This is a genomic window from Brevundimonas sp. (assembly GCF_046295075.1).
In the GTDB taxonomy this organism is placed as follows: domain Bacteria; phylum Pseudomonadota; class Alphaproteobacteria; order Caulobacterales; family Caulobacteraceae; genus Brevundimonas.
The window spans coordinates 1-55,533 of record NZ_JBKBOC010000016.1; the positions used below are offsets into that span (position 1 = coordinate 1).

At 66.7% G+C, this 55,533-nt stretch carries 53 protein-coding genes and 1 tRNA gene (1 of these 54 only partly in view); 27 read left to right on the forward strand and 27 right to left on the reverse strand.

Annotated features, from left to right (window positions below):
• From addB to ACK4MH_RS12255, 5 genes are all read right to left on the reverse strand, one after another.
• Positions 1 to 2,092: double-strand break repair protein AddB (addB, locus tag ACK4MH_RS12235; RefSeq protein ID WP_409718743.1), on the reverse strand; the 2,092-nt coding region annotated here is incomplete at its 3' end.
• Complete coding sequence (gene murU, locus ACK4MH_RS12240) at positions 2,089 to 2,799, reverse strand: N-acetylmuramate alpha-1-phosphate uridylyltransferase MurU (RefSeq protein ID WP_409718895.1); 711 nt, start codon at positions 2,797 to 2,799, stop codon at positions 2,089 to 2,091. The genes addB and murU, both read right to left, overlap by 4 nt.
• 29 nt (positions 2,800 to 2,828) lie before the next feature.
• Entirely contained in the window at positions 2,829 to 3,926 is a 1,098-nt protein-coding gene (amgK, locus tag ACK4MH_RS12245; protein ID WP_409718746.1) for an N-acetylmuramate/N-acetylglucosamine kinase AmgK, read from the reverse strand.
• On the reverse strand, positions 3,913 to 4,371 hold the full coding sequence (gene tsaE / locus ACK4MH_RS12250; RefSeq protein WP_409718749.1) for a tRNA (adenosine(37)-N6)-threonylcarbamoyltransferase complex ATPase subunit type 1 TsaE: 459 nt from the start codon (positions 4,369 to 4,371) through the stop codon (positions 3,913 to 3,915). Before tsaE ends, amgK begins: the two co-directional genes overlap by 14 nt.
• Positions 4,368 to 5,222: a GNAT family N-acetyltransferase gene (locus ACK4MH_RS12255; RefSeq protein WP_409718897.1), complete on the reverse strand. Its 855-nt coding sequence runs from the start codon at positions 5,220 to 5,222 to the stop codon at positions 4,368 to 4,370. Before ACK4MH_RS12255 ends, tsaE begins: the two co-directional genes overlap by 4 nt.
• A 118-nt stretch (positions 5,223 to 5,340) precedes the next feature.
• On the opposite strand from ACK4MH_RS12255, the gene ACK4MH_RS12260 reads away from it, so the two are divergent.
• Positions 5,341 to 7,434 (forward strand): prolyl oligopeptidase family serine peptidase, encoded by a 2,094-nt coding sequence (locus ACK4MH_RS12260; protein WP_409718752.1) that lies wholly within the window; start codon positions 5,341 to 5,343, stop codon positions 7,432 to 7,434.
• Between the two features lie 13 nt (positions 7,435 to 7,447).
• On the opposite strand, the gene ACK4MH_RS12265 is transcribed toward ACK4MH_RS12260, so the two are convergent.
• Positions 7,448 to 7,834, reverse strand: a complete 387-nt coding sequence (locus ACK4MH_RS12265) for a type II toxin-antitoxin system VapC family toxin (RefSeq protein WP_409718755.1) — start codon at positions 7,832 to 7,834, stop codon at positions 7,448 to 7,450.
• Positions 7,831 to 8,076 carry a type II toxin-antitoxin system Phd/YefM family antitoxin gene (locus tag ACK4MH_RS12270; protein WP_409718758.1) on the reverse strand — a complete coding sequence of 82 codons (246 nt, stop codon included), beginning with the start codon at positions 8,074 to 8,076 and terminating at the stop codon, positions 7,831 to 7,833. Before ACK4MH_RS12270 ends, ACK4MH_RS12265 begins: the two co-directional genes overlap by 4 nt.
• Before the next feature lie 111 nt (positions 8,077 to 8,187).
• Between ACK4MH_RS12270 and ACK4MH_RS12275 the strand changes: the two genes are divergently transcribed.
• Positions 8,188 to 10,299, forward strand: a complete 2,112-nt coding sequence (locus ACK4MH_RS12275; RefSeq protein ID WP_409718761.1) for a prolyl oligopeptidase family serine peptidase — start codon at positions 8,188 to 8,190, stop codon at positions 10,297 to 10,299.
• A 92-nt stretch (positions 10,300 to 10,391) separates the two neighbouring features.
• Here the strand turns inward: ACK4MH_RS12275 and ACK4MH_RS12280 are convergent, their stop codons facing one another.
• On the reverse strand, positions 10,392 to 10,733 hold the full coding sequence (locus ACK4MH_RS12280; RefSeq protein WP_409718764.1) for a hypothetical protein: 342 nt from the start codon (positions 10,731 to 10,733) through the stop codon (positions 10,392 to 10,394).
• Positions 10,734 to 10,980: 247 nt separating this feature from the next.
• Between ACK4MH_RS12280 and ACK4MH_RS12285 the strand changes: the two genes are divergently transcribed.
• Together ACK4MH_RS12285 and ACK4MH_RS12290 are read left to right on the forward strand one after the other, a co-directional pair.
• Positions 10,981 to 12,957, forward strand: a complete 1,977-nt coding sequence (locus ACK4MH_RS12285; protein ID WP_409718767.1) for an AsmA family protein — start codon at positions 10,981 to 10,983, stop codon at positions 12,955 to 12,957.
• Positions 12,958 to 13,032: 75 nt separating this feature from the next.
• On the forward strand, positions 13,033 to 13,884 hold the full coding sequence (locus tag ACK4MH_RS12290; protein WP_409718770.1) for an alpha/beta hydrolase: 852 nt from the start codon (positions 13,033 to 13,035) through the stop codon (positions 13,882 to 13,884).
• 17 nt (positions 13,885 to 13,901) lie between these two features.
• Here ACK4MH_RS12290 and ACK4MH_RS12295 read toward each other — a convergent pair.
• The 11 genes from ACK4MH_RS12295 to ACK4MH_RS12345 all read right to left on the reverse strand — a co-directional run bounded on the left by ACK4MH_RS12295 (position 13,902) and on the right by ACK4MH_RS12345 (position 22,691).
• Positions 13,902 to 13,986: transfer RNA gene (locus ACK4MH_RS12295), tRNA-Leu, on the reverse strand.
• 48 nt (positions 13,987 to 14,034) lie between these two features.
• Complete coding sequence (locus tag ACK4MH_RS12300) at positions 14,035 to 14,829, reverse strand: hypothetical protein (protein ID WP_409718773.1); 795 nt, start codon at positions 14,827 to 14,829, stop codon at positions 14,035 to 14,037.
• The gene (locus tag ACK4MH_RS12305) at positions 14,826 to 15,362 is read right to left on the reverse strand and encodes a CcdC protein domain-containing protein (protein ID WP_409718776.1); all 537 of its coding nucleotides are present in this window, start codon (positions 15,360 to 15,362) and stop codon (positions 14,826 to 14,828) included. Before ACK4MH_RS12305 ends, ACK4MH_RS12300 begins: the two co-directional genes overlap by 4 nt.
• Before the next feature lie 63 nt (positions 15,363 to 15,425).
• Positions 15,426 to 16,445, reverse strand: a complete 1,020-nt coding sequence (locus ACK4MH_RS12310) for a fumarylacetoacetate hydrolase family protein (protein ID WP_409718779.1) — start codon at positions 16,443 to 16,445, stop codon at positions 15,426 to 15,428.
• A 44-nt stretch (positions 16,446 to 16,489) separates the two neighbouring features.
• On the reverse strand, positions 16,490 to 16,756 hold the full coding sequence (locus tag ACK4MH_RS12315; protein WP_409718782.1) for a hypothetical protein: 267 nt from the start codon (positions 16,754 to 16,756) through the stop codon (positions 16,490 to 16,492).
• Positions 16,757 to 16,991: 235 nt separating this feature from the next.
• A complete protein-coding gene (locus ACK4MH_RS12320; RefSeq protein WP_409718785.1) occupies positions 16,992 to 18,047 on the reverse strand; it encodes an isoaspartyl peptidase/L-asparaginase family protein in 1,056 nt (351 codons plus the stop codon).
• Positions 18,048 to 18,414: 367 nt separating this feature from the next.
• The gene (locus tag ACK4MH_RS12325; protein ID WP_409718788.1) at positions 18,415 to 19,203 is read right to left on the reverse strand and encodes a glycosyltransferase family 2 protein; all 789 of its coding nucleotides are present in this window, start codon (positions 19,201 to 19,203) and stop codon (positions 18,415 to 18,417) included.
• A complete protein-coding gene (locus tag ACK4MH_RS12330; protein ID WP_409718791.1) occupies positions 19,200 to 19,880 on the reverse strand; it encodes an FkbM family methyltransferase in 681 nt (226 codons plus the stop codon). Before ACK4MH_RS12330 ends, ACK4MH_RS12325 begins: the two co-directional genes overlap by 4 nt.
• Positions 19,881 to 20,165: 285 nt before the next feature.
• The gene (locus ACK4MH_RS12335) at positions 20,166 to 20,351 is read right to left on the reverse strand and encodes a hypothetical protein (RefSeq protein ID WP_135193789.1); all 186 of its coding nucleotides are present in this window, start codon (positions 20,349 to 20,351) and stop codon (positions 20,166 to 20,168) included.
• Complete coding sequence (hppD, locus tag ACK4MH_RS12340) at positions 20,352 to 21,476, reverse strand: 4-hydroxyphenylpyruvate dioxygenase (protein ID WP_409718795.1); 1,125 nt, start codon at positions 21,474 to 21,476, stop codon at positions 20,352 to 20,354.
• Positions 21,477 to 21,617: 141 nt separating this feature from the next.
• Positions 21,618 to 22,691 carry a DUF5694 domain-containing protein gene (locus ACK4MH_RS12345; RefSeq protein WP_409718797.1) on the reverse strand — a complete coding sequence of 358 codons (1,074 nt, stop codon included), beginning with the start codon at positions 22,689 to 22,691 and terminating at the stop codon, positions 21,618 to 21,620.
• A gap of 258 nt (positions 22,692 to 22,949) precedes the next feature.
• Between ACK4MH_RS12345 and ACK4MH_RS12350 the strand changes: the two genes are divergently transcribed.
• On the forward strand, positions 22,950 to 23,477 hold the full coding sequence (locus ACK4MH_RS12350; RefSeq protein ID WP_409718800.1) for a hypothetical protein: 528 nt from the start codon (positions 22,950 to 22,952) through the stop codon (positions 23,475 to 23,477).
• A 3-nt stretch (positions 23,478 to 23,480) separates the two neighbouring features.
• On the opposite strand, the gene ACK4MH_RS12355 is transcribed toward ACK4MH_RS12350, so the two are convergent.
• A complete protein-coding gene (locus ACK4MH_RS12355) occupies positions 23,481 to 24,116 on the reverse strand; it encodes an exopolysaccharide biosynthesis protein (protein WP_409718803.1) in 636 nt (211 codons plus the stop codon).
• Positions 24,117 to 24,310: 194 nt separating this feature from the next.
• Between ACK4MH_RS12355 and ACK4MH_RS12360 the strand changes: the two genes are divergently transcribed.
• Genes ACK4MH_RS12360 through ACK4MH_RS12370 form a run of 3 tightly spaced genes read left to right on the forward strand, consistent with a single transcriptional unit; the run spans position 24,311 to position 26,039 of the window.
• Complete coding sequence (locus tag ACK4MH_RS12360) at positions 24,311 to 24,886, forward strand: YqaA family protein (protein ID WP_135193785.1); 576 nt, start codon at positions 24,311 to 24,313, stop codon at positions 24,884 to 24,886.
• A gap of 39 nt (positions 24,887 to 24,925) precedes the next feature.
• Positions 24,926 to 25,471: a disulfide bond formation protein B gene (locus ACK4MH_RS12365; protein ID WP_409718806.1), complete on the forward strand. Its 546-nt coding sequence runs from the start codon at positions 24,926 to 24,928 to the stop codon at positions 25,469 to 25,471.
• Positions 25,472 to 25,475: 4 nt separating this feature from the next.
• Complete coding sequence (locus ACK4MH_RS12370; RefSeq protein WP_409718809.1) at positions 25,476 to 26,039, forward strand: demethoxyubiquinone hydroxylase family protein; 564 nt, start codon at positions 25,476 to 25,478, stop codon at positions 26,037 to 26,039.
• 130 nt (positions 26,040 to 26,169) lie between these two features.
• Here ACK4MH_RS12370 and ACK4MH_RS12375 read toward each other — a convergent pair whose 3' ends face one another.
• A complete protein-coding gene (locus tag ACK4MH_RS12375) occupies positions 26,170 to 27,372 on the reverse strand; it encodes an acetyl-CoA C-acyltransferase (protein ID WP_409718812.1) in 1,203 nt (400 codons plus the stop codon).
• Between the two features lie 180 nt (positions 27,373 to 27,552).
• Positions 27,553 to 28,461, reverse strand: a complete 909-nt coding sequence (locus ACK4MH_RS12380; protein ID WP_409718815.1) for an SDR family NAD(P)-dependent oxidoreductase — start codon at positions 28,459 to 28,461, stop codon at positions 27,553 to 27,555.
• A gap of 154 nt (positions 28,462 to 28,615) precedes the next feature.
• Between ACK4MH_RS12380 and ACK4MH_RS12385 the strand changes: the two genes are divergently transcribed.
• The 5 genes from ACK4MH_RS12385 (at position 28,616) to aguB (ending at position 36,147) form a co-directional block, all read left to right on the forward strand.
• On the forward strand, positions 28,616 to 29,770 hold the full coding sequence (locus ACK4MH_RS12385; RefSeq protein WP_409718818.1) for an OmpA family protein: 1,155 nt from the start codon (positions 28,616 to 28,618) through the stop codon (positions 29,768 to 29,770).
• A 516-nt stretch (positions 29,771 to 30,286) separates the two neighbouring features.
• Positions 30,287 to 31,423: a capsular biosynthesis protein gene (locus ACK4MH_RS12390; RefSeq protein WP_409718821.1), complete on the forward strand. Its 1,137-nt coding sequence runs from the start codon at positions 30,287 to 30,289 to the stop codon at positions 31,421 to 31,423.
• 178 nt (positions 31,424 to 31,601) lie between these two features.
• Positions 31,602 to 34,115, forward strand: coding sequence for a TonB-dependent receptor (locus tag ACK4MH_RS12395; RefSeq protein ID WP_409718824.1), 2,514 nt, complete (start codon positions 31,602 to 31,604; stop codon positions 34,113 to 34,115).
• Positions 34,116 to 34,279: 164 nt separating this feature from the next.
• Entirely contained in the window at positions 34,280 to 35,287 is a 1,008-nt protein-coding gene (locus tag ACK4MH_RS12400; RefSeq protein ID WP_409718826.1) for an agmatine deiminase family protein, read from the forward strand.
• The gene (aguB, locus tag ACK4MH_RS12405) at positions 35,284 to 36,147 is read left to right on the forward strand and encodes an N-carbamoylputrescine amidase (protein WP_409718829.1); all 864 of its coding nucleotides are present in this window, start codon (positions 35,284 to 35,286) and stop codon (positions 36,145 to 36,147) included. The genes ACK4MH_RS12400 and aguB overlap by 4 nt, the downstream gene beginning before the upstream one ends.
• A 185-nt stretch (positions 36,148 to 36,332) precedes the next feature.
• Here the strand turns inward: aguB and ACK4MH_RS12410 are convergent, their stop codons facing one another.
• Together ACK4MH_RS12410 and ACK4MH_RS12415 are read right to left on the reverse strand one after the other, a co-directional pair.
• A complete protein-coding gene (locus tag ACK4MH_RS12410; protein ID WP_409718832.1) occupies positions 36,333 to 37,076 on the reverse strand; it encodes an alpha/beta fold hydrolase in 744 nt (247 codons plus the stop codon).
• Entirely contained in the window at positions 37,069 to 37,695 is a 627-nt protein-coding gene (locus ACK4MH_RS12415) for a DJ-1/PfpI family protein (protein ID WP_409718834.1), read from the reverse strand. The genes ACK4MH_RS12410 and ACK4MH_RS12415 overlap by 8 nt, the downstream gene beginning before the upstream one ends.
• 95 nt (positions 37,696 to 37,790) lie before the next feature.
• Between ACK4MH_RS12415 and ACK4MH_RS12420 the strand changes: the two genes are divergently transcribed.
• The 6 genes from ACK4MH_RS12420 (at position 37,791) to rplT (ending at position 43,617) form a co-directional block, all read left to right on the forward strand.
• Entirely contained in the window at positions 37,791 to 38,753 is a 963-nt protein-coding gene (locus ACK4MH_RS12420) for a glycosyltransferase family 9 protein (RefSeq protein ID WP_409718837.1), read from the forward strand.
• A gap of 124 nt (positions 38,754 to 38,877) precedes the next feature.
• Complete coding sequence (gene infC, locus ACK4MH_RS12425; protein ID WP_135193774.1) at positions 38,878 to 39,399, forward strand: translation initiation factor IF-3; 522 nt, start codon at positions 38,878 to 38,880, stop codon at positions 39,397 to 39,399.
• Positions 39,400 to 39,523: 124 nt separating this feature from the next.
• Positions 39,524 to 41,518 carry an alpha/beta hydrolase family protein gene (locus tag ACK4MH_RS12430; RefSeq protein WP_409718840.1) on the forward strand — a complete coding sequence of 665 codons (1,995 nt, stop codon included), beginning with the start codon at positions 39,524 to 39,526 and terminating at the stop codon, positions 41,516 to 41,518.
• 28 nt (positions 41,519 to 41,546) lie between these two features.
• Positions 41,547 to 42,848 carry an MFS transporter gene (locus tag ACK4MH_RS12435; protein ID WP_409718843.1) on the forward strand — a complete coding sequence of 434 codons (1,302 nt, stop codon included), beginning with the start codon at positions 41,547 to 41,549 and terminating at the stop codon, positions 42,846 to 42,848.
• Between the two features lie 162 nt (positions 42,849 to 43,010).
• Entirely contained in the window at positions 43,011 to 43,208 is a 198-nt protein-coding gene (gene rpmI, locus ACK4MH_RS12440; protein WP_135193772.1) for a 50S ribosomal protein L35, read from the forward strand.
• Positions 43,209 to 43,263: 55 nt separating this feature from the next.
• Positions 43,264 to 43,617, forward strand: a complete 354-nt coding sequence (gene rplT, locus ACK4MH_RS12445; protein WP_135193771.1) for a 50S ribosomal protein L20 — start codon at positions 43,264 to 43,266, stop codon at positions 43,615 to 43,617.
• A 119-nt stretch (positions 43,618 to 43,736) separates the two neighbouring features.
• Here rplT and ACK4MH_RS12450 read toward each other — a convergent pair whose 3' ends face one another.
• Positions 43,737 to 45,365: a response regulator gene (locus ACK4MH_RS12450; protein WP_409718846.1), complete on the reverse strand. Its 1,629-nt coding sequence runs from the start codon at positions 45,363 to 45,365 to the stop codon at positions 43,737 to 43,739.
• A 170-nt stretch (positions 45,366 to 45,535) separates the two neighbouring features.
• Here ACK4MH_RS12450 and ACK4MH_RS12455 point away from each other — a divergent pair, with 170 nt between their 5' ends.
• The 7 genes from ACK4MH_RS12455 to ACK4MH_RS12485 all read left to right on the forward strand — a co-directional run bounded on the left by ACK4MH_RS12455 (position 45,536) and on the right by ACK4MH_RS12485 (position 52,986).
• Complete coding sequence (locus ACK4MH_RS12455) at positions 45,536 to 46,510, forward strand: polysaccharide deacetylase family protein (protein WP_409718848.1); 975 nt, start codon at positions 45,536 to 45,538, stop codon at positions 46,508 to 46,510.
• Between the two features lie 41 nt (positions 46,511 to 46,551).
• Positions 46,552 to 47,628 (forward strand): phenylalanine--tRNA ligase subunit alpha, encoded by a 1,077-nt coding sequence (gene pheS / locus ACK4MH_RS12460; RefSeq protein ID WP_409718850.1) that lies wholly within the window; start codon positions 46,552 to 46,554, stop codon positions 47,626 to 47,628.
• Between the two features lie 12 nt (positions 47,629 to 47,640).
• A complete protein-coding gene (locus ACK4MH_RS12465) occupies positions 47,641 to 48,036 on the forward strand; it encodes a hypothetical protein (protein ID WP_409718852.1) in 396 nt (131 codons plus the stop codon).
• A 26-nt stretch (positions 48,037 to 48,062) separates the two neighbouring features.
• Entirely contained in the window at positions 48,063 to 48,431 is a 369-nt protein-coding gene (locus ACK4MH_RS12470) for a hypothetical protein (RefSeq protein WP_409718854.1), read from the forward strand.
• Positions 48,428 to 50,866, forward strand: coding sequence for a phenylalanine--tRNA ligase subunit beta (gene pheT, locus ACK4MH_RS12475; protein WP_409718856.1), 2,439 nt, complete (start codon positions 48,428 to 48,430; stop codon positions 50,864 to 50,866). The genes ACK4MH_RS12470 and pheT overlap by 4 nt, the downstream gene beginning before the upstream one ends.
• Positions 50,867 to 50,909: 43 nt before the next feature.
• Positions 50,910 to 52,250, forward strand: coding sequence for an APC family permease (locus tag ACK4MH_RS12480; RefSeq protein ID WP_409718858.1), 1,341 nt, complete (start codon positions 50,910 to 50,912; stop codon positions 52,248 to 52,250).
• 124 nt (positions 52,251 to 52,374) lie between these two features.
• Positions 52,375 to 52,986 carry a DUF1134 domain-containing protein gene (locus ACK4MH_RS12485; protein WP_409718860.1) on the forward strand — a complete coding sequence of 204 codons (612 nt, stop codon included), beginning with the start codon at positions 52,375 to 52,377 and terminating at the stop codon, positions 52,984 to 52,986.
• A 64-nt stretch (positions 52,987 to 53,050) separates the two neighbouring features.
• On the opposite strand, the gene prmC is transcribed toward ACK4MH_RS12485, so the two are convergent.
• Complete coding sequence (prmC, locus tag ACK4MH_RS12490; RefSeq protein ID WP_409718862.1) at positions 53,051 to 53,935, reverse strand: peptide chain release factor N(5)-glutamine methyltransferase; 885 nt, start codon at positions 53,933 to 53,935, stop codon at positions 53,051 to 53,053.
• Positions 53,936 to 54,012: 77 nt separating this feature from the next.
• On the opposite strand from prmC, the gene ACK4MH_RS12495 reads away from it, so the two are divergent.
• Positions 54,013 to 55,338 (forward strand): YihY/virulence factor BrkB family protein, encoded by a 1,326-nt coding sequence (locus tag ACK4MH_RS12495; protein ID WP_409718864.1) that lies wholly within the window; start codon positions 54,013 to 54,015, stop codon positions 55,336 to 55,338.
• Here ACK4MH_RS12495 and hslU read toward each other — a convergent pair.
• Positions 55,328 to 55,533: the final stretch of an ATP-dependent protease ATPase subunit HslU gene (gene hslU / locus ACK4MH_RS12500; RefSeq protein ID WP_409718866.1), read on the reverse strand. The gene runs 1,096 nt beyond the window's last position; only the last 206 of its 1,302 coding nucleotides appear in the window; the start codon falls outside the window, past its right edge — the gene reads right to left on this strand; its stop codon occupies positions 55,328 to 55,330. The two genes, ACK4MH_RS12495 and hslU, sit on opposite strands and share 11 nt — an antisense overlap.

Here is a 55,533-nt window from a genome sequence, read left to right on the forward strand (position 1 = left end):
CGCCGCGCGTCAGCATCTCCAGCCGCCACAGCCAGCGCGAACGCACGGCCGGCTGGCCGCCGCGCCGTTCGCTGTGGACCAGGATCACCTCGTCGGCGCAGGCGGCCTGGACGAAGTCTTGGGCCGTCTGGCCCAGGCGGCGTTCGGGCGGGGGCAGGCCCAGGGCCTTGCGCATCGGGCGCGACAGGAAGGGATCGGTCGGCGCCGCCTGGGGCCAGACGCCTTCCTCCAAGCCCGCCAGGATCATCCGGTCGGCGCGCACCAGCCGGGCCTCGATGGCGCCGAGAATCCGCAGCGACGGATGGGTGGCCCCGCCGGTCCGCACGACGTTTTCTTTGATCAGGGACGTGACCAGTTCGGCCAGTTCCGCGCGGCGGATACGGCCCAGGGACGCCCCGCCCTCGATCAGGCCGGACAGAAGGCCGGCGGCGGCCTCGCCGTCGGGACCGGCCCAGGCGTTCTGGCCCGCCAGGGTCTCGATCAGCTGGGTCAGGGCCGAGGCGGCGAGGTTCAGGTCGGCGTCGGGCGTGAAGAGGGCGGTCGCGGCCTCGACTGCGGTTTGCAGATGATCGACCAGTCGGGCCGCGGCCGACAGGCGTTCGCGCTTCCATTCGGGCGGCGCCTTGCCGCGCCGGTCGGGCTGGACCGCCTCCAGCAGACGGCGATGGATGGCGGCGAAGTCGCGCGGGCGGGGGCCGCGCAGGGCGTGCTCCTCCAGCGCCGCGACGGCAGCCGCCTGGGACGCGTCGCCCAGGTCGAACCGGGCCAACGGGTGTTTGACGACGGCCAGCAGCAGATGGGGCTGGACAGGATCGGCGATCCAGCGGGCGCACAGATCGACCAGGGCGCCGGCGGGCAGGCGGGACAGAGGGCTGCCGGCCGACGAATCCGGGATGACGCCCCAGCGTTCCAGCCGGGCGGCGACGCGGCGGCCCAAGGCCTGGTCTGGCGTGACCAGGGCGCAGGTCTTGCCGGGGGTTTCCAGCGTCTCGCGCATCATCAGGGCGATGGCGGCGGCGGCCTCTTCCTCGGCGCGAACGGTCAGCAGGGACAGGCCTTGCAGGCCCTCGGCGATGGGGTCTCTCGCCTCGCCCCGCGCGGCGGCGGCCGAACGGATGTCGCGGATGGCGCGGCGCCAGTCGTCGGTGGCCTCGGCGGGGCGCAGGGCTTCGTTGACCAGCCGCTGGCGGGCCAGGCCTTGCGCTTCGACGGCCGGGGAGACGGCGGGGCGGAACCAGGGGCGGACGGCGTCGCGCGCGATCTCGCAGCGGTCCAGCAGACGTTTCATCGCGCTTTGCGGGTGCTGTTCGTCCAGACGGTCCCAAACCCCGGCGTCCAGATCGAGGTCGAGGCCGGGCAGGACGACGCAGCCCAGCGGGGCCTTGGCCACGGCCTTCAGCACGTCGCCGGCGGCGGGCACGGTGCCGGTCGAACCGGCGGCGATGACGGCCTGGGTCGGGGGCGTATGGTCCCACAGTTCGGCGAGGCGGCGCAGCAGGGTGGCGCGGCGCCAGGCCGGATCGACCAAGCCCAACTCGGCCAGACGCTTGGGCCAGGCCTCGACCGCCAGGCCAAGGAACTCGGCCGAGCGTTCCCAATGTTCGGCCATCTCGCCGTCGACCAGTGTGGCGATCCGTTCGGGGTTCTGGATTTCTTCCAGCTGGCAGGAATCGAGGAAGCCGCCGAGCGCGTCGGCCAGGTCCAGGGCCCGCATCGGCGTCAGGTCGCTGTCGAACTGTTCGACGATCATCCGCGCCATCTCGAACCGGCGCGTCAGGGCGGGGATGGCGGGCGGCAGGTCGAGGCCCAGGGCGCCGGGGGTGAAGGGCGGCTCGTCCTCTTCCAGATCGCCCAGCGGCCGGACCTGGGGCAACAGGATGGGGCGGTCGCCCGACAGTTTCGACAGGGCGCCGGTGAAGGCGCGCGCGGCCCGGCGATTGGGCAGCAGGATGGTGGCGTCCGACAGGGTCTCGGGCGGCAGTTCGCCAAGCCAGGCCAGCACGCCGGCGGCCAGGTCTTCGAGAAACGGCCGGTGCGCGGGGATGGCGTACCAGCGGGGGCTGGACGCCAAGAAAGGATCAAACGCGCTCACGCGTCTCCCGCCAGTTTCGCCTCAGCCTGATCCCGCGCCTGGGGATCGCCGACGTGCATCCAGTCGCCGTCCAGCACGCAGCCGAACAGACGACCCTCGGCGGCGGACTTGCGCCACAGAGGGCTGAGGGAGAAGGGGCCTTCGCAGCCGTTGTCGGCGTATCCGGGCCGGGTGATGTGGATGCCCATATAGGCGTAGGGCGCCGAAGCGGCCGCGCCGCGGAAGGCGAGGCCGCCGTCCTCACGCAAGAAGAAATCGCCGTCGCCTTCGAAGCCGATGGAGCCCTCGCGACGGGCCAGCAGCAGGGCGGCGTCCATCGTCTCGGGGTTCCACAGGCGCACCAGATCGGTCAACGCATCGCCCCGGTCGATCCAGACGCTGTCGATATTGGCGACGAAGACGGGATCGTCGCCGAGAAGGGGGTGGGCCTTCTTCAGCCCGCCGCCGGTCTCCAGAAGTTCGGCGCGTTCGTCGGAGATGACGATCTGCGGGCCCCGATTTTTAGGGTTTTGGCCGCGCGCCGCCAGATGGCTTTCCAGCCGGTCGGCCAACCAGTGGACATTGACTACCGCCTTTTCGACGCCGGCCTCGGCCAGCCGGTCCAGCACATGGTCGATCAGGGCGCGGCCCTGAACCTCGACCAGGGCCTTGGGCCGGTCGTCGGTCAGGGGGCGCATGCGGGTGCCCAGGCCGGCGGCCAGCACCATCGCCGTCTTGGGGGCAGTCTTGGGAGCGGTCATGCGCGCACCTCGGTAGGGACATGGCGGTCGAACCAGCGGGCGACGGGCGCCAGGGCCGGCTGTTCCAGATTGGCGTTCAGATGCCGCCACATGCGCGGCAGGAACTGGCGGTAACGGGGCTTGCCGTCACGGGCGATCAGCCGAGCGAAGATGCCGATGATCCGCGCCTCGTTCAGGGCGGCGAGCCCGGCGTAGTCGGCCATGAAGGCGGCGCGGTCCACCTGGGGCCGCAGGGCGAAATAGCGGTCGAGGGTCTCGGCCTCCAGCGCCGGTGAGACGTCGCGGCGGGCGTCCTGGAGCAGGGAGTGCAGGTCCCAGGAGGGGTGCGCACGCACCGCGTCCTGGAAGTCGATCATGCCGACGCGGGCGGGGCCTTCCCGCTCGGGCAGCCAGATCAGGTTCTCGGCGTGATAGTCGCGGTGGGCCATGACCGAGGCCCCGCCCGCGCCCGAGGCGACCAGGGGCGCCCAGGCCGCGCGCCAGTCGGCGACGGCGGCGGCGTCGAAGCTCAGGCGCTCGTCCAGGCGGGGCAGCCATTCGACGAACAGGTCGGCCCCGCCCTGGAGCGCCGTCTCGTCATAGGTCAGCAGGGGCCAGTCGCCGCCGGGGCCGTGCAGGGTCTGCGGCGGGTCGCCGGCGTCGTGCAGGGTCGCCAGGGCGTCGATAGCGGCCAGATACAGGGGCGTCTCATCGGCGCCGTCTTCGATCACCCGGGCGAACAGGGCGTCGCCGAAATCCTCCAGCACCGCCAGGCCGTTGGGGGCGTCCAGGGCCGGGATTTCGGGGGCGGACAGGCCCAGGGATTTCAGATGGGCGGCGACGGCGGCGAAGGCCTCGATCCGGCCGGCGGACAGGCGGGCGACGGCGTTCCAGCCGGCGGCCTGACGCTGGGCCGGAGTCCAGGCCGGATCGGCCGGCGGGCTCTCGGCGGCCGGGGCCTGATCCATCAGCATCAGGGTCGGGCCGGTCGCGGGCGTCAGCCGCTCGTAACGTCGCGTCGAGGCGTCGCCGGGCAGGGGCGCGCGCACGGCGTCGCCTAAGCCTGCGGACGCCAGGAAGTCGAGACGAAGCTGTTCGCGATCAGAAACGGACATGGTCGATCAGCTCTTTCCATCGGCCTACGCCGGAAACGGTCGCAAGGCGGCCTTCGCCCTGTTCCGAAATCGTAACGGTGAGTTGGTCCGGCCCCAGGAACCGGCCCGGTTCCTCGCCCAGCCGTTCGGGCCATTCGATGACGGCGCAGCCTTCATCCAGCGCCTCGTCCAGCCCGATCTCGAACGCCTCTTCCGGGCGGGTCAGGCGATAGAGGTCGAAATGGGCGACGGGCGGATCGGACTCGTAGAACTGGACCAGGGTGAAGGTCGGCGACGGCACGTCCTCGTCCGGCGTGGTCAGGGCGCGGATCAGGCCGCGCGCCAGGGTGGACTTGCCCATGCCCAGCGGCCCGTACAGCAAGACGCTGTCGCCCGGCGTCAGCAGGGGGGCGATGGTCTGGCCCAGGGCGGTGGTGGCCTCGGCGTCTGGCAGGGCGATATTCATGCGAACACCGCGTCATGATCGGCGGCAAGGGTCCGTTCGGTGAAACGCTTCAGCGCCATGGTGGCCTTGACTGCGTCCACGTCCAGCCGGTCGGCGGGGATGGGCAGGCCGACATCGACGCCGAACGGCTTGCCCGCCTTGTTCAGCAGTTCGTGGAACAGGGTCACGTCGCGCAGCTCCTGCGAGACCTTGTCGAACAGGTGGAATAGGCGGCTGTAGGGTCCGGTGACGTGCATGGGGATCACCGGCGCATCGTATTTGCGCGCCATCGAGGCGGCGGTCGGCGCCCATTCGGGATCGGTCAGGACGCCGTTCCTCTCGCGCGCCAAGCGACCGGCGGGGAACATGACGACGCAGCGTTCCGCCTCGAAGGCCTCTTTCGCGGCGGTCAAGGTGGCGCGGGTTTTGTCGCGCGTGCGTTTGTCGTGGACCCATTCGACGGGGATGATGGTCTCGTCCAGCCGGGGTGAGACGCGGATGGCGTCGGCGTTGGCGAAGAAGATCATGTCGCTGCGTCTCTGCTTGATCGCATCGAACACCGCGACCCCGTCGGCGATGCCGGTGGGGTGGTTGCACACGACGATGCAGCGGCCGGTCGCGGGTAGGCGGTCGAGGTTGGTCGTCGTGACCTTCAGCTTCAGCAGGTCGGAGACGTAGTCGAAGGTCTCAGTCCCCGACAGCGGCTGGATGGCGTCGGCCATCTGCACCGCCGCCCCATAGCCCAGCACGCCGTAAAGCGCCGGTCTCAGCACAGGCCACAGCGGCGAGGCGGTCAGGCGCGGCGCACGTTCGGCGATCAGCACATCGACGATGTGCGGCTGGCGTCGGGCGGGAAGAGAGGCAGCAGTCATCATGAATGAACGCTTGTCGCCGGTTCGGTCGGAGGGGGCAAGGTGCGCGACGGCCTGTACGCTTGGCGATGCGGCGGGCGGCCCCTATCAAGGTCGCAAAACCTGTGGGGATTGAGACATGACGCGTTCACGCTGGATGGCGGCCGCCGCCTTTGGAACCCTGATGCTGGCCGCCGCGCCGGTGTTCGCCCAGGAAGCGGCGCCGGCGACGGCCGAGGCGGCGCCCCAATCTCAGGCTCAGCCGCGCGGCCTGTCGCTGAAGGATCTGGCGATGATGGAGCGGGTCAGCGAGCCGCGCGTCTCGCCGGACGGCCGCCAGATCGTCTATGCCGTGCGCACCACCGACTGGGACGGCAACAAGGGCGTCAACGGCCTGTGGCTGGCGGATGTCGCCCCCGGTCAACAATCCGGCGAGCCGCGCAGGCTGGCGATCTCGGAAGGCGGCGCGTCGGGCGCGCGCTGGGCGCCGGACGGCGGGGCGATCTATTTCCTGTCGTCGCGGGGCGGATCGAACCAGGTCTGGCGCACGGATGCGGCCGGGATGGCGGCGGCGCAGGTGACGACCCTGCCGTTCGATGTGTCGGGTTTCCGCATCGCGCCGGACGGCAAGTCGCTGGTGCTGGCGGTCTCGGTCTTCGTCGATTGCGATACCCTGGCCTGCACCAAGACGCGGCTGGATGCGCGCGGTAAGTCGACGCTCCAGTCCTATGACCGTCTGCCGCTGCGCGACTTCGATCACTGGGTCGATACGCGTCGCACCCATCTGTTCGTCCAGCCGCTGAACGGCTCGGGCCTGGGGGGCGGCGAGCCGCGCGATCTGCTGGCGGGCCTCGACGCCGATGTGTCGGCGGGCGACTCCAGCTTCGACATTTCGCCGGACGGCCGGACGATGGTTTACGGCACCCAGACGCAAGGGGCGGGCGAACCCTTCACCAGCAACAGCGACGTGTTCCGCGTGGCGCTCGATGGTGGGACGCCGGTCAATCTGACGGAAGGCAACAAGGGGTCAGACGGCAATCCTGTCTTTTCGCCGAACGGCCGCCAACTGGCCTGGCTGTCGGCGCCGCGCGAGAATGTCGGCGGGGATCAGGCGGCGGTCTGGGTGGCTGACGCCGACGGGTCGGGCGCCCGGAAGCTGACCGACTGGGATCGCGGCGCGGGCGGCCTGCAATGGCGCACCGACGGCCGATCGCTGCTGGTCTCGGCGGCGGACGAGGGCCAGAACCGGCTGTTCTCGGTCGATGCCCGCAACGGCCGCATCACGCCCCTGACGGGGACCGGCTCGGTCGGGTCCTATGAAGAGGTCGCGGGCGTCCTGGCCTATGCCCACGAGAGCTTCGTCGCCCCGGCGCAGATCTTCGTTCATGCCAACGGCGAACCGCGCCAGATCAGCCGCCAGAACGCCGAGGTGCTGGCTCAGCTGGACCTGCCCCAAGGGCAGGCTTTCACCTTCGCCGGCTGGAACAATGAGCCGGTGCAGGGCTGGGTGTTCAAGCCGGCCGGGGCGGTCGAGGGGCGGCGCTATCCGGCCGTCTATCTGATCCACGGCGGGCCGAAATCGCCCTGGACCGAGAGCTTCTCCTACCGTTGGAACCCGCAGACCTATACGGCGGCCGGCTATGCGGTGGTGATGATCAACTTCCACGGCTCGCCTGGTTACGGCCAGGCCTTCACCGACGCCATCAACGACCACTGGGGCGACCGGCCGCTGGAGGATCTGGAGAAGGGCTGGACGACGGCCTTGTCGAATAATCCGTGGATCGACGGCGACCGGGCCTGCGCGCTGGGCGCCTCCTACGGCGGCTATATGGTCAATATGATCGCCGGCAAGTGGAACGGTCCGTGGCGCTGCCTGGTCAACCACGCCGGGGTGTTCGACGTGCCCCAACTGATGAACGCCATGGATATCGGCAACTTCATCCACGAGTTCGGCGGACCGAGCTGGGAGCGCAAGGCGGTGTACGACGCCTTCAACCCGGAAACCTATGCTGGCGACTGGAACAAGCCGATGCTGGTGCTGCATGGCTCCAAGGATTTCCGCGTGCCGATGGAGCAGGGTCTGGCGACCTTCTCGGCGCTTCAGCGCCAGGGCGTTCCCAGCCGCTTCGTCCATGTGCCGGACGAGAACCACTGGGTGCTGAAACCCCGCACCTGGGTCGACTGGCAGCAGGAAATCCTGGACTGGGTCGGCCGCTATACGGCGGCGCAGTAGGTCGCCAAGCAGGTCACCAGATCCGGGCGCCCCCGAAACTGTCGAACAGGCGCTCGTTGGAGACGAGCGTCAGTTCGTTGAGCAGCCCCTGGGCGATCAGCAGCCGGTCGAACGGATCGCGGTGGGCATTGTCCATGCGGCCGGCTTGCGACGCCTCGCGGGCGGTGATGGGAAGGATGGCGAAACCTTCGATCTCGACTTCGTCTTCGAAGCGTTCTGCCAACGGTGCGGCCTGGGGAAGGCGGCCCATGCCGTGTTTGAGCGCGATCTCATAGGCCGAGACCGCGCTGACGAAGACCGTATTGCCGCCGTCCCGTATCGCCGCCTGGGCGGGGCGGCTGAGGCCAGCCTCGCCGGACATCCACCAGATCAGGGCGTGGGTGTCGAGCAGAAGCCTCATTCGCCGCGTCCCTCCCAAAGGCGCAGTTCATCTTCAGGCAAGGGGTCGAAGAACCGCGCGTCCATCGCCACGACGCCCTTCAGCCGGCCCGGCTTGCGATCAGGCTTGGCGGCCGGCTCAAACGGCACGATCCGTACGGCCGGCTTGTCGCCGCGGGCGATGACGACCTCTTCGCCGCGTTCGGCGGCGGCGATCAGTTTAGACAGATGGGTCTTGGCGTGATGGACGGTGACGACGGTCATGTCTCGCTCCTTGGACCCACTATCTTAGCTAAGTCGGCCGTTCGCGGCAACTTCCGCCCGGCGAACGGCGGTGCTACGCCTCGCGCAGCAAGATTTCCGAGGAAGAGCTTGATGCGTCACCGTTCCCTTCTGTCCGCCGCCTGCGCGGCTGTCGCCTTGATGAGCGCCGTCCCTGCACTGGCCCAGGTTCCGCCCGCCCCGGTTCCCGCCGCGCCTGCGACGCCTGACGCCTTCACCTATCAGGACATGATCACCGCCAACCGGCTGGGCGATCCGCAGGTGTCGCCGGATGGGCGCTATGTCGTCTATTCGGTCACGACCACGGACGTGGACGCCAACAGTCGCGCCGGCAGCCTGTGGATCCTGGACCTGACCACGCCGGAAACGGCGCCGCGTCGCCTGGCCATCTCGGACCAGGGCGCCAACACCGCGCGCTGGGGCGGGGACGGCAATCTGTATTTCCTCTCGGGCAAGTCGGGGGCGAGCCAGGTCTGGCGCGTGGCCTCGCCGACGTCGGCGCCGGTGCAGGTGACCAACCTGCCGACCGACGTGAACGCCTATCGGATCAGCCCGACGGGCGACAAGGTGGCGGTGTCGCTGGCCGTCTATCCCAATGCGGCCGACCTGAACGCCTCGGTCGAACAGGGCAAGGCCATCGCCGAAGGCAAGACGACGGGCCAGGTCTATGACCGCATGTTCGTGCGTCACTGGGATACGTGGAACGACCACACCCAGAACCACCTGTTCGTCCAATCCATCGGCCGCGACGGCAAGGCGACGGGAACGCCGGCCTGGATCACGAAAGGCTTCGACGGCGACACGCCGTCCAAGCCGTTCGGCGACGAGAGCGAGTTCGTCTTCACGCCGGCGGGCGACGCGGTGGTCTTTTCGGCGCGACTGGCGGGCCAGACCGAGCCGTGGAGCACCAATTTCGACCTGTGGAAGACCAACGGCCTGTCGGGCGACGGCACCTTCACCAACCTGACCGACGACAACGACGCCTGGGACACCGGCCCGGTCTTCTCGCCGGACGGGCGGACCCTGGCCTATCGCGCCATGGCGCGGCCGGGCTTCGAGGCCGATCGCTATCAGATCGTGCTGATGGACGTCGAAACCGGCCAGAAGCGCGAGATCGCCTCGAACTGGGACCGTTCGGCCGACACCCTGCAATGGTCGCGCGACGGCCAGACGCTGTACACCACGGCGGGCGACGTCGGCTCGACCAAGCTGTTCTCGGTGGATGCGCGCAACGGGGTGGTGACGCCGATCACGGGCGCGGGCCACGTCTCGGCCTTCCAGCAGACGCCGTCGGGTTTCGTCTTCGCCCAGGACAGCCTGCGCGAGCCGGGCGACCTGTATTTCAAGACCTATCTCGGCCGCGAGATGCCGCGTCGCCTGACGCAGTCAAACCCCGCCTTCGCCGCCAAATCGTTCGGCGACTATGAGCAGTTCAGCTTCTCCGGCTGGAACAACGAGACGGTCCACGGCTATGTCATTAAGCCGGTCGGCTATGTCGAGGGCCGCAAATATCCGGTCGCCTTCCTGATCCACGGCGGGCCGCAGGGCTCGTTCGGCGACGGCTGGTCCTATCGCTGGAACCCCGAGACCTACGCCGGGGCGGGCTATGCGGTGGTGATGATCGATTTCCACGGCTCGACCGGCTACGGCCAGGCCTTTACCGACGCCATCAGCCAGCACTGGGGCGACCGCCCGCTGGAAGACCTGCAGAAGGGTTGGGCGGCGGCGCAACAGAAATACAGCTTCCTGGACGGCGACAACGCCTGCGCTCTCGGCGCGTCGTACGGCGGCTATATGATCAACTGGATCGCCGGCAACTGGTCCAACGAGTTCAAGTGCCTGGTCAACCACGACGGCGTCTTCGACACCTTCGGCATGGGCTATTCGACCGAGGAGCTGTGGTTCACCGAGTGGGAATACGGCGGCACGCCGTGGGACAAGCCGGAGGGCTATCAGAAGTTCAACCCGGCCAACCACGTCGAGAACTGGAAGACGCCGATGCTGGTCGTCCAGGGCGACCGCGACTTCCGCATCCCGACCGCCCAGGGCCTGTCGACCTTCACGGCGCTGCAACGTCGCGGCATCGACAGTCGCCTGATCGTCTTCCCCAACGAGAACCACTGGGTGCTGAAGCCCGCCAACAGCCTGCAATGGCACAACGAAGTGTTCGGCTGGCTGAACAAATATCTGACGCCCGCGCAGTAAGGCGGGCCAGTTTGGAATGACAGAAAGGGGCGCGGTCGAAAGGCCGCGCCCCTTATCTTATGCAGTCGGTTCTTACGTACTCGGTCTGGGGCTCAGAGCGAGGCGCGCGTCTGGGTCGAGGCGACCAGTCGGTTGTACTGATGCTCGGTCATGCAGCGCGGCGTGGACCAGCGCTGGCCGTTCTCGCGGGCGGCGACGGCCTCCTGTGCAGTCACGAAGACGGGCGCGGCACCGAACTCGCGCTGATAGGCGCGACGCGTGGCCGTGTCGGTCTTGCACGCCATGACCGCCCGCAGCGCGGCGGGGCGGACGGTTTCGCGGGGCTGCGCCTGCTGGGCCAGACTCTGCTGGGCCACACTCTGCTGGGCAAGACTGGGCGTCGCGGCGGCCGCCAGGGCGGCGACGATCAGGGCAGGCGTGAGAAAACGGGTCATCCGGGCATCCTCCATGGCCTGAATTAAGATCAGGACTCTGACGAAATATGCGCCGATATTTTTGTTTGTAAAGATTATGCGACAACTTCACGTCAAATGGACGACACGCAATGGCGGGTTGACGTTGCGGCGCCAAATGGGGGCTGATGCGTTCTGTGTGGCTGACGGAGACGAGCGATTGTCGAACCCACGGAATTGGCGGACTTTTCGGGCTGACGTGCATCAAAGGGCCTTGGTCCCGGCGGGCGTGCGCCTGCGGTCCTGGCGCGACTGGGTTCGCGACAACGACCCCGTCTATGCGGCGGCGCGGCGGCCCGGATCGGCGGAGAAATGGGCGGCCGGGGTCGTCTTGGTCCTCGTCGCGGTCGTCGTGCTGTTCCTGGCCCTGTTCGACTGGAACATGTTGCGCGGTCCCATAGGGCGCTGGGCCTCGGTCAAATACGATCGCCAGATCGCCCTGACAGGGGATCTGGACGTCAACCTGTTCAGCTGGACGCCGTCCGCCGTGGTGCGGGGACTCAAGGTCGGTGGGCCGGACTGGGCGCGGGATCGCGACACGGCCGACGTCGATGAAATCCGCGCCTCGGTCAGGCTGAGAAAGCTGCTGGCAGGCCAGATCGAGATGCCGCTGCTCAGCTTCACACGGCCCAGGGTGGTGCTGATCTCGGCCAAGGACGGTCGCAAGAGCTGGGCGTTGAACCCGAACAAGCCCGACACTGGCGAGGGGCTGAAGCTGCCGGTCATCCAGCAACTGATCATCACCGACGGCCAGCTGTCCTTCGACGAGCAGCGGCGCGGTCTGACGCTGCAGGCCGCCGTCAACGCGCGAGAGGCGGCCAGCGGCGCGGCCGGCTTCGTGCTGGACGGACGCGGCGATGTCAGGGGATCGCCCCTGACGCTGAAGATCGAGGGCGGGCCCTTCATGAACATTCGGCGCGATCGACCCTATCGTTTCGAAGCGAACGTGACCGGGGCGGGATCGTCGCTGAACGCCAAGGGGGCGATCACGCGGCCGTTCGACCTGGGCCGGTTCGACGCGACGATGACGATAGAGGGCGGCAATCTGTCCGATCTCTATCTGCTGACCGGCGTCACCCTGCCCAATACGCCGGCCTATCGGCTGTCGGGCGCGCTGAACCGCAACGCGCGGGCCTGGACCTTCAAGGATTTCGACGGCCGGGTCGGCGCGTCCGACCTGTCGGGCGAGGTGCGGATCGATTCCGTCGAGCGCCTGCGCGTGGATGCGCAGCTGACCTCGCGCCGGCTGGACATCGACGACCTGGCCGCCGTGCTGGGCGCGCGCGTCCGGACCAATGCGGCCGGCACCGACACCGAGGCGCCCGTCGCAGTCGGCGGCAAGCTGCTGCCGGACGCCAAGCTTCAGACCGAACGCCTGCAGACGATGGACGGAACCCTGACCTATCGGGCGGCGGCGGTGAAGGCGAACGACTTCGACGTGCGGGCCGTGAACCTGGGAGCCGATCTGAAGGACGGCATCCTGAAGCTCGACCCCATCAGCTTCAACTTCAACCGGGGCGAGATGAACGGCACGGCGCGGATCGATGCGACCAAGACCACGCCCTACAGCACCGTCGATCTGCGGCTGGCCGGCTATCCGCTGGAATCGATCATTCCGGCGCGCAACGGCTCTGTTCCCTTGAGCGGCCGCGCCCTGGGCCGGGCCAAGCTTGAGGGGCCGGGCGCCTCGATCCATGACTTCGCGGCGGCGTCCAAGGGCTCGCTCAGCCTGGTGGTGCCGAACGGTCAGATGCGGGCGGCCTTCGCCGAACTGCTGGGCATCAACGCCAGTGCGGGCCTGCTGAAACTGCTCAGCGGCGATCAGTCCGAAAGCCAGATCCGATGCGCGGTCGCCGACTTCACCGTCAGCTCAGGGACGGCGACGGCCCGGACCTTCATCATCGACACCGATGTCGTCCTGGCCCAGGGCAAGGGCACGATCGACCTGGGGGCCGAGACATTGAACCTGAAGATCGACGGCGAATCCAAGAAGCCGCGCCTGCTGCGCCTGTGGGCTCCGATCACGGTGTCCGGTCCTCTGACCGCGCCCAAGGTCGGGGTGGACGTGCGTGAGATGGTCTCCCAAGGCGGGCTGGCGGGCCTGCTGGGCGCGGTGGTGGCGCCGGTGACGGCCCTGTTCGCCTTCGTCGATCCGGGCTTGGCCGAGGACGCCGACTGCGGTCGATTGATCGCCAACGCCCGGTAAGGGCGCGGTATTCGTCAAGGCGACGACGACCGATCGGGTGGAGCGAACGTATTGAAGCGCGATGGAGCACTCCGCATGACCCGCCGTGGATTTTTCGCGCCCGCCCTGGGGCTTCTCGCCGCCGCTTGCTCGCCGCTTGGCCTGCTCAACACCTTGGGGCCGAGAGATGGCGGCGTGCGGCGCGTCGCGCGCGACGTCGCCTATGGCGACGATCCGCGCCAGCAGATGGACATCTACGCCCCGACCGCACCGGGACCGTATCCGACCCTGGTCTTCTTCTATGGCGGCGGCTGGGATTCCGGTTCGCGCAGCCAGTACGGCTGGGCCGCGCAGGCTCTGGCGGCGCGGGGGTTCGTCGTGGCCTTGCCGGACTACCGCGTCGTGCCCCAGGTCGTCTTCCCGGCCTTCATCGAGGACGCCGCCGCCGCCACGGCCAAGGCCGCAGATGTGGCGGCTCAATATGGCGGTGATCCGGCGCGGCTGGGCGTGATCGGCCATTCGGCGGGGGCGCACCTGGCGATGATGATCGCGCTGGACCGGCGCTACATGGCCGCCGTCGGCCGGCCTGACCTGATCAAGGCGGCGGCGGGGTTGGCGGGGCCTTATGACTTCCTGCCGTTCGACGTGGCGGCGTCCAAGAACGCCTTCGGCCGGGCGCCGGACCCGACCCTGACCCAGCCCGTCACCTTCGTCCGCGCCGACGCCCCGCCGGTTTGGCTGGGCCACGGCACGGCCGATACGGTGGTGCATGACGAGGACACGATCATTCTGAACGATCGAATGCGCGCGGTCGGCGGTCGCTCGGAGGCCAAGCTCTATCCCGGCCTGGACCACGCCGACCTGATCGCGACCTTCTCGCCCCTGTTCCGCAAGAAGGCGACGGTCCTCGCCGACGTGGCGGGGTTCTTCCACCGCCAGCTGGGCTGATCAGATTTTCAAGAAGGTGGTGCGGGCGGCCGGGGTCGAACCGGCACTCCTTTCGGAACAGGATTTTGAATCCAGCGCGTCTACCAATTCCACCACGCCCGCAGAGGCCGCCTCATGCCACAGAGACGTGAGGCGGGTCCAGAGGCCTTGTCACTGCATGATGAAGTTGACGCGGAACGCCATCATGCGCGGGGCCGTCGGCTGGTCGCCGTCATAGGCGACGGTGGCGTTGCGGGCCGCCTTCAGGACCGCCTCGCCGAACCGGCCGTCGCCCGGATGTTCGGTCTCGATCACACAGTCGCGCAATGTGCCGTCGGGCTGGGCGACGCAGGTGGTGACGGCGAAGCCTTCGGCGTAGCGGCTTCGGAAAGGATAGGTCGGACGGATGCGGCGTTCCCAGCGCATGCCGACCTGGAGGCCGTCCTCGGCGATGGCGTCCAGCTCCAGGTCGCGCGGATCCACCAGCGGTCGATCACAGGCGCTCAGGGTCTGGTCGATGGCCGAGCCCGAGGCGGGCAGTTCCAGGTCATAGCGCAGATTTTGTCCCGGACCGGCGCCGTCAGGCACGACGATCTGAAGGCGTCCGCCCTGACGTAGCTCGCGCGCGAACGGCGCAGGGAAATCCGCCACGACCGCCGTGCGGTCCGTGGTCACGTTCCAACGCCACTCCGACCCCTCCTCGTCGCGGAAGGTCAGCCGCAGGGGCCGCGTCTTGGTGCGACGGGGCGTTTCGGGAAGGCCGACCAGAAGCGCCGAATAGCCGCCGTTCACGCAGCGTGTGGCGATGGACAGGCCAGCCGTGGTGGTAACGTAGGCGATGGTCGTCTTCTTGGCCTCGTCCTTGACCAGATCCCAGTCGGCGTCCGCCGGCGCGTCCTGCGCCAGAGCGCCGCCGGCGCAAAGGAAACCGGCGACGGCCGCGCCGATTGGGACGACCAGCCTCACGCCGCGACCTCCACATGGCTGTCCGTTTCCCCCGCCTGGATGCGGCGGGCGCGGATGTACATTTCGACGCGCTGCATGACGATCAGACCCATGGCGAAGACCAGGAAGGCGTCGGTCACGGCCATGGCGTTCAGATGCCATTCGGCGGCGTGGCTCTCGATCAGGTCGCGCAGCAGCGACCGGCCGGCGAACAGCACGACCAGCAGGATCAGGCCCAGGGGCGAGGCCTGGGCCATCAGGGAGCCGTCCGGTTCCTTTTCGATGGTGACGGTCTTGCCGCGATACCAGCCGGCGACGCCGCCCAGTAATGCGCCGAGCACCAGCACCGCCCAGGCGGCGGGGCCGAACGGGGCGTGGACCATTTGGGGGGTCTGCGTCATGCCCCACAGACCCAGGCCGATCAGCGGCAGGACGATGGCCGGCATGATCCAAAGCAGATGCGGCTTCAGCACCCGCTTCCTGCGGTTCTTCAGCAGCACGACCACCAGCATGATCGGGATCATGAGCAGCGGGATCAGTTTTTCAGGCGGCACGTCGTCTCTCCCCAAAGACCGAATGCGGCCTCCCCCGAGGCCGATGCGGTCAGCCTAATCCTGTCATGCGTCGCTGGAAAGCGGGGCGACGGTCTGTTCGATGGCGCCGAAGATGGAGTGGTGACGGTCGTCCAGCATCTCGATCCGCACCGTGTCGCCGTGCTTGAGGAACGGCGTCTCGGCGGCGCCGTGCAGGATGGTCTCGACCGTGCGGACCTCGGCGATGCAGCTATAGCCCAGGCCGCCTTCGGACACCGGCTTGCCGGGGCCGCCGTCGGCGTCCTTGTTCGACACGGTGCCCGAGCCGATGATGGTCCCGGCGCCAAGCGAGCGGGTCTTGGCCAGGTGGGCGATCAGAGTTCCGAAGTCGAAGGTCATGTCGACGCCGGCGTCGGCCTTGCCGAAGTCCTGGCCGTTCAGCTGAACGTTCAGCGCGCCGTGCAGCTTGCCGTCCTGCCACCGCTCGCCCAGGGCCTCGGGCGTGACCAGAACCGGCGACAGGGCGCTGGCGGGCTTGGACTGGACGAAGCCGAAACCCTTGGCCAGTTCGGCTGGGATCAGGTTGCGCAAGCTCACGTCATTGACCAGGCCGATCAGGCGGATGGCCTCAAGCGCCTGGTCCCGCGTCGCGCCCTGGGGCACGTCGCCGACGACCACGACGATCTCGGCCTCCAGGTCGCAGCCCCAGGCCTCGTCGGCCAGGGAGATGGGATCGCGCGGCGCCAGGAAGCTGTCGGAACCGCCCTGGTACATCAGCGGATCGGTCCAGAAGGTGGCGGGCATCTCGGCGCCGCGCGCCTTACGCACCAGTTCGACGTGGTTCACGTATGCCGAGCCGTCGACCCATTGATAGGCGCGGGGCAGGGGGGATGCGGCGTCCCGCTCGTGGAAGCGGCCCCGCGGCACGGCCTCGTGCTCCAGGCTTTCGGCCAGGGCCAGCAGCTTGGGTCCGCAATGGTCCCAGTCGTCCAGCGCGGCCTGCAGGGTGGGGGCGATCAGGAAGGCGTCCGTGAACCAGTTCAGGTCCTGCGAGACGACGACGAGGCGGCCGTCGCGGCCGTGCTTGAGCGAGGCGAGTTTCATGGACAAAGGCCTAAACCGAATTCACGGGGTTGGAAACCGAGCGATCACGCGTTTGGCGTCAACAGGGCGCGGGCCTCGGCGCCGGTACGGGCGGCCGCGTCGCGGACCTCGACCTCGACGATGACGCCGCCCTCGGGTTCGACGGCCCAGAGGTAGCGGCGCTCGACCTCGACCGTGCGGCCGGACGGGGCGAAGCCCTCGTAGCTGTCGCCCCAGGGGGTGATCTTCTTCAGCTCGACGAAGGGCATGGCGCAGGCGGCGTCCAGCTCCTCCTGGGCCATCAGGGTCAGTTCATCATCGGGTGCAGGCATGGGCTCGGTATGGAAAAAAGAGTGTCTGAAACGTCTGAATAGTCTGAAATGGGCTTTCGTCATCCTCCGACAAGCCGCGCCAGCGGCGCAGATCGGGGGACCCAGCGGCGCCGAAGGCGATGCGTCCGCGGCACGAATGGAAAAACCTCGTCTGTGACAGCTTCGCGCTCTCGCGCGCCGCTGGGTCCCCCGGTTCCGCTGCGCGGCCCGGAGGATGACGAAAGGGAGGAGGGGCTCAATCTTCGTCGGCATAGATGGCGACGCGGGCCGGGGCGGTCGAGGAAACGGCGCCGCGATACATGCCCGAGGTGGACATGGCGAAGGCGGGGGCGCCGCCCGTGGTCATGACGATGACGCCGCCCAGGCCGCCGAGGGTCTTAGCCTCGTCGATCTCCGCCTGGGCCGCCGTCGCGGCGCCGATTTGGGCGCCGATCCGGGCGCAGATGTCGCGGGCCACGGTGGCGCGGATGAAATATTCGCCGTCGCCGGTCGCGGATACGGCGCAGCCGTCGGCGTTGGAGGCGTAGGTCCCGGCGCCGATGACCGGCACGTCGCCGACCCGGCCCCAGCGTTTGGCGGTCATACCCCCGGTCGAGGTGGCGGCGGCGAGTCGTCCCTGGCTGTCCAGGGCCACGGCGCCGACCGTGCCGAACTTCTTCTCGTTCAGGGGCGGGGCGATCTCTGCGCCTTGATGGTCAGGCGCGGGCGCGCCGACGGGGCGTTCGGGGACCGGCTGGCCGGCCTCTGTCAGGGCCTTGGTCAGACCCTGCCAGCGCCGTTCGGTGAAGAACCAGGACGGATCGACCTGTTCCAGCCCGGCTTGGGCGGCGAAGGCGTCGGCGCCGGGGCCGATCAGCATGACGTGCGGCGACTTCTCCATCACCGCGCGGGCGGCGGCGATGGGGTGGCGGGTCGCAGTCAGGCCGGCGACGGACCCGGCGGTCAGGTCCGACCCGCTCATGATGGCGGCGTCCAGCTCGTTGCGGCCCCCCGCCGTGAAGACCGCGCCGCGCCCGGCGTTGAACAGGGGATCGTCCTCCATGACCTCGACGGCGGCCTGGACCGCGTCCAGCGCCGAGCCGCCCCGCATCAGGACGGCCGAACCGGCGTCCAGCGCGCGTTGCAGCGAGGCGCGATAGGCGGCGTCCTGCTCCGGCGTCAGGCTGGCCCGCTCGACTACGCCGGCGCCGCCGTGGATGGCCAGCGACCAGCGGGGCGCGGCGTCCTGGGCGTGGGCCGGGGAAAAACACAGTGCAAAGAGTGCAATCAGTCCGGAAAATGCGGCGCGCATCGTGAAGTCCCTCCGAGCGTCGAAAAACAGGGTGCAATCTGTGCACTTCCCTCGGAGACGCCGGTCGGCGGCAGTTTAACGCAGCGCGTGGGCCTGTCAGGTCGATTGGCTGAAGAAAATCGGAAGCGTCGAAAAATCAGAGTGTTGACCTTCGGCGGCGTGTCGCTTCCCCTGCCCACAAGGGCGTTCTCGCCCTGAATATGTCGGCCTGATGAACAGGCAGATCCTGTCCTGGAGTGCCGTCACCTTGGTCACCTCCAGCACAGGAGCGGCTTGGTGACGAAAGCGAAGGGCCGCTTTCAAGCTGGCTCGTTGAGGCGCAACTCGACTCCTGGCGGGCGTTGAAGGATAGCGTTCCGTGACCGGATTAACGCCATTCCCAGAAGTGGCGTGCGATCGGCAGTGGCAAGCGGTCCGGCGCATCAAAAGGAGTCGCCAGCCGGTACAGGCCTTCGCCAACCGTCGGAATTAACAGATTGTTACGGGTGAAGTCGCGCCGGTTTCCATGCCAGCCCTGCAAAAGGTCGGCGTGCGAAAAGGTTCGGTTTAGGTATTTTTCGTGGGCATGCGCCTGGCTGCGCACAATGAAGTGTTTGAGCAGCATTCTTTTAGGATAGACGCACACGTCTTCGCCATGGAGTTCGTGCCCGCCCGAAGCGGCGTGACTGAGGTGAGCAATACGTTTCCAAGCTCGCATCAGTCGAAGAGGCCGTGGCTCGAAGAAGTAAAATAGCGTATTGTTGATAAATATGTCGTCTATATCTGGATCATCGGGCAGCATTACAAGTTCGTTGAAATTTACAACATTAAATCCAGCTGCATCGGCCTGATTAATTTCCTGGCGAAGGCCTCCCCAGCCCTCCGGGGAGGTGAGGATTTCATCGGCGTCCTGATGGATCAGCCAATCAGCGTCAGTCTCGCGTGCAAGCGCCGCCTTGATTTCCAGTTGCCCGGCAAGATCAAAAAGCCCTGTATATGGAAACCGTTCGAGCCGCACGACATTGGGGAACGCGCCAGCGGCAACCGCTTCAAGGGTGCCATCGCTGCTGCCGTTGTCGATCAGCGCGACTTCGACGCCCTCGCCGGCAAGATAGGGCAGCACATGACGCAGATACGCTAGTTCGTTGCGCGCGCAGATGATTGCCAGAATTTTCAAGCGGCTTTCCCAAAGACGAGATTAATGCAGCGACCGTAGCGTTGATATGAGGTTCGATAGACGTAGCCTAGCCGGGACATCTGATTGATCGTTGGTCCGATATTACGCAGCAGTACTTCAACGAAGACGAGCGCGTTGGACCGGCCGAGCAGGTCGGACATTCCGGAAATCACTGCGTTCTCCATACCCTCCACGTCGATCTTGATGAGATCGAACGCCACCTCTGGGAAAGCAATGTCTCCGGTCGTGACCGGCACTGAGCCACTTTCAGCGACCTCTAGCGTCGCTCCTCCCATATTTGTTTCGCTGAGTACGAGCGGCGTGCCTCGTGCGACTTTATCGGCAAGGCCGTGGCCAAGGAGCGACAGGTCGAAAGAGGCGTGCCAGTTAAGCCCAAGGTTTGCGCGCAAAAGCGGCAGCACACGCGGGTTGGGCTCGACAGGGACTGTTAGTTCGGCATCAAAGTGGTGGGCGAAGTAAATGGCATGATTGCCGATGTTTGATCCCACATCCAAAATGAAGCGCGCCGCACCTGCTAATTCAGAGATCAGGTCGAGTTCGTCGCGCTCATAGAAATCGCCAGCTCGGATGACGTTTTGGATATGGTCAACTGGGTTGTCGAGTACGAAATTGAAATCCTTGTCGAGCGCGTGGATTGTCCTGATCTCAAAGCCCATGCGCAACTCTGCTTCTTTGTGCGAAGTGTTGGCGAGTAAGTGCGCGCCACCCCTTACTGGCGGGAGTTCAGCGAGTTCCGCTAAGGCGCCGACAAGGTCGTCGCAACGATGTCCTTTATTCGATCTTGGTAGTCAATAAATCAAAGAGCCTGCTGATGTGTTTTGCACGCATGGCTCTTGGTAAGATGATCAGCCCGACCTCCTCCAGTCTGGGTAAGCTTGGTTCCGAACGACAGCAGGCCACCCATGAGGGACCTCAATCCAGCGCAGCCCGATCTCAAACCCTCACCCCCGGTGGTGCAGTCGCTTCCACACCTGGTAGCCGACGATGGGGGCGAAGCCGCAGAGGAGGGCGGCGATCAGGACCATCCAGAAGCCGCCGCCCAGCCAGTATTCGCCGGCCAGAGCCCCGGCGCCGGCCGCGAGGACCGGGCCGAGCCAGGGCAGCCAGGTCGGCGGCCGCATCTGCATTCAGGCGTCGACCTTGATGACGCCGCGACGGATCTGGTCCAGCTCGATGGAGTCGAACAGGGCCTGGAAGTTGCCGTTGCCGAAGCCCTCGTTGCCCTTGCGCTGGATGATCTCGAAGAAGATCGGGCCGAAGGTGTCCTGGGTGAAGATCTGCAGCAGCAGGCCGTCCTCGTCCGAGCCGTCGATCAGGATGCGGTTCTTGCGCATCCGCGCCACGTCGTGCCCGTGGTTGGGCAGGCGATTGTCGATCAGTTCGAAATAGGTCTCGATGGTGTCCTGGAACTCGACGCCGCGTTCGCGCATGGCCTCGACCGTCTCGAAGATGTTCTCGGTGGTCAGGGCGATGTGCTGGATGCCTTCGCCATTGTAGCGGCGCAGGAACTCCTCGATCTGGGAGTTGTCGTCCTGGCTTTCGTTCAGGGGGATGCGGATGGCGCGGTCGGGCGCGATCATGGCTTGCGAGAACAGGCCGGTCGCCTTGCCCTTGATGTCGAAATACTTCTGCTCTTCGAAGTTGAACACCGAGCCGTAGAAGCCGGACCAGGTGCGCATCTCGCCGCGACGCACGTTGTGGGTCAGGTGGTCCAGGATCTCCAGGCCCATCGAATTCTTGCGCTCGGATTCCTCCCAGCCCTCGATCTCGTCCCAGGTGTCATACAGGGAGCCGGCGTCGCCATACTGGTCGATGACGTAGAGCAGGCTGCCGCCGATGCCCTCCAGGATATAGGGATAGTCGCCGCCCAGGGCGCCGCCCGAGACCCCTTGCGCCGGCTTGGCGCCGCGTTCGACCGCGCCCTCATAGGCGGCCTTGGCGTCGGTGGTGCGGAAGGCCATGCCGTTGGCGGACGGGCCATGATCCTTGGCGAAGGTCGCGGCCTGGCTCTCCGGACGATCCTGGGGCTTGCGGTGAACCAGGAAGCTGATGTCGCCCTGCTTCAGGCGGACCACGTCGGTCCTGGGGTTCACGTGCGTCTGGGTGAAGCCCATCAGCTCCAGGCGCGAGATCATCGCCCTGGGTTCGGGGCCGGTGAATTCGACGAATTCGAAACCGTCGACGCCGAGGGGGTTTTCAAGGTCGATCTGTTCGACCTGGGCCATTTGTTGAGCTGGGGTCATGTCGTTCATGGCGCGTCTCCCGCGTAATCTTGCTGGCGGTCTCGCCGCCGATTGGCGCGGAACCTAGTCACAGAAGACGACGGAGCCAAGACGAAGCCACGGGGTCGTGATGATACGACCCCGCAGCGCCCCCCATGCAGCCTCGTGCGATTAGCGCAGTATGGGTTCGGGATCGACCACCCGAACGTCGTGCATCTCGTCCAGATAGGCCTCGTAATAGCCCTTGTGCGCCGCCCCCACGATGGTCAGCATCCGCGTGCCGGGATAGCGGCCCAGCACGTCGCGCATGTTCGCGACCATCCGCAGGTTCCGCGTTTCCCAGAAGCCGACGTAGCGGCGACCGAACCCTTGGGGCGACGGCTCCGTCAGCGCCGCGCCGAAGTCGGACTGATAGGTCAGGGCCGGTTGGTCCGGGGCATTATAGGTTCGGTACATCTGCAGGACGCCATCGGGCTGGGCCATGGCGGAGCGCAGCCGCTCGTCCGTCGCGCGTCGTGCGTGGCTGGCGGGATTGTCCCAGGCGCCCATGATGGCGGCGCCATAGGCTTCCACCTCGGCGGGATCGGCGCCGTCCGGCGTGTCGGCGGAGTGGTCGTCGACGCTCCACAGACGTTCCAGCCCCAGTTGGGCCGCAAGCGGCGCGGCGATCAGATAGGTCTCGTTCTGCTCGTCCTTGATCCGGTTCAGCCTCCTGACCAGGGCGTCGTTCAAACCGTCTTGCGCGGTCCTGTCCTGTGGCTCAAGGCGAAGCCATTGCACCAGGGCGGAACCGTTCTCGCCCGCCGCCAGGAAGACCGCCGCCAGACGGCGTCGCTGGGCCGGCGAAGGCTGGGCGGGCCAGTCCGCCAGAAGACGCTCGGCCTCGGCATTGGCGGCCGGAACGTCCAGGCCCACGGCCGCATTGGCGGCGGCGGTGTTCCCGCAATAGGTCTTGATCGTCTCGGCATAGCGCGACGGATAGCGACGCAGGCTGTCACACTGCAGGCCCGACACGTCCTCGGTCGCGATGGCGGTGGGGCGCCACGCCGCCAGCCGTTCCACCAGGGGCGTCAGCATGACCGGCCGGAAAGCGTCGTCGAGGTTCGAAAGGTGGGGCGTGCCCAGCACCAGGACTTCGTTCAATGCGCCCGCAGGCGGGCCTTTCAGTTGGTCGGGGTGGAAGTCTGGACGGTAGTCCTGGGCGGCGACGGCCGAGGCTCCTGTCGCCGACAGCAAGGCGATCAAGGCGAGACAAGGGGCGAGAGATAAGCGCAGAGGCGGCATGTTTGGAGCCCAGGAAAGATGGTGTCGCGCAAATCGCGTCGAACGACCATCCCCCAGAACGGCGAAGCTTTCCCGTTAAACTTTCGACAGGCACACGATCGGTCCAGGCCTGCTGACGCCCAGCCAAGGTGGACCTATGGGGCGTGAGCGATTCCGCCCCTCGTCAGGAATCATGATCTGGTCGATCAAGTGCAGGGTTGAAGGCGATGGGGGATCGAGATGACCAAGGTGGAGACCGAAGACGGCATGGGGCACGGGCCCGTCCAGCTATGGCCGCTGTGGCGGCGGCTGAAGGCGCTGTTTCCGGTCTGGAGCTTGATCCCGTCCAGCTTTTATACGCCCGGCGCCTGGGGCTATGCGGGGGTGGATTTCGTTAGCGGGTTCCGCCGCAACCCCTCGACGCTGAAGAGCTTCGATCTGTTGGACGGGGTGGATGAAGCTGGCTTCGAGGCCTTGTACGCCCTGGCGAACCTGAACGCGCGTCGGCAGGATCAGATTTTACGGTTCGTCATCATCTGCTATCTGACCGCTCCCCTGTCGATCCTGGCCCTGATGGCCGAGCTGGCGGGAGACAGCCTGTTGAGCTTCACGCGCACCCATATGTGGGAGGTGATCAGTCTTCTCGTCGCCGTAGGCTTGGGGCCGATCACCTATATGATGAGCCAGTGGCGGTCGCGTCAGATCATCGGCGTGCTGGACCTGGTCCGTATCGAGCGAGTGCAGGCGTCGGCGCGCTCCATCGCTTAAGCGTCAGCCCGGCAGCCACCGCGTCGCCCATTCCGCGCCCATCAGCAGGCCGGTTCCCAAGGCGCCCAGGATCGTCAGCCAGACGGTGGTGACGGCGCAGCCGGCGATGACGAACAGGCCGTCGCGCTGGATCAGTCCGACCGAAAGCAACGCCAGGGCGACAGAGGGGATGGTGTTGGTCAGGGGCATGACGATGGTTAGCGTCGCCAGGATCATGAAGACGGCGGCCAGCTTCTCGCCCGGCCCGTCGGCGAAGCGGCGCAGGCGGGGGCGTGACAGCCGGTCGATCCAGCCCAGTTTCGACTCGGCGAAATCGGCCATGGCCTTCAGCCAGGCGCCCTTGCACCGCAGGTTCAGGAACCAGCGCGGCAGCCACGGCTCTTCGCGCCCGACCAGCATCTGGCCGGCCAGCAGGATGACGATCAGACCGACGACTTGAGGAACGCCATAGAGGCCGGGCACCAGGCAGGGGATGGAGAGCAGCAGGATCAGCAGCCCATAGGCGCGCTCGTCCAGCCGGTCGCGGATATCATGCAGGGTCAGGCCGGTTTCGCCGCCGTCGTCCGCCAGCCGCCGCAAGAGGCGGGTGACGTTGTGGCTGACGTCGTCCTGTTTTCCGGGGGAGGGTGTGGGCGTCATGCGATCCGATTAGGGGGTTGAAGCACAGACTGCGAGCGGTGCGATGTCGCACAATCCCCGCATGACGGCGGATGTTCCCGTCGACATTGGCCTCCGCGTTTGTTTTGCGACCTTGTCGCGCTCTCCGCTTGCCGCAAGACCGTGACGGCGCGGCCCGGCGTTGCTAGGGGACGACGTTCGTCTCGGGGATTTTCATGCTTCGCCAGCTTTACGACCGCGTCTTCGATCTGGCGCGCAGCCGCCATGCGACGAAGGCCCTGGCCGTGGTCTCGTTCGCGGAGAGTTCGTTCTTTCCCATTCCGCCCGACGTGATGCTGGCGCCGATGATCCTGGCGCGGCCGGATCGGGCCTATTTCTATGCCGCCGTCTGCACCGTCGCCTCGGTGCTGGGCGGGATACTGGGCTATGCGATCGGGTATTTCCTGACCGACCTGGGTCTGGCGATGATGCGGCTGCTGGGCCATTCGGACGGGCTGGCTCAGTTTCGCGCCTGGTTCGATCAGTGGGGGCTTTGGGTCATATTGATCAAGGGTCTGACGCCGATCCCGTACAAGCTGGTGACCATCGCCTCGGGCCTGGCGGCGTTCAGCTTTCCGGTCTTCATTGCGGCGTCGGTAGCGACGCGGGGCGGGCGGTTCTTCCTGGAGGCGTGGATTCTGAAACGCTGGGGTCCGGCCATGCTGGCGCAGGTGGAAAAGCGGTTGGCGCTGTGGAGCGTGATCGGCCTGGTCGCCTTGGTCGGACTGATCGTCGCCGTGAAGCTTCTGTAAGTCGACGCGGCCGCAGGAGCGGGCTAAGACCGTTTCAAGATGATCGACGCCTATCGCCTTCTGACCCGTTGGTGGACCGCCTTCGCCCTGGCCGCGTCGCTGGCCATGCTGGGCGCGGCCCATGCGTTCGAGCGGTTCGGCGGGCTGGAGCCTTGCAACCTGTGCCTCAAGCAGCGCGAAGCCTATTGGGGTGCAGTCGCGGTGGCGGCGGTCGCCACGGCCTGGACCCTGATCAGCGGCAGCCGGCGGGGAACCCCTCGCATCGCCGCCTTCCTGCTGGCCGCCGTCTTCGCCACCGGGGCCGTGACGGCCATCTTCCACATGGGCGGCGAATACAGATGGTGGGCCTTGCCCGCGACGTGTTCGTCGGTCGGCGGGTCGGTCGATCTGGACAGTCTGACGGCCCTCGCCATGGGCACGGGGCCGGTGGTCAAGGTGATCGGCTGCGGCGACGTGGCCTGGAGTTGGCTGGGTCTGTCGATGGCCGGATGGAACGCCCTCGTCGCCTCCGCGCTTGCGGTGTTCAGCCTGCTGGCCGCCAAACGCCCCAAGGACGCCCGCGCGCCCCGTATCGAGAAGGCCTGACCTGATGAGCGGCTCCATTCCCCTGCCCAGACCTGGACGTGGCGCCGACAAGGCGCGGATGGACGAGATCCTGCGGGTCGATCACGCCGGAGAATACGCCGCTGTCCTGATCTATCGCGCGCAGAAGGCGGTGTTCGAAGGGCGCAAGGGCAGGGGCGAGATCGCCCGTGACCTGGGCGAGATGCAGGACCAGGAGGCGGTGCATCTGGCGCGCTTCGACCGGCTGCTGAACGAGCGGCAGGTGCGGCCCACAGTGATGACGCCCCTGTGGCGGATCGCGGCCTCGGCGCTCGGCGCCGGTACGGCCCTTATGGGCGAGAAGGCGGCCCATGCCTGCACCGAGGCGGTCGAGAGCGTCATCGAGAAACACTATGCCGACCAGATCGCCGAGATCGGCGAGCGCGACCCGGCCCTGGCCGCCGAGCTGAAACAGTTCCGCGACGAGGAACTGGCGCACCACGACCACGCCATCGAACACGGCAGCCGCGAGGTGCCGGCCTATCGGCTGTTGAGCGGCGTGATCAAGGTCGGGTGCAAGGCGGCGATCAAGATCAGCGAGCGGGTCTGACGTTCAAATCCGCCGTCACCCTCGGGCTTGACCCGAGGGCCGGACCGTCCGCCGCCTTGCGTTAACGGCGAGGCACAGCCCGATCCGCGTCCGGTCCTCGGGTCAAGCCCGAGGATGACGGCTGTAGCGGTCAGAAAATCTCGAACAGGCCGGCCGCGCCCATGCCGCCGCCGATGCACATGGTGACGACGCCGTATTTGGCGCCGCGTCGCTTGCCCTCGATCAGGACGTGGCCGGTCATGCGGGCGCCGGACATGCCGTAGGGGTGGCCGATGGAGATGGCGCCGCCAGAGACGTTCAGTCGGTCCATCGGAATGCCGAGGGTTTCAGCGCAATACAGGACCTGGACGGCGAAGGCCTCGTTCAGCTCCCAGATGCCGATGTCGTCCACCGTCAGGCCGTGGCGCTTCAGCAGTTTGGGCACCGCATAGACCGGGCCGATGCCCATTTCGTCGGGCTCGCAGCCCGCCACGGCCATGCCGCGATAGACGCCCAGCGGCTGAAGGTTGCGCTTCACCGCCTCGCCGGCCTCCATGATCACGCAGGCCGAGGCGCCGTCCGACAGCTGTGAGGCGTTGCCGGCGGTGATGAATTCGCCCTGCTGGATTTCCTCGCCGGCGCCGAACACCGGCTTCAGCGACTTCAGGCCCTCCAGGGTGGTTTCGGGCCGGTTGCCCTCGTCCTTCGACAGGGTCACCTCTTTCGATGAGGTCTGGCCGGTCGCCTTGTCCGTGACCAGCATGGAGGTGGTCATGGGCACGATCTCGGCGTCGAAACGGCCCGCCTCCTGCGCCGCCGCCGTGCGCTGCTGGGACTGGAGGGCGTATTCGTCCTGGCGGTCGCGCGAGATGCCATAGCGCCGGGCCACGACCTCGGCCGTCTCCAGCATCGACATATACATATGCGGCGCCAGCTTCAGCAGGGCCTCGTCCTTGCCGCGGTACAGGTTCATGTGCTGGTTCTGGACCAGGGAGATGCTTTCCAGCCCGCCGCCGACCGCCATCTTCTGCTGGTCGAACACCACCTGTTTCGCCGCCGTGGCGATGCCCATCAGGCCCGAGGCGCACTGGCGGTCCAGGCTCATGCCCGGAACGGTCGAGGGCAGGCCGGCGGCCAGGGCGATCTGGCGCGCCACATTGGTTCCGGTCGAACCCTGCTGCAGGGCCGCGCCCATGACGACGTCCTCGATCTCGGCCGGATCGACGCCGGCGCGCTGGACCGCGTGCTTCACGGCGTGGGCGCCCAGCTGCTGGGCCTGGGTGTCGTTGAAGGCCCCGCGATAGGCCCGGCCGATCGGGGTGCGGGCGGTGGAGACGATGACGGCTTCGCGCATGAGCTTTCCTCCTGGGGCTATCACCCTTCGGGCTACTTGAGCCCATTTTTGTTTGGCCTATCGCGCTTCGCGCTGCTTGAGGCCGGTTTCCTCTGGATGGAAGTTAGGCGCCTGCCGCCACGTCAACGCAAGCGTCGTATCGACAACTGGCCTCAAGTAGCGCGCAGCGCGATAGGCCCTCTAAGAAGAGTGCGCCTTCTGGGCCTTGGTCAGTTCGATCATGCCCTGGGCGGCGCCCATGTCCGGCACGATCTCGCCGGTGCGGTCCGAGATGGCGTCGAAGCGGGCGGCGACCTGTTCGGGCGCATCCTCGCCCGTGATGAAGTCACCTTGGGTCAGGGTGACATAGGCGCGTTCGAACCCGCCGGCGCCGGCCGCCAGGATGGCGCGGCTGGGGGCGTCGGGGCTGACCAGATACAGCAGGCCGGGCGTGACGAGGGCGGGGGACAGGGCTTCCAGTGGAAGCGCCGCGCCCAGGTCCTCGGTCATGCGGGTGTGGGCGGTGGGGGCCAGGCAGTTGACGCGGATGTCGTTCTTGGCCCCTTCGATCGACAGGGTCTGCATCAACCCGACCAGGGCCATCTTGGCCGCGCCATAGTTCGACTGTCCAAAGTTGCCGTACAGGCCCGACGACGAGGTGGTCATCACGATCCGGCCGTAGTTCTGCCCCCGCATGATCTCCCACACCGCCTTGGTGCAGTTGACCGCCCCCATCAGGTGGACGTCGACGACGAAGCGGAAATCCTCGATCTCCATCTTGGCGAAGCTCTTGTCGCGCAGGACGCCGGCGTTGTTCACCAGGATGTCGATCCGGCCCCATTTGGCCATGGCCTGATCGACCATGGTTTGGACCGCCGCATAGTCCGTGACGGAGGCCGCATTGGCGATGGCCTCGCCGCCGGCCGCCTCGATTTCGGCGACCACGGCCTCTGCGGCGCTGGCCGATCCGCCCGAACCGTCGCGGGCCCCGCCCAGGTCGTTGACCACCACCTTGGCCCCCCGCGCCGCCAGCGCCAGAGCATGCTCGCGCCCCAGGCCGCCGCCCGCGCCCGTGACGATCGCCACCTGTCCGTCGAACCGCATCGTCATAATCGTTTCCTTTCGCAGGCGCCCAATGTGTTGAAACGGCGCCACAGTCGTCACAATCCTAATCCGAGAGCGGAACCGGACGCCAGCCATGCCGTTCGGCTCGGGAACGCTGTGCCAACGCGCAGCTTCGCGCAATTCACACAGTGAGGAAGCTATGAAGCTCAAACTTCTCGCCTCTGTCGCCGCAGCCGGGCTGTTCGCAGCCGGGGCCGCATCGGCAGAACCCAATGGTTGGTACGGGGCGATCGACGCCGGGTACCACATGATCGACGACATCAACGCTGAGTCGTCGACGACCGGCGCCAACTGGAACTATGAAGTGAATGACGGCTGGGCGGCGTTCGCCCGTCTCGGCTATCGCTTCAACCCCAACTGGCGTGCGGAACTCGAAGGCGGCTACCGCTCGGGCGACGTCGGCACGGTTCGCGCCGTTTCGGGCACGCAGGGCCTCTGCAACTTCACCCCGGCGACGGGCGGTTGCTTCTCCCCTGAAGGCGACATCGAATCCGTCACCCTGATGGCGAACGTCATCTATGACTTCGGTTATGAAGCCTGGGGCATCCGTCCCTTCGTCGGCCTCGGCGCTGGTGTGAACCGCGTCAAGACTGACCTGACGGGCAACCTGCGCGCCAACCGCGGCGCGACCTTCACGGCCGATGACGACTCGACCAAGTTCGCCGCTCAGGCGATCGCCGGTCTGGCCTGGGCTGTGGGCGACCGCACCAACATCGACCTGACCTACCGCTATCTGACGGGCGACGCTGGCTTCGCCTCGACGACGGTCGGCACGGGCGTCGGCGCCACGCAGTTCGGCGAATGGGACGGCGACTACGATCAGTCGCACACCGTGACCCTGGGTCTGCGCTACAGCTTCGGTGCGGAAGATGCACCGCCGCCGCCGCCTCCCCCGCCTCCTCCGCCCCCGCCGCCTCCTCCGCCCCCGCCGCCCCCGGCGCCGGTCGCTCAGACCCCGGTCGCTCGCCAGTTCGTCGTCTACTTCGACTGGGATCGTTCGGACCTGACGGCGGAAGCCCGCTCGGTCGTCACCCAAGCCGCCAACTACGCCAAGTCGGGTCGTCCGACGCGCGTCGTGATCGTTGGCTACACCGACACCTCGGGTTCGGCCGCCTATAACCTGGGTCTGTCCAACCGCCGTTCGCGCACCGTCGCGGACTCGTTGGTTGCTGCAGGCGTCAACGGCGGCGTCATCGCCCTCGACGGCAAGGGCGAAACCAACCTGGCCAAGCCGACCGCCGACGGTGTGCGTGAACCGCTCAACCGCCGCGCGACCATCGACATCAACTTCTAAGTCTCTTCAGGAAGCCGGTCTGGCGTGCCAGGCCGGCGACCGAAGAACGATGAAAATCGTCGATAACAAGACATCAAGCCGTCGTCACCCGCTGGGTGGCGGCGGCTTCGATTCTGAAGAGCCACATCAAAAACTCCGCTTGTGCAAACCTGGCGGAGGACGCCGATTTCGATTGATCCTATCGGCTCGCCGCGACAAAAGGGCGAAGATGATCTCCGTCCACAAGCGTCATGATTGTGCAGAACCCCAAACACTGGTTCTGGATGGTCGTGCGTGTTCAGAGTATGGTCTGGCGTGATGGCCGACCTACGATCATCGCCCAGATTTCTTTCCGCACGCCGCCGTCGACGTTACCGGCTTAGGGCCGAGGTCTCTCGACCCGATGTGATGCGCCGATCGCGTCCTTCTCAGACATCACGCTCTGCAGTTTTGTCCGCCTTTCCGAACCTGGATCGCAACAAGCCGCTGGCTGGCCGCCGTTTTCTTATCGTATCCGCTCCGTTCGGTTCTTTCGGCATGGCCTTGGCCGGTGTGCTTGAAGAGCGCGGGGCCAGCGTCAGGCGCATGATCTTCAACGCCGGCGACGCGCTGAACTGGCGGCGTCAAGGCGGGGTCACCTTCAAGGATGCGCCCGAACAGTGGGTCGATCGTCTCGAAACCCTCGCGCCAGAGTTCACCGATCTCGTCTTGTTTGGTGAGGCAGGTCCTTACAATCGCGCAATCCTGTCGGACTGCGATAACTTGGGCTGCAGGGTTTGGGTGCTGGAAAACGGCTACTTCCGCCCCGATTGGGTGACCGTCGAGCGGAATGGCGTCAACGGCTCCAGCGCCCTGCCGCGCTTCCGCGATGGTTATCCCGAGCCGGCGCCGCCGGTTCCCGAACCGATCGCTATCGGCAAGATCTTGCCACACCATGTGGCTAATATCAGCGCCTATCACGCCGCCCAGATCGTCGGCGGCGCGCTGTTCCCCCGTTACGCTGCACCCTATGTTTTTTCGCCGCTGAAACAGTGCCTCGGCCATATCCGTCGCTATGTCGGCCTGGCGTTCCGCAGGGTCGAGAATTACGACGCCGATGTCATAAAGGCGCGCGGGGACTTCTTCATCGCCTGCCTGCAGCGCGAGGGCGACGCCCAACTTCTGCGATATTCGCAATACGTCGATAACCAGACTTTTCTGAAGGCTGTTATCGCGAGTTTCGCCGCAAACGCTCCCGCTGGCACACGACTTGTCGTCAAGAATCATCCGCTGGATCCGGGTCTTGTGAATCTGCGCGTCGTGACGATGCGACTGGCGCAAGAGCACGGCTTGGCCGGTCGCGTCGATTTCATCGACGGCGGCAACCTGGCCGCCCTGTGCCGCGCGTCCCAAGGCATGGTGGTCAACAACTCCAGCGCCGCCCTGTCGGCTCTAGGCTTCCACACGCCGGTCAAGGTGATGGGCGACGCCTTCTTCGATTTCGACGGCCTGACCGACCAGCAGCCAATCGACGCCTTCTGGTCCGCGCCACAAGCGCCCGATACCGCCCTGTTCACCCGTTTCCGCGCCCATGTGATCGCGCAGAGCCAGGTCAACGGCAACTTCCACGAGCCTCATGCGATCCTTCCTACAGCGCGCGGCATCGTGGACGTCTTCGAACGCATCTCGGACTGAGCGCCCGACGCCGGCACGAAAGGTGTGGCGCCAAGACCACTCCCAGGGCGCTGTCATATTGCTGTTACATAACTGTCGTCCCAAGGTTCAACATGAGTCCTAGAGGGGGCTGGATTGCGACAGGCGATGGCCGCTTGCCGCCCAGGCCATTCGCGCCGTCCATCTGGGGATAGATGTAATGATAACTCGCAAAAGCCTGATCTGGGCGACCACCGCCCTCGTCGGCTCGCTCGCCTTCGCCGGCGCCGCCTCCGCCCAATCCACGGGTACGGAAGCCACCGAAGTCGGTGAAGTCGTCGTCACCGGCGTTCGTGGTCAGCGCACCATTGATGGTCTCGCGACCGCCGAAACCGTCGCCAAGACGCGTAACACGATCGGTCAAGAGTTCATCGCGACCCAGGCCGCTGGCCAGACCATCCTGCAGACCCTGAACCTGACCCCGGGCCTCAGCTTCACCAACGCCGACCCCTATGGCTCATCGGGCGGCAACATCCGTCTGCGCGGCTTCGACGGCAACCGCGTCTCGCTGACGTTCGATGGCATTCCGCTGAACGACACCGGCAACTACGCCACCTACACCAACCAGCAGCTGGACCCGGAACTGATCGAGCGCGCTTCGATCAACACCGGTTCGACCGACGTCGACAGCCCGACCGCCTCGGCGACCGGCGGCACCATCAACTACGTCACGCGCCGCCCGGCTGCTGACTTCGGTGGCTGGCTGCAAGGCTCGCTGGGCGACTTCAGCTACAACCGCATCATGGGCCTGATCGACACGGGCGCCGTCGGTCCCTGGGGCACCTCGGCCTGGTTCGCTGCCTCGCACCAGAAGTACGACAAGTTCAAGGGCATCGGCGAACTGGAAAAGACCCAGTACAACGCCCGCATCTATCAGCCGCTGGGCGACAACGGCGACTTCCTGTCGCTGGCCGCGCACTGGAACGAAAACCGCAACAACAACTACAACGGCCCGAACCTGGCCACCGCGACCGGCTTCTGCGACGTCGCCCGCACCCAGGTCTGCGTCAGCGACGTTGAAACCAGCCCGTTCGGCTGGGGCGTCGATTTCGACCGCACCTACGCCGCCCCGACTGTCAGACCCGGCGTCGCAGACGTGGACAGCAACGGCGCCAACTACTGGGGCCTGCGCATCAACCCGTCCGACACGGGCAACATCCGCGGCCAGTCGCGCTTCACCCTGGCTGACGGTCTGATCCTGACGATCGATCCGTCGTTCTCCTACACCCTGGCCAACGGCGGCTCGCAGCAAGCGGTGCTGGCCGAGAACGACCTGTTGCTCCGCGGCACGCGCACCACCGGCGGCGTCGATCTGAACGGCGACGGCGACATTCTGGACCGCGTTCGCGTCATGACGCCGTCCAACACCCACACCCAACGCTACACCCTGAACAGCTCGCTGATCTGGGACCTGAACGACAATCACCGCCTGCGCGCCGCCTATGCGCTGGATTGGGGTCGTCACCGTCAGACCGGCCTGTACGGCCGCGTCAACTTCTCGGATCCGACGAACCCGAGCTTCGTCGACGAGTTCGGCGGCCTGAAGGAAGAAGGCAATCGGGTCGTGAACCTGGACGGCTTCGCACTGCGTTCGCGTGACCGTCTGTCCTATGCCGAACTGAACCAGTTCTCGCTGGAATACATCGGCCGCTTCATGGACGAGGCGCTGACGGTGAACATCGGCGTTCGCGCGCCCTTCTTCTCGCGTGAGCTGAACCAGAACTGCTACACGCAGAACGCCTCTTCCAACGTGATCTGCACGTCGGAAACGCCCGCTACGACGCTGGCCAACGGCAACGTGACCTTCGCGGGTCGTGGAACCACCCAGTACGTCGCGCCGTATTCGCGCACCGTGAAGTATGACGCCGTGCTGCCCAACGTCGGCGCGACCTACAAGTTCGGCGGAGCCCAGTCGATCTACGCCAGCTACTCGGAATCGCTGTCGGCTCCGCGTACGGACAGCCTGTATGCTGCGACCCGTCTGGCGGACGGTTCGATCGGCAACCCGACCGTTCAGCCGGAAACCTCCAAGAACGTCGACTTCGGCTACCGTTACACAGCCGGCACGTTGATCGCGCAGGCCTCGGGCTTCTTCAACCAGTTCGACAACCGTATCGTCAGCACCTTCGAGCCGGACCTGGACCAGTTCGTCGATCGCAACGTGGGTTCGGTGGAATCCAAGGGCGTCGAAATCTCGGTGGGTTGGTCGCCGATCCAGGCGCTGAGCCTCTACGGTTCGGCTTCGTTCCTGGATAGCGAACTGCAAGACGATTACGTCTTCGACCGCGCCGGCAACCGTCTGCCGACCAAGGGCAAGAAGCAGGTCGAAACTCCGGAACAGATGTATTCGCTGCGTGCATCCTACCAGTTCAACGACGTCTTCTCGGCCGGCGTCCAGGGCAAGTACACCGGCGAGCGTTGGGTCACCGACGTGAACGACCTGAAGGTTGACGCCTACACCGTCGTCGATCTGGACGCGCGCTTTGACTTCGCCGCCCTGGGCTTCGAAGGCACCTATCTGCAACTGAACGTCACCAATCTGTTCGACGAGCAGTATTACAGCACCCTCGGCACCCGTTCTTCGGGCACCCCGGGCCAACTGGGTTACAGCCGCTCGTTCGCCGGCGTCGGTTCGCCGCGCACCGTGATGGCGACCCTGCGCTACGCCTTCTAAGGCTAAGCCAAGGCTGACACGACGAAGGGCGGTCCGTTCGCGGGCCGCCCTTTTTCTTTGCGTAAAGCCCCGGCGTTGAAGTCGGGGGCGGGAGGGGCCATATGGCGCGGCTCGCGTTTCGTCCCCGGATATCCGCCGGAACTCCAGACAGGATCAGTTCGCCGATGACCGCTTTCATCCCCGCCGAATGGGCTCCGCACCGCGCCATGTGGGTGGGCTGGCCCAGCCATGCGGAATACTGGTTCGAGGCGCTGGAACAGGCGCAGGACGAGGTCGAGGGGCTGGTGCGGGCGCTGGCGGGGCCTGGGCGCGAACAGGTCAAGCTGATGGTCGGCAAGGCCGAGGTTCTGGCGGACGCCCAGGTGCGTTTCGCCGAGGTCGAGAATGTCGAGGTGGTGGCCGGCGAGTTCGGCGACATCTGGCTGCGCGACACCGGGCCGATCTTCGGTGTGGGATCGAAGACGGCGGCGGCGTTCAAGTTCAACGGCTGGGGCGGGAAATATGACATGCCGGGCGACGAGCTGGTCGCGGGTCAGATCGGCGAACATTCGGGCGTGGCCCTGACCTGGAATGACTTCGTCATGGAGGGCGGGTCGCTGGATCACGACGGGGAGGGGACGGTGCTGACCACGCGCCAGTGCCTGCTGAACCCCAATCGCAACCCGGCCTGGAAGCAGGACGAGGCGGTCGCGACCGCCGCGCTGGAAGAGGCCATCGGGGCCAAGGCCGTGCTGTGGCTGGGCGACGGCCTGCTGAACGACCACACCGACGGACACGTCGACAACCTGGCCCGTTTCGTCGCGCCGGGAGTGGCAGCCTGCCCGGTCGCCTGGGGCAAGACCGACCCGAACGCCGAGGTCTATGACGCCACGGCGCGCGATCTGTCCGGCATGACGGACGCGGCGGGACGCAAGATCCGTGTGCTGAGGATTCCATCGCCGGGCCTGGTGCTGGACGAGGATGAACGGCCGATCCCGGCCAGTCACATGAACTTCCTGATCGCCAACGGCGCGATCGTTGTGCCGACCTATGGCGACGACCGGGCGGCCGACATGGCTTGTCAGGCGTTGAAGGAAGCCTTCCCAGATCGCGAGATCATCCCGCTGCCGTCCAAGGCCATCCTGACCGGCGGCGGCTCGTTCCACTGCATCTCCCAGCAGGAGCCCGCATGACCCGCAACATCACCGTCGCTGGCATCCAGACCTCGTATGGCGAGGACATGCAGGCGAACATCGCCAAGACTATCGCCTTAGTGCGCGAGGCGGCGGGCAAGGGCGCGCAGGTGATCCTGCCGTCGGAGCTGTTCCAGGGGCCGTATTTCTGCGTCTCGCAGGAGGAGCACTGGTTCACTCAGGCCTACGAATGGCGCGAGCATCCGTGCGTCACGGCCATGGCCCCCGTCGCGAAAGAGCTTGGTGTCGCCATTCCGGTCTCGATCTTCGAGAAGGACGGGCCGCAGTATTACAACTCGCTGGTCATGTTGGACGCGGACGGCGAGGCGTTGGGGATCTATCGCAAGAGCCATATTCCTGACGGCCCCGGCTATCAGGAGAAGTATTATTTCCGGCCAGGCGATACGGGGTTCAAGGTCTGGAACACCCGCTTCGGCAAGGTCGGGGTCGGCATTTGCTGGGACCAGTGGTTCCCGGAGGCGGCGCGGGTGATGATGCTGATGGGCGCGGACGTCCTGATGTATCCGACCGCCATCGGCACCGAGCCGCATGACGCGGACCTGCACACCGCCGAGCCCTGGCGGCGCGCCATGCAGGGGCATGCGGTGTCCAACGCGGTTCCCGTCGTCGGGGCCAATCGCATCGGGCACGAGACGGTGACGGAGGCGGGCCAGACCTTCTATGGCCATTCCTTCATCGCTGATCAGCGCGGGGACCTGGTCGAGAGCCTGGGCGCCGAGGAGGAGGGGGTGCTGGTGCACCGCTTCGACCTGGATGAACTGGACAAGTATCGCGCGGCCTGGGGCTTCTTCCGGGATCGGCGGACGGAGCTGTATGGGGCGCTGACGGGCGGGAAATAGGTTTCCTTTCGTCATCCTCCGGCGAGCGTAGCGAGACCGGGGGACCCAGCGGCGCGCGATAGCGCGAACCTGTCGCGGGCTAGGTTTTTGCAGTGGTGCGGTGGACGCATCGCCTTCGGCGCCGCTGGGTCGCCCGGTCTGCGCCGCGAAGGCGCGGCTTGCCGGAGGATGACGACAAGTTGGGGTTAGCCCCGCATCCCCTCAACCGCAGCCACAAGTCGGTCGAGGTCCGTGGGTGTCGAAAGCCGGTGGTCGCCGCCGTCTATCAGGTCCAGGCGGACGTCGCCGCCCGTCAGTCGCTCGATCAGTTCGATCTGGTGGCGCCAGGGGACCACGTCGTCGGCTCGGCCTTGAAGGATGTGGACCGGCGCGGCGATGTCGATGACGCCGTCCAGCAGCAGCCAGACGCGCGCCTCTTCGAACATGCGGCGGGTCAGGACGTATTCGCCCAGGCCTTCCTCGACGATCAGGGTCTCGCCCTCGCGCAGTATGGCCTGGCGCTCGTGATCGGCCAGGCCGGGCCACATCAGCCGTTCGGTGAAGTCCTGGGCCGGATTGACCAGGACCAGGCCCTTGATGCGCTCGGGCCGGGCCAGGGTCGCCAGCAGCGCCACCCAGCCGCCCATCGATGAGCCGACGGGGATGACCGGGCCGGACAGGCTGTCGATCAGGGCGATCGCATCCTCGCGCCAGCGGCCGATCGTGGCCTGGCGCCAGTCGCCGGAGGACTGGCCGTGGGCGAAATGGTCGTAGCGGACGTAGGACCAGCCGCGGTCGCGTGCGGCCGCCTCCAGGGCCAGGGCCTTGGTCCCCTCCATGTCGGAGCGGAAGCCGCCGACCCAGATCACGGTCGGGCCGTCGCCGTCGATGTGGCGGAAAGCGAGGGTTTCCCCGTCGGGGCGGGACAGGTGCAGGGTATCGTCAGACATGGATCTCGATCTCATCGGTAGGCTTGGTCGTCGTCCATCGGTAGTCCATCTGGCGCGCGGTCGCGACGGCCCGCTCGCAACCCGCCAGGACTTCGACGAGATGCAGACTGAGGTCCAGGCCGGCGGATATTCCGGCCGATGTCCAGACGCGGCCGTCGCCGGTCCACCTGACATCCGCGACGGCCTCAAGATCAGGGAAGCGCCGCGCCAGATCGTCCAAATCCTCCCAATGGGTCGTGGCCCGTCTCCCACGCAGCAGCCCCGCCATGGCCAGCAGGAAGGCGCCGGTGCACACCGAGGCGATCATCGGCGTTCCCGCCCGGGCGGCTAGCCAGGCGATCAGCCGGTCATTCATTTCGACCTTTGAGGTCACGCCGCCGGGTACGATGAGCACATCCAGGTCCGGCGCCGTTTCGGTCGAGACGTCGGGCGATAGGCGAAGGCCGCCGCGCGCCGTCGCCGTTCGGTTCGGATCGACCGAAATCAGGATCATCTCGAAGATCGGATCGTTCTTTCCACCGTCAGGGCGGCGGACCCGGTTGGCGACCGAGAAGACTTCGAACGGGCCGAGCGCGTCCAGCACCTCGACCTCGTCAAACACCAAAATTCCGACCTTCATTATCGCTCCCCTCCAGCGGCTCTCGCATAACGACCTTGGGCCTGATAGCGAAGCGCCGGATTGCAATGAGGTGAAAGCGCGTGTCCGCCCCCCCCATGTCCGCACCCCAAGTTCTGTTCGTCACCTCCAACCGCATCGGCGACTGCGTCATCTCGTCGGGGGTGATCCGCGAGATCGCGCGCCAGGTTCCGGGGGCGCAGATCACCGTCGCCTGTGGTCGGCCGCCCGCGCCCCTCTTCCGCCATGCGCCGGGCGTGGTGCGCACCATCGTGCTCGACAAGAAGAAGATGTCCGGCCACTGGCTCGACCTGTGGAAACAGGTGGTCGGCACGCGCTGGGACCTGGTCATCGACATCCGGGGGTCGGCGCTCAGCTATCTGATCCCGGCCAAACGCCGCATCGTCTATAATCGCTCGTGGGAGACGGGGCTGCGCAAGGTCGAGATGGTGTCGCGCCTGATGGGGTCGCAGACGCCGCTGGATCCCGAGATCTTCCTGGACGACCAGGCCCGCGCCGAGGCCGCCGGCGTCATCGATCCGCAGCTGGCGGGCGGGGCCGGTCCCGGCCGGATCATTGCGCTCGCCCCCATCGCGCACCAGCCGGGCAAGAGCTGGCCCGCCGACCGCTGGGGCGCCCTGGTCGAGAAGCTGAAGGTCGAACCGCGTTTCGAGGGCTGGCGCTTCATGCCCGTGGGCGGGCCGGGCGACCGGCCCCCGGCGACGCCGGCCCTGGAGGCCGCAGGGCCTCGGGCTATCGACTTCGTCGGCAAGGGTGACATCCTGGCCTCGGCCGCCGCCATCGACCGGGCCGATCTGTTCGTCGGCAACGACAGCGGCCTGATGCACGTCTCGGCAGCGCTGGGTCGGCCCACGCTGGGCCTGTTCGGTCCGACCGAGTGGTGGCTGTATGGTCCGTGGGGGCCAAAGACACGCACGACGGCGTCGAACGAGACGCGCGGCCAGTTCGCGCCCATCGAGGACCTGAGCGTGGTTCATGTGTTCGAGGCGGTGCTGGCGCTGCACGACGCCTATATCGGCGCCCCGCCCGCGAAGCCTTGAAAAACCGGCTTTCCGGGCGCATATTGCGGCCTTGAGGGGAACGTGGCGCACGCTGCGCCATTCCGCTTATTAAGACACACGCCTTCTCTGACCACATAAGGAAACGACGCCCATTCGCCGTCCCATGCAAGCGCCACCCGTGAAAGACGGGCCGCGTATGAACCAGGATATCCGCGCCCCCCGCGTTCTGCTCATCGACCAGAACGGCGAGAAACAGGGCGTCATGCCCACCTCTTCCGCGCTCGAAGCTGCCGAAGAAGCCGGGATGGACCTGGTCGAGATCGTCTCCACCTCCGAGCCGCCGGTGGTCAAGATTCTCGATTACGGCAAGCACCGTTTCCAGGAGCAGAAGAAGAAGGCCGAGCAGCGCAAGCGCCAGAAGGTCGTCGAGCTCAAGGAAATCAAGCTGCGCCCCAACATCGACACCCACGATTATGAGGTGAAGACCAAGGCCATGCACCGCTTCTTCGACGAGGGCGACAAGGTCAAGGTGACCCTTCGCTTCCGCGGTCGCGAGATGGCGCACCCCGAACTGGGCATGAAGCTGCTGAACAAGGTCCAGGCCGATTTCGACGAAATCGCCAAGGTCGAGTTCTCGCCCAAGATGGAAGGCCGCCAGATGATCATGATCCTCGCCCCGCGCTGATCGCGATCCATCGCTGAATACAGGACGCCCCGGTCGCAGGACCGGGGCGTTTTTCGTTGGCGCATCCGCCGCTTGCGTCCACGCGCGTCTTCTGGTTGAGCTTTGCCTTAGGGTGGGGAAGTTCATGTTGAAGTCTGTTCTGTCGGGATTGATCCTGACCGTGTTGAGCGTGGTCGCCTTGAGCGGCGCTTTCGTTTCGGGCGCCCAAGCTCAGGTCCAGGCGCAAAGCGCTCCGCCTCCGCTGGAGGCCTATAGCGCCTCTCCCGCCGTTGAACTGATGGAGCTGTCGCCAAGCGGCGATTTGATCGCCCTGATCGCGGTGGTGGGCGAAACGCGGGCCATCGTCGTCACGAACATGGCGACGGGCGAACTCGTCTTCAACGCCACGGTCGGCGAGATCAAGGTGCGAGACCTGCGCTGGATCGGCGAGGGCAGGGTTCTGGTGATCACGTCCCAGAGCCGGAGCATCCCAACGCTGGGGGTGCCCCTTTCGGAATTCTACTTCGGTCAGATCGTCGATCTCGAAAAGAAGAAGCTGGTTCAGGTGCTGAGCAACACGCCGGATGTCCTGGCGGTGCTCTACGGCTGGCCCTCGATTCGCAGGACCCCAGAGGGAGAGGTGCTGTTCGCGCGGGGCATCAATCTCGCCAACGGTCAGATCAATCTGCATCAGATCGACCTGAAGACCGGTCGAGGTCGTCCCGTTAAGATCATGACACGGGAGACGGCCGACTATGTGGTGGACGGCCAGGGCGAGGTCATCGCCATGGCCCGCTATGTCGAACGAAGCGGGCGTTGGACGCTGATGCTGCCGCGCGGTCGTGGCTTTTATGGAGCCTGGAGCGTCGATGCGCCGGTCGATACGCCCGCCTTCTACGGCATGGGCCGTACGCCGCGCACGATAGTGATCGGCGCGGATCGTCCCGATCTGGCGCAGCAGGATATCGACGGAGAGACGCCCGCCGTCATGTTCGAAGTGAATGTGGACACGGGCGAGTGGACCCGCCTGCCTTTCGAACATCACCCCGACAGCCTGATCCACCACTCGGCGACCCGGCTTCTTTTGGGCGCGTCGCGCGAGGAAGAGGACGGAACCCGGTATGAGTTCCTGGAGCCGGAGGCCGCTCGGCGGTGGAGGGCCATCGCGCGCGCGTTCGAGGGCAAGGCACCGCGCTTGGTCTCCTGGAACGAGGACCAGACCATGGCCCTTGTCTTTACCGACAAGAATGAATCCGGCCTGTATCAGCTGGTGAACTTCGACCGTGGCGTCGCCGAAATCCTGGCCCAGTCCTACCCCGAAATTGCAGCGGAACAGGTCGGGACCGTGCGCCAGATCCAATACGCGGCGGCGGACGGGCTTGAGATTTCCGGCTATCTGACGCTGCCGCCCGGCGTGGACGACCCGTCGAAGCTGCCGCTGGTGGTTTTGGCTCACGGGGGACCCGCGTCTCGGGACGTCGCCGGGTTCGATTGGTGGGGCCAGGCCCTTGCCTCGCGCGGCTATGCGGTGCTTCAGGCCAATTTCCGGGGTTCGACGGGCTACAGCCGCGCCTTCCTTGAAGCGGGATACGGCGAATGGGGCCGCAAGATGCAGACGGACCTGTCCGACGGCGTGCGGTGGCTGACCGAGCAGGGCATCGTCGATCCCGACCGGGTCTGCGTCGTCGGGGCCAGCTACGGCGGTTACGCCGCCATGGCGGGACTGACGCTGGACAAGGGCGTCTATCGCTGCGGCGTGGCGGTGTCCGGCGTCTCCGACTTGCGCCGCATGGTGGCCTGGGAGGCGCGGCAGGAGGGCGGGCGCAACAATCAGACAGTCCGTTACTGGAACCGCTTCATGGGGGCGGCTCGCTTCAACGATCGGGCGCTGGACGCGCTGTCGCCCGCACATCTGACCACAGCGGTCGAGGCGCCGTTGTTGCTAATCCACGGCCGCGACGACACGGTGGTCCCCATCGAACAAAGCCGTGTCATGGCCGAAGCGATGCGCCGGGCCGGTAAGCCGGTCGAACTGATCGAGCTTGCGGGCGAGGATCACTGGCTGTCGCGCGCCGACACCCGCCAGCAGATGCTGCGCGAGACGGTGCGGTTTCTGGAGGCGAACAATCCGCCTCGCTAGCGACGATGCGTCGCGCTAAGCGTTCGAGATGACCGCGACACCGACGACCCCGCCCAAGCTGAAAACCCCGGCGCTGGCCGTGCTGTTCGCCACGGTTTTCATCAATCTGGTCGGGTTCGGGCTGGTGGTGCCGCTGCTGCCCTTCTTCGCCCAGAGCCTGCAGGCCGAGGCGTGGCAGATCACGCTGATGTTCTCGGCCTATTCGCTGGGCCAGTTCTTCGCCGAGCCGTTCTGGGGGCGGCTGTCGGACCGGATCGGGCGCAAGCCCGTGCTGCTGATCACCCTGATCGCCAATGCGTTTGGCTATCTGATGCTGGCCTTCGTGCCGAACATCTGGCTGGCGATCGCGGTCAGGCTGTTCACCGGTCTGGGCGCGGGCAATATCTCGACGGTCCAGGGTTATGTCGCCGATGTGACGCCGCCCGAACAGAGGGCGGGGCGGATGGGGCTGATCGGCGCCGCCTTCGGCCTGGGCTTCATCGTCGGGCCGGGGCTGGGCGGGCTGCTGACCCAGCCGCAACTGGGGCGTCTTGGATACCAGCTGCCGATCTTCCTGGCCGCGGCCCTGGCGGCCGTGGCGGCGGTGGGGGTGATCGTCTTCCTGCGCGAGAGCCGGGCCAAGGTCGATCCGGCCGCGCCGCGCCCGGCCTTTCTGGCGGGGCTGAAGGATGCGCGCGACAACGATGTGGTGTCGCGGGTGCTGATCGTGACCCTGATCTATATGGCCGGGTTTTCGGCGATGGAGAGCGTGTTCGGCCTGTGGGCCGAGAGCCGCTATCAATGGGGTGCGCGCGAGGTGGGGCTCAGCTTCATGATCGTGGGCATCGTCTCGACCCTGAACCAGGGGTTCTTCGCCGGAAAGCTGGCGCGGCGGTTCGGCGAATCGCGCGTGCTGGCGGTCGGCATGCTGCTGTTCGGAAGCTCACTGGTGCTGCAGGTGCTGGCGCCCGTCGCCTGGTTCCCGGCGACCCGGCTGGAGCTGGGCGCCCTGTCCATTCCCATCGTTCAAGGCTGGGTCATTCCGATGGTCATGGCGCTGGGCGCGTGCGGCATGTCGATGGCCATGCCCAATATCTCGGCCATGATCAGCCGCGCCTCGCCGCCTGACCGGCAGGGCGCCATGCTGGGGCTGAACATGGCCTCCAGCTCGGCGGCGCGCATCTTCGGGCCGATAATCGCGGGCGCGCTGTTTTCCGGCCTTGGGCACGACTGGCCCTTTCTGGTCGGGGCGCTGCTGACCATCCCGGCGGCGATCATGGCGATCAACGCCGGGCGGGCGATCCGGCGGGGTCAGGTTGCGGCGGAGGCGCCCGCCAAGTCCTTGACGTGACTCATCTTGCGTCGGCAGGCGTCTTCGCCTACAAGCCGCGCCTTCGCGTACCGAACCGCCGGGCGAACAGGCATGCCTGGGCGGTTCTTAAACTCTGAGGAAACACCACGACGCGGGCTCAAGTAGCTCGAAGAGCGGTAGCCCCTCAAAAAGGAGACTGAAATGCCGAAACTGAAGACGAAGTCAGGCGCCAAGAAGCGCTTCAAATTCACGGCCACTGGCAAGGTGAAGTCGGGCGTTGCAGGCAAGCGTCACCGCTTGATCAGCCACAACTCGAAATACATCCGCCAGAACCGCGGCACCAAGGTCATGGCCGACGCCGACGCCAAGAAGATCAAATCCTACATGCCGTACGCCTGATCGGCGCGCGCTGTACGACTGATCTCCATCCCAAAGAATTTGAAGGAATAGCGACATGGCTCGCGTAAAACGTGGCGTAACCTCGCACGCCAAGCACAAGAAGGTTCTGGAGCAGGCCAAGGGCTTCTCCGGCCGCCGCAAGAACACCATCCGTACGGCCAAGGCCGCCGTCGATCGCGCCGGGCAATACGCCTATCGCGACCGTCGCACCAAGAAGCGCAACTTCCGCGCCCTGTGGATTCAGCGCATCAACGCCGCCGCCCGTCTGGAAGGCTTCACCTACAGCCAGTTCATCAACGGCCTGAACAAGGCCGGCATCGAACTGGACCGCAAGGTCCTGGCCTCGATCGCCGCTGACCCGACCGGCTTCAAGGCCGTCGCCGAAAAGGTTCGCGCCGCCCTCGCTTAAGGGTGTCGGCGTGAGCGCCGCGCTCAAGCCGCGAGCGACCGCGTCGCGAGCGTAGCGCACAAGAAATGACGCCCGTTCCGGTTTTCTGGGGCGGGCGTTCTTCGTTTGGGCTGGTGGGTTCAGGCGGCGGCTGCCTCAATCAAGCGGTCAGCCTCGGCCTCGGCTTCGGCGCCGGCCAGAACGAGGCGGATGGCGTTCAACAGGGCGTCGGGCTGGATCGGCTTTTGCGCCACGCCGTTCATGCCGGCGGCGATATAGTCCAGCTCGTCGCGCTCATCGGCGTTGGCGGTCAGGGCCAGGATGGGCAGTCGGGCGACTGGGCCGGGCAGGGCGCGAATCGCGCGGGTGGCGGCGACCCCGTCCATGATCGGCATCTTGATGTCCATCAGCACCAGGTCAAAGCGCCGGGCCTGAACCGCCTCCAACGCCTCGCGGCCGTTCTCGGCCATCTCGGCTGTGCAGTCGAACATCTCCAAAAGCTTGCCGGCGACGAAACGGTTGGTCGGGTTGTCGTCGACGACCAGCACATGAAGCGTCTCGTGCGGTGTCGGCTCGGCCATGGTCGGGGTCGCGCCCGCCTCGTCCGCCGCGCAGGCGCTCAGGGGCAGGACGACATGGAACCGCGCCCCGCCCAGCGGCGATACGCTCAGGCCGATGGTTCCGTCCATACGCTCGGCGATCTGGCGGCAGATGGCCAGGCCCAGGCCGGCGCCGGCGCCCTCGCGCCCGGCCTTGCCGATGTTGAAGGGGTCGAAAATGGTCGCCGCCGCCGCCTCGGGCACGCCGGGGCCGCTGTCGTCCACCGTCAGTTCGACCCTGAGCCCGTCGCGGGTCATCCGACTGGCCAGGGTGGCGACCACGCCGCCGGACTGGGTGAACTTCAGGGCGTTGCCGACCAGATTGTTCAGCAGTTGCTTGATTCGCATGCCGTCCGCCCGGACCCAGGGGCTGGACTCGAAGTCGGTGCGGACGGTCAGGGTCAACGCCTTTTCTTCCGCGCGCGCCCGCCACAGGGCGTCGATATCGAAGGCGACGGCCGAAAGGTTCAGCGGTTCTTCTTCCAGGGTCAGCATCCCCGCCGAGGCGCGCGACATGTCCAGCGCGTCGGTCAGCAGCCGCAGCAGGCTCTGGCCGGAATCGATGACCGTGCGGACATAGGGGCGCAGTTCTTCCTGTTCGAGCTTCTTGTCCATCAGGGCGGCGACGCCCAGCACCCCGTTCAGCGGCGTGCGGATCTCGTGACTCATCACCGCCAGAAATTCGGACTTGGCCCGGCTGGAGGCGACCGCTTCGGCCTCGGCCAGGGCCAAATCGCGGGCCAGGGCGCTCATCTCCTCGGCGCGCTGGCGGTGAAGCGCCGCCCCGGCCTGGACGACCTGAAGCGCGGTGCCGACCCCGACGTAGCGACCGTCCGCCACCACGACGAAGCCGCTCAGCAGGGCGCCCAGTTCCGCCGCCCCATAGGCCTGGAAGAAGGTCTCGGCGCTGGTCGCCGCCTCGGCGATCGGGGCGTTGCGGTCCATCAGGCTTTCGGCCGGTTTCCTGGCGTACAGGGCGCGCCCGAACTCGGCCGCCATCCGCAGGGTGAAGGCGTTGCGCTCGATGATGCCGACCGGGCGGCCGTCGTCGTCCACCACGGCCAGGGCCAGGGTGTTGGGCTCGGTCTGGAACCGCTCGAACACATCCGCGCCAGGCGTGGACGGCGCCACCGGCGCGATCAAATCAACGAAGTCACCGATACGCGGCATCAAGGTCCCCACCCGTTCGGAGGCCTGCTTAGCGGCTGATATTTAACGCCAGCTTTGCCGTTCATGAACCTTTCGCTGCGGGTTTCCGACAGTTGATCCGTCAACGGATGGAAATCGCACAATTCCGAATGAACGTTCCCCCACGCGCGCTTCGCCGCTAGCCTCGCGCCATGATGCGCACCCTGATTTTCAGCCTGGCTCTCGCTCTGGCCCTGGCCCACCCCGCCGTCTCGCAGGAGCGGCGCGTCGCCGTCACCTTCGACGATCTTCCGTTCCAGGCGGACGAGGCGACCCTGTGCAATCCGGCGCGGATGATGGCCGTCACCCAGGACTTCGTCGCCATGCTGAAGCCGCTGGACACCCACGGCGCGGCCTTCGTCAATGCAGGCCGGATGTGCGACGCCGAACGCGACGCGACCCTGCCGCCCATCCTGAACATCTGGCTGGACGGCGGACTGGACCTGGGCAACCACACCTTTAGCCACATCAACATCCACCGCACGACGGCCGAGGCCTATCTGGCCGATGTGGACGCCGGGTCGCCGATCGTGCGCGACGTGCTGGAGGCGCGCGGCAAGCCCCTGCGCTGGTTCCGCCACCCCTATCTGTTCACCGGCGAGACGCCGCAGAAGCACGACGCCATCGCGGTGGGGCTGGCCCAGCGCGGCTATACGGTCGCGCCGGTGACCATCGATAACAACGACTGGATGTTCGCAGACGTCTATCGCAAGGCCGAGCAACTGGGCGACAAGGCCCTGATGCAGCGCACCGGCCAAGCCTATGTGGTGCACATGACCACGGTGCTGGAGTTCTTCGAACCCTACAGCGCCGAGGTCGCCGGCGGGCGCGAACCCGCGCAGGTCCTGCTGCTGCACGCCAACAGCCTGAACCAGACCTATTATCCGCAGATCCACGATCTGTATCTCGCGCGCGGCTATCGCTTCGTGCCGCTGGAGGAGGCGCTGGCCGATCCGATCTACAGTCACGAAGATCGTTATGTCCGCGCCAACGGAATCTCGTGGCTGCACCGTTGGATGCAGACTGACGGTCGCCCGATCCGCTGGGAGCCGGAACCGCCCGCCTGGATCGTAGCGGCCAACAAGGCGCCGGCGTCGGAACTTCACGCCATCGCATCCGCCCCTTGAAGGGTGACGAAAGCCGTTCCACCCGTTAAGGCACGGGGCAAATGACCGATCTCGCCACACTCGAACTCGACCTGATCAACGCTATCGGCGGTGCCGAAAGCGTCGCCGCCCTGGAAGAGGTGCGCGTCGCCGCCCTGGGTAAGTCCGGCTCCGTCTCCGGCCTGCTGAAGGGCATGGGCGCGATGAGCCCCGACGAACGCCGCGAACAGGGGCCGATGATCAACGGCCTGCGCGACCGCGTGGCCGCCGCCATCACCGCCAAGAAGGCCGAGCTGGAAGCCGCCGAGCTGGACGCCCGGCTTCAGGCCGAACGCATCGACCTGACCCTGCCGGCCCGGCCGCGCAGGAAGGGCGGGGTCCATCCGACCATGCAGGTGATGGACGAGATGATCGCCCTGTTCGCCGAGATGGGCTTTGCGGTCGCGGAAGGCCCGGACATCGAGGACGACTTCCACAACTTCACAGCCCTGAACTTCCCGCCCAAACATCCGGCGCGGGAGATGCACGACACCTTCTTCCTCAAGCCCGACCCCGAGACGGGCGAGCGCAAGGTGCTGCGCACCCACACCTCGCCGGTGCAGGTCCGCACCATGATGTCCCAGAAGCCGCCGATCCGCATCATCGCGCCGGGCCGCACCTTCCGTAAGGATTCGGACGCCACCCACACGCCGATGTTCCACCAGATCGAAGGCCTGGTGATCGACCGCGACATCCATATGGGCCACCTGAAGACCACGCTTCAGACCTTCATCGCCCGCTTCTTCGAGCTGGACGAGGTCCAGGCGCGGTTCCGGCCGCACCACTTCCCCTTCACCGAACCCTCGGCCGAGATGGATATCCGTTGCGACCGCTCGGGCGGCAAGCTGGTGTTCAACACCGGCGACGACTGGCTGGAAATCCTCGGCTGCGGGATGGTGCATCCCAATGTGCTGAGGAACTGCGGCATCGACCCGGACGAATATCAGGGCTTCGCCTTCGGCATGGGCGTGGATCGCTTGGCCATGCTGAAATATGGCGTGCCCGACCTGCGCCCCATGTTCGACGCCGACACCCGCTGGCTGGCGCACTACGGCTTCTCGGCCTTCGCGGCCCCCAATCCGGCCTCGGGCCTGAGCTGAATGAGTTTCAAGATGACCGATGTAATGTCCGAAGCCTTCGGCCGTGAGCTCATTGCGAGATCGACTTTTTCAAATGAAGGTGTCTGGCTGCCTTTGCTCGCCGTGCATCATATGAACGCGGGCGACCCCGTTATTCGCAACAAGACGTTCACTGATTGCGTGATCGAGGGTCCGGCTCTGGTCATGCCTCTGGGCTCTACGACCTTCGACAGTTGCAACATGGGTGTCGCTGCAAATCCACGCTCTCTTATGTACAAGCCTCAGGGGCCAATGTTGGTTGGCGCTGTGGGTCTTGAAAATTGCAGCTTCGTGCGTTGCCGTATGGTGCAGATCGGCTTCACGGGCGCGGACGCCTTTCTTGATGAGCTTGCGGAACAACTTGTCGCCGCTCAGGAAGGTCAGGTCTAATGTCGCGCCTCCCGATCAACCGACCGATGAGCGTCGCAAAATCGCTGACTCAGACGGATTTTATCGACGTCGATATCAATCTGTACGACCTCTATGCGGCTCATCAACAACAAGGCGCCGTCGTCGGGCGAACCTTCACTGGATGTCGTTTTCAAGGGCCAGCCGTCGTTCTGATCGGCGGCGGTACGACCTTTGATGAAACCAACTTCGGCGACTCGCGCGGCGGAATGAAGAACCTGCTGCTGCAACCAATGGGGGACAAGGCGTTGGGCACCGTGCCGATGCATAACTGCACCTTCGTCGGCTGCGAGTTTTACAATGTCGGTTTCACCGGCTCGCCGCAAATCCTCGAACAGATGGCGGCTGTGCCGACCGCGACAGGGCCAGCGGAATGAAGTTCACCCTGTCCTGGCTGAAGGACCACCTCGAAACCGAGGCCGACGTCCATCAGATCGCCGAGGCCATGACCATGGCCGGGCTGGAGGTCGAGGAGGTTCTCGATCCCGCCGCCAAGCTGGCGCCCTTCACCGTGGCCAAGATCCTGTCGGCCGAGCGTCACCCGAACGCCGACCGGCTTCAGGTCTGTCAGGTCGAGACCGTCGATGGGCTGAAGGAGATCGTCTGCGGCGCGCCGAACGCGCGGGCGGGCCTGACCACCATCTACGCCCCCATCGGCGCCTATGTGCCCGGCCTGGGCGTGACCCTGGTCGAGAAGCCGGTGCGCGGCGTGGTGTCGAACGGCATGCTGTGCTCGGCCTCCGAGCTGGAGCTGGCGGACGAAAGCGACGGCATCCAGGAACTGCCGCCCGAGATCCCGGTGGGAACCCCCGTCGCCGGTCTGTTCGGCGCGGAACCCGTCATCGATTTCGAAGTGACGCCGAACCGTCCCGACTGGCTGGGCGTCGCCGGCATTGCGCGCGATCTGGCCGCCGCCAGCGTCGGCAAGCTGAAGCATTTCGACATCGCCGTGGTGCGCGGGGCCTTCCCGTCGCCGATCACCGTGCGGCTGGATGCGCCCGAGATGTGCCCGGTGTTCGCCGGTCGCGTCATTCGCGGCGTGAAGAACGGCCCGTCGCCGGCCTGGCTGCAGAAACGCCTGACCGCCATCGGCCTGCGCTCGATCAACCGGCTGGTCGATGTGACCAATCTGATCGCCTACGACCGCGCCCGGCCGCTGCACGTCTATGACGTGGCCAAGCTGGTCGGGACCGAGATCGTGGTGCGCGCGGGCCAAGTGTCGGCCGAGACCGCCCATATCGAGGGCGGCGAGCCCGAGCATCTGATCGCCCTGGACGGCAAGACCTATGCGGCCTCGGCCGCCGACTGCGTCATCGCCGACGCCGGGGGCGAGCGCCCCATCGGCCTGGGCGGCGTCATGGGCGGCGAGAGCACCGGCTGCGACGAGACCACGACCGACGTCTTCGTCGAAAGCGCCTGGTTCGACCCGCTGGTCGTCGCCCAGACGGGCCGCGCGCTCGGCATCCATTCCGACGCCCAGTACCGGTTCGCGCGAGGCGTCGATCCGGTCTCGGTCACGCCGGGGCTGGAGCTTGCCACCCGCCTGATCCTGGACCTGTGCGGCGGCGAGCCGTCCGAGATCGTCTTCGTCGGCGAGCCCCCGGCCAGCCCGTCGCCCTTCGCCTTCGACCCCGCCTATGTGAAACGCCTCAGCGGCATGGACCTGGACGACGACCGGATCGGGACCATCCTGGGCCAGCTCGGTTTCAAGGTCACCGCCGGCCCCGCCGATCAGGCCGAGCCCTGGACCGTGACCCCGCCGTCGTGGCGGCGCGACGTCGAGGGCCGGGCCGATCTGGTCGAGGAAGTGGCGCGGATCGAGGGCTTCAACAGCCTGCCCGACACGCCCCTTCCGCCCGTCGCCCGCCCCGCCGGCGGCGTGCTGAGCCCCCGTCAGGCCCGCGTCCGCACGGCGCGCCGTGCCCTGGCCGCCCTGGGCTATGCCGAGGCCGTCACCTGGTCCTTCACCAAGCAATCTACCGCGGCCCTGTTCGGCGGCGGGGACGACAGGCTGGTGCTGGAGAACCCCATCGCGGCCGATCTGGACTGCATGCGGTCATCCATCCTGCCGAACCTGATCCAGGCGGCGGCGCGCAACGCCGCGCGCGGCTTCGCCGACGCCGCCCTGTTCGAGATCGGCCCCATCTATCTGGGCGACGGTCCAGGCGATCAGCGCACGGTCATCGCCGCCCTGGTCGCCCCTCACGCCGCCCGGCACTGGGCCGGCGCCGGCGAGGACGCCCTGTTCGCCCTGAAGGCCGATCTGACCACCCTGCTGGAGGAGATCGGCGCCCCGGTCGCCTCACTGCAACTGGTCCAGGGTCAGAACCGCGACTGGTGGCACCCCGGCCGTTCAGCCCGGCTGCAACTGGGCCCCAAGAATGTGATGGTCGAATTCGGCGAATTGCACCCGCGCGTGCTGAAGGCGCTGGACGCCGACGGCCCGATCCTGGGCTTCGAAATCGTGCTCGACAATGTGCCCGAGCCGCGCGGCAAGGGTGGCAAGGCGCGCGGATCGGCCGACCTGTCGCCCCTGATGCCCCTGACCCGCGATTTCGCCTTCGTGGTCGAGGACGCCAAGCCGGTCGGCGACCTGGTCCGGGCTGCGGCCGGCGCCGACAAGGCGCTGATCGCCGACGTCCGGGTGTTCGACGTCTATCGCGGCAAGGGCGTGGACGAGGGCTTCAAGTCCGTCGCCCTGGAAGTCGTCATCCAACCCCGCGACGCCACCCTGACCGAGGCCGAGATCGAAGCCCTGACCGCCAAGGTCGTGGCGGCGGTGGAAAAGCAGGGCGGCAAGCTGCGGGCATAAGAGGCGCAGCGTCGCCTTTCGGGCGGCGCAGGGGAAGCAGGCGATGACGACGGAACCTCAGGCGGCTGATCCTGATCGCGGCCATCTGCTGCGCGTGCTGGGCGTGACGTTCGGCGTCGCCGTCGTGGTCGGCGGCGTGATCGGGCAGGGGATTCTGCGCACGCCGGGCGTGGTCGCCGAAGGGGTGCAGAACCCCACGATCATCATCGCCCTGTGGTGCGTCGCCGGCCTGGTCGCCTGGATCGACGCCATGTCGACGGTCGAACTGGCGGCCTCGATCCGCAAGACGGGCGGTCCCTATATCTTCGCCCGGCGCGCTTTCGGGTCTGTGACGGGGCTGGCTGTCGGCGTCTGCGACTGGCTCGGCAACATGGGCGGCATCGCCTTCATCGCCGTGGTCTTCGGCGAGTATCTGCACCGATTGGGCGTCGCCACGACCGTGCCCATCGGCATCCTCGCTCTGCTGATCGTCGTCGCGGTGGGCAGCGTGCAATGGCTGGGCACCAAGGTCGGCGGCCGGTCGCAGGAGATCGGCAGCGCGATCAAGGCCGCCCTGTTCACCGTGCTGATCATCGGCCTGTTCCTGGCGCCCCGGGGCGCGCCCGTCGCCACCGAGATCGCGCCGGCGACGGCGGCGGCCCTGACGTTCGGCGGCATCGTCATGGCCTTGCGGGCCATTTCCGGCACCTACTACGGCTGGAACAGCGCCTCCTATTTCTGCGAGGAGGTCGTCGATCCGGGCCGGACCATCGCGCGCGCCACCTTCTCGGGCATCGCCGTGGTGACGGTGATCTATGTCCTGGCGAACCTGGCCTATCTCAACGTCCTGACGCCGGCCCAAATGGCCGGGTCGAACCTGGTGGCGGCGGATGCGGCCGGTCGGGTGTTCGGCGATGTCGCCGGCCCCATCGTCACGGCCATCTCCCTGGTTTCGCTGGTGACGATCATCAATGCGATGGTGATGGTGTTCCCGCGCGTCCTGTTCGCCATGGCGCGGGAATATCAGGTGTCCGCCCTGACCCGCGTCGCCACCAACGGCACGCCGCGCCTGGCGTTGATCGCGACGGTGCTGGCCGGCGGCCTTCTGGCGACCATCGGCGTCTATGAGACGCTTCTGACGTTCTCGACGTCGCTGCTGGCGCTGATGAGCGTGCTGGTGAACGCCGCCGTCATCGTCATGCGCGTCCGCGAGCCGAATCTGGAGCGGCCGTGGAAGATGCCGCTCTATCCGCTGCCGGCCGTCATCGCCCTCGTGATCAACATGACCCTGTTCTTGGTCTTCGTGGGCGAGGATCCACTGACGGCCGCCAAGGCGTTCGGAACCCTCGCCGTGCTGATCGGCCTCGCCTGGCTGGTGATCCGCCGCAAGCGCGCTGCGGCCTGATCGAAGCCCGTCCGTAAGCCCCCGTTAACCTTGAAGCCGCAAGGCTGCCGCAAAGGTCGGGGACGGTGAAGCCAAGACCGGCGCGCCAGCCGGCCGTCCTTTCGCCGCCCTCGGAGCGTCCCCCATGCATCGTCGCCAAATGATCCTTTCCGGCCTGGCCACAGCCGCCGGCGCCTCGGCCGTCGGCGCCTGCGCCACGGCGCCGGCGCGCGATCCCAACTATCCGATCCGCTCGGATCAGAACGCCCAGGCCTACAGCTTCGACGAGCTGGTCTCGGCGGGTTCGCGCGAACTGGGCATCGCGGCCGAGGTCGTGGGCGGCGCCATCGAACGCGTCTTCGCCGACCAGGGCGACCGCCCGACCGCCTATATCGCGGGCGAAGAGGGCTCCGGCGCCGTGGTCGTCGGCGCGCGTTATGGGCGCGGCGCCCTGCACATGAAGGACCTGTCGGCCTCGCAGGAGGTGTTCTGGCAGGGCGCGTCCGTGGGGTGGGACTGGGGCGGCAACGCCAGCCGGGTCTTCACCCTGGTCTATGGCCTGTACCACCCCGACATGATCTATCGCCGCTATCCGGGCGTCGAGGGTTCGGCCTATCTGGTCGCCGGCATGGGCGTGAACTATCAGCGCGCCGACGGCATCGTCCTGGCCCCCATCCGCACCGGCGTCGGCCTGCGCCTGGGCGCCAATGTCGGCACCATGAGCTACAGCCGTCAGCGGAATCTGCTGCCGTTCTAACCTTCTCTTTCGTCACGACCGATCCCGGCAATATCAACTTTCACGCCGCAGAGTCTGAAATCCCTCAGTCCTTGGGGATCGGATTGGTCCTTGGGTCGGGGCCATTGGTGATGACGCGGTCGCGGTCGCCCAGGTCCTTGATGATCTTGACGTCGGTGAAGCCGGCGGCCTCGAACAGTTCCTTGACCTGCGGGCCCTGGTCCCAGCCGATCTCGACGGCGAAGACGCCGCCGGGCTTCAGGATGCGTTTCACCTCGGGCGCCAGGTCGCGATAGGCCTGCAGGCCGTCGGGGCCGCCGTCCAGGGCCAGGTGCGGGTCGTGGTCGCGGACCTCGGGGTCCAGGGTCGCGATATGGTCGGTGGGGATGTAGGGCGGGTTGGACAGGACCAGGTCGAAGCTGGCGTCGCCGAAGCCCGCCGCCCATTCGGTGCGCAGGAAGACGGCGCGGTCGTTCAGGTCCAGGTTGGCCGCATTCTCCTTGGCCACGGCCAAGGCTTCCGACGAGATGTCGGTGCCGACGCCCTTGGCGGCCGGCCGCTCGGCCAGCAGCGCCAGCAGGATCGCGCCCGAGCCAGTCCCCAGGTCGATGGCCTCGAAGGCCTCGTTCCGGGCAAAGGCCAGCATGGACACGTCCATCAGGGTCTCGGTGTCGGGACGGGGGCTGAGCACGTCGGGGGTGACGTTCAGCATGATCTTCCAGAAGCCCTTCTTGCCGATGATGCGCGACACCGGCTCGCGCCTCAGCCGGCGCTCGACCATGGCCTCATAGGCGCTCAGCTGGTCGTCGGTGATGACGCGATAGGGATCGGTCAGGATGTCCATGCGGCTGGCGCCGGCGGCGGCCTCCAGCAGCAGGCGGGCGTCGATGGCGGGGCTGTCGATGCGGCCGGTCTTCAGCTTGGCCTGGGCGGCCTTCCACGCGGTCAGCAGGGTGTTGGATGCGGTCATGGTCGCTGATTGGCCCGCGCGGGCGCCGATTTCAAGCATTTGCGGAACGGCCGGACAGCTATACCGTTCGCCAGACCATGTCCGACCGCAAGTCCCCCCGCCGCCCGTCCGTTCTGTCCAGCCTCGCCCGCAGCCTGTCGTCGTCGCCGCGTCCGTCGCGTCGGGGGGGCAAAGGCAAGGGCGGGGGCGGCGGCGGGATCTGGCGCTATGTGGCGGCGGCCGTCGGGGGGCTGACGGCCGGGGCGGGCGCGGCCCACCTGCTGTACAGCCAGGGTCACAAGGTGGGGGTCGAGCTGCGTCCCGAACGCCCCGAGCCCCTGCCGCCCAAGCCCCCCACGCCCGAGGACTATGAGGCCAAGGAGCCGGGCCGCGGCCGCATGGCCAGGCGGCCCGAGCACATCCCGCACAGGGGCTGGTCCGACATCGTCTGGCGCACCGGCGGCTCCTATTTCGGGGATCGGGTCGGGTTCCTGGCGGGGGGCGTGACCTTCTTCACCCTGCTGTCGCTGTTCCCCCTGCTGGGTACGTTCGTGACCCTTTACGGCCTGTTCGCCGATCCGTCCGACGCCTGGGGACGGCTGAACGTCCTCTACGCCCTCTTGCCGTCCAGCATCGCCGAGTTCCTGGGCGGCGAGATGCAGCGCCTGGCCCAGAACTCCAACAGCCAGCTGACCTTCACCCTGATCTGGACCCTGGCCCTGTCGCTGTGGACCGCCAACGGGGCGGTCAAGGTGCTGTTCTACGGCCTGAACGTCGCCTACCACGAGATCGAGATGCGCAACCTCGTGCGCTACAACCTGATCTGCATGGGGTTTACGGTCGGGGCCATCTTCGCCGTGCTGCTGACCTCGGTGCTGGTCGTCGGCGTGCCGGTGGTGGTGCGGCTGTTCGGGCTGGAGGAGGAGTGGGGCTATCTGGCGCTGTTGCGCTGGCCGCTGCTGCTGGCGGGCTATATCGCCGCCCTGACCGTCATCTATCGCTTCGGTCCCTGCCGTCAGAGGGCGCGCTGGCGCTGGGTCACGCCGGGGGCGATCTTCGCGGCCGTGCTCAGCCTGACGGTGTCCTTCCTGTTCAGCTGGTATCTGAACAACTTCGTGCGGACCGACAGCTATGGCCCGCTGGCGGCCATGATGGGTTTCCTGCTGTGGACCTGGCTGTCGGTGCAGGTGATCCTGATGGGCGCCGAGCTGAACGCCGAGATCGAGCACCAGACCGCTGTGGACACTACGACCGGCAAGCCGCTGCCGATAGGCGAGCGGGGCGCCAAGGTCGCCGACAGCATCGGCGCCCGACGCGGCAACCCCGCCGCCCTGGCCTTCACCCAGCGCCAGGCCGAGCGGGTGGCGGACCGGTTCCGAAACCGCCAGAACCGCAAGGCCGTGGAGGCCGCCTCTAAAGAATGAAGCGGCTCAGATCGACGTCCTTGGTCAGGGCGTCCATCTTCTCGCGCACGGCGTCGCCGTCGAAGGCCACCGTCTGGCCCGACAGGTCCGAGGCCTTGAAGCTTGTCTCTTCCAGCACCCGTTCCATCACGGTCTGAAGCCGGCGCGCGCCGATGTTCTCGATGGCGCTGTTGGCCGCCACCGCCGCATCGGCCA

Excerpts from the sequence above, each read along its gene's own strand:
- ACK4MH_RS12430 (WP_409718840.1), top strand. The coding sequence starts at position 39,524 with ATGTTGAAGTCTGTTCTGTCGGGATTGATCCTGACCGTGTTGAGCGTG.
- ACK4MH_RS12355 (WP_409718803.1), bottom strand. The coding sequence starts at position 24,116 with ATGACGCCCACACCCTCCCCCGGAAAACAGGACGACGTCAGCCACAAC.
- ACK4MH_RS12310 (WP_409718779.1), bottom strand. The coding sequence starts at position 16,445 with ATGAAACTCGCCTCGCTCAAGCACGGCCGCGACGGCCGCCTCGTCGTC.
- ACK4MH_RS12255 (WP_409718897.1), bottom strand. The coding sequence starts at position 5,222 with ATGACTGCTGCCTCTCTTCCCGCCCGACGCCAGCCGCACATCGTCGAT.
- prmC (WP_409718862.1), bottom strand. The coding sequence starts at position 53,935 with ATGACCGCATCCAACACCCTGCTGACCGCGTGGAAGGCCGCCCAGGCC.
- ACK4MH_RS12265 (WP_409718755.1), bottom strand. The coding sequence starts at position 7,834 with ATGAGGCTTCTGCTCGACACCCACGCCCTGATCTGGTGGATGTCCGGC.
- ACK4MH_RS12350 (WP_409718800.1), top strand. The coding sequence starts at position 22,950 with ATGACCAAGGTGGAGACCGAAGACGGCATGGGGCACGGGCCCGTCCAG.
- ACK4MH_RS12290 (WP_409718770.1), top strand. The coding sequence starts at position 13,033 with ATGACCCGCCGTGGATTTTTCGCGCCCGCCCTGGGGCTTCTCGCCGCC.
- ACK4MH_RS12370 (WP_409718809.1), top strand. The coding sequence starts at position 25,476 with ATGAGCGGCTCCATTCCCCTGCCCAGACCTGGACGTGGCGCCGACAAG.
- ACK4MH_RS12495 (WP_409718864.1), top strand. The coding sequence starts at position 54,013 with ATGTCCGACCGCAAGTCCCCCCGCCGCCCGTCCGTTCTGTCCAGCCTC.
- ACK4MH_RS12330 (WP_409718791.1), bottom strand. The coding sequence starts at position 19,880 with ATGGGCTTTGAGATCAGGACAATCCACGCGCTCGACAAGGATTTCAAT.
- ACK4MH_RS12485 (WP_409718860.1), top strand. The coding sequence starts at position 52,375 with ATGCATCGTCGCCAAATGATCCTTTCCGGCCTGGCCACAGCCGCCGGC.
- ACK4MH_RS12400 (WP_409718826.1), top strand. The coding sequence starts at position 34,280 with ATGACCGCTTTCATCCCCGCCGAATGGGCTCCGCACCGCGCCATGTGG.
- ACK4MH_RS12455 (WP_409718848.1), top strand. The coding sequence starts at position 45,536 with ATGATGCGCACCCTGATTTTCAGCCTGGCTCTCGCTCTGGCCCTGGCC.
- ACK4MH_RS12260 (WP_409718752.1), top strand. The coding sequence starts at position 5,341 with ATGACGCGTTCACGCTGGATGGCGGCCGCCGCCTTTGGAACCCTGATG.
- ACK4MH_RS12420 (WP_409718837.1), top strand. The coding sequence starts at position 37,791 with ATGTCCGCACCCCAAGTTCTGTTCGTCACCTCCAACCGCATCGGCGAC.
- pheT (WP_409718856.1), top strand. The coding sequence starts at position 48,428 with ATGAAGTTCACCCTGTCCTGGCTGAAGGACCACCTCGAAACCGAGGCC.
- ACK4MH_RS12335 (WP_135193789.1), bottom strand. The coding sequence starts at position 20,351 with ATGCAGATGCGGCCGCCGACCTGGCTGCCCTGGCTCGGCCCGGTCCTC.
- ACK4MH_RS12480 (WP_409718858.1), top strand. The coding sequence starts at position 50,910 with ATGACGACGGAACCTCAGGCGGCTGATCCTGATCGCGGCCATCTGCTG.
- murU (WP_409718895.1), bottom strand. The coding sequence starts at position 2,799 with ATGGTGCTGGCCGCCGGCCTGGGCACCCGCATGCGCCCCCTGACCGAC.
- ACK4MH_RS12375 (WP_409718812.1), bottom strand. The coding sequence starts at position 27,372 with ATGCGCGAAGCCGTCATCGTCTCCACCGCCCGCACCCCGATCGGCCGG.
- ACK4MH_RS12360 (WP_135193785.1), top strand. The coding sequence starts at position 24,311 with ATGCTTCGCCAGCTTTACGACCGCGTCTTCGATCTGGCGCGCAGCCGC.
- ACK4MH_RS12365 (WP_409718806.1), top strand. The coding sequence starts at position 24,926 with ATGATCGACGCCTATCGCCTTCTGACCCGTTGGTGGACCGCCTTCGCC.
- ACK4MH_RS12385 (WP_409718818.1), top strand. The coding sequence starts at position 28,616 with ATGAAGCTCAAACTTCTCGCCTCTGTCGCCGCAGCCGGGCTGTTCGCA.
- ACK4MH_RS12435 (WP_409718843.1), top strand. The coding sequence starts at position 41,547 with ATGACCGCGACACCGACGACCCCGCCCAAGCTGAAAACCCCGGCGCTG.
- tsaE (WP_409718749.1), bottom strand. The coding sequence starts at position 4,371 with ATGAATATCGCCCTGCCAGACGCCGAGGCCACCACCGCCCTGGGCCAG.
- ACK4MH_RS12465 (WP_409718852.1), top strand. The coding sequence starts at position 47,641 with ATGACCGATGTAATGTCCGAAGCCTTCGGCCGTGAGCTCATTGCGAGA.
- ACK4MH_RS12390 (WP_409718821.1), top strand. The coding sequence starts at position 30,287 with ATGGCCTTGGCCGGTGTGCTTGAAGAGCGCGGGGCCAGCGTCAGGCGC.
- ACK4MH_RS12395 (WP_409718824.1), top strand. The coding sequence starts at position 31,602 with ATGATAACTCGCAAAAGCCTGATCTGGGCGACCACCGCCCTCGTCGGC.
- ACK4MH_RS12410 (WP_409718832.1), bottom strand. The coding sequence starts at position 37,076 with ATGTCTGACGATACCCTGCACCTGTCCCGCCCCGACGGGGAAACCCTC.
- hppD (WP_409718795.1), bottom strand. The coding sequence starts at position 21,476 with ATGAACGACATGACCCCAGCTCAACAAATGGCCCAGGTCGAACAGATC.
- aguB (WP_409718829.1), top strand. The coding sequence starts at position 35,284 with ATGACCCGCAACATCACCGTCGCTGGCATCCAGACCTCGTATGGCGAG.
- ACK4MH_RS12470 (WP_409718854.1), top strand. The coding sequence starts at position 48,063 with ATGAGCGTCGCAAAATCGCTGACTCAGACGGATTTTATCGACGTCGAT.
- rpmI (WP_135193772.1), top strand. The coding sequence starts at position 43,011 with ATGCCGAAACTGAAGACGAAGTCAGGCGCCAAGAAGCGCTTCAAATTC.
- ACK4MH_RS12315 (WP_409718782.1), bottom strand. The coding sequence starts at position 16,756 with ATGCCTGCACCCGATGATGAACTGACCCTGATGGCCCAGGAGGAGCTG.
- amgK (WP_409718746.1), bottom strand. The coding sequence starts at position 3,926 with ATGTCCGTTTCTGATCGCGAACAGCTTCGTCTCGACTTCCTGGCGTCC.
- infC (WP_135193774.1), top strand. The coding sequence starts at position 38,878 with ATGCAAGCGCCACCCGTGAAAGACGGGCCGCGTATGAACCAGGATATC.
- rplT (WP_135193771.1), top strand. The coding sequence starts at position 43,264 with ATGGCTCGCGTAAAACGTGGCGTAACCTCGCACGCCAAGCACAAGAAG.
- ACK4MH_RS12450 (WP_409718846.1), bottom strand. The coding sequence starts at position 45,365 with ATGCCGCGTATCGGTGACTTCGTTGATTTGATCGCGCCGGTGGCGCCG.
- ACK4MH_RS12280 (WP_409718764.1), bottom strand. The coding sequence starts at position 10,733 with ATGACCCGTTTTCTCACGCCTGCCCTGATCGTCGCCGCCCTGGCGGCC.
- ACK4MH_RS12275 (WP_409718761.1), top strand. The coding sequence starts at position 8,188 with ATGCGTCACCGTTCCCTTCTGTCCGCCGCCTGCGCGGCTGTCGCCTTG.
- ACK4MH_RS12380 (WP_409718815.1), bottom strand. The coding sequence starts at position 28,461 with ATGACGATGCGGTTCGACGGACAGGTGGCGATCGTCACGGGCGCGGGC.
- ACK4MH_RS12270 (WP_409718758.1), bottom strand. The coding sequence starts at position 8,076 with ATGACCGTCGTCACCGTCCATCACGCCAAGACCCATCTGTCTAAACTG.
- pheS (WP_409718850.1), top strand. The coding sequence starts at position 46,552 with ATGACCGATCTCGCCACACTCGAACTCGACCTGATCAACGCTATCGGC.
- ACK4MH_RS12415 (WP_409718834.1), bottom strand. The coding sequence starts at position 37,695 with ATGAAGGTCGGAATTTTGGTGTTTGACGAGGTCGAGGTGCTGGACGCG.
- ACK4MH_RS12320 (WP_409718785.1), bottom strand. The coding sequence starts at position 18,047 with ATGCGCGCCGCATTTTCCGGACTGATTGCACTCTTTGCACTGTGTTTT.